Source organism: Bacillus sp. 522_BSPC (assembly GCF_001076885.1).
Taxonomy (GTDB): domain Bacteria; phylum Bacillota; class Bacilli; order Bacillales; family Cytobacillaceae; genus Niallia; species Niallia hominis.
On sequence record NZ_JVDT01000233.1, the window covers coordinates 1 to 54,123 of the forward strand.

A 54,123-nucleotide genomic window follows, 5' to 3' on the forward strand; every position below is an offset into this window, starting at 1 on the left:
CGTATTTATTGTTAGCTGAAATGTTTATGTCCCAGCCTCTTTTTGCTTTAGTTATAGTACTAAATTTTTTTTATTAAAAAAAGAAATGAAGAATGTAGTAACAAATTGCAGCGATGCTTGCTGAAATTGGCAATGTAATTACCCATGTAATAATCATTCGTTGTGCTGTTCCCCATTTAACCCCTTTTAAGCGGTGTGCTGATCCAACACCAAGAATAGAAGAAGAAATAACATGGGTTGTACTAACTGGAAGATGAATTAAAGTTGATCCGAAAATAATCATTGCCCCTGATAAATCAGCTGCAACGCCATTTACTGGTCGGATTTTCATAATATTTCCACCAACTGTTTTAATAATTCTCCATCCACCGACAGAAGTTCCGAGTCCCATTGCAGTAGCACATGCTAATTGCACCCAAAATGGCACATCACCAGTTGAAACATAATTATTAGCTAATAATGCCATTGTGATAATTCCCATTGCTTTTTGAGCGTCATTAGTTCCATGTGTATAAGATTGCAATGCTGCTGTGAATATTTGAAAATAACGGAACCGTCTATTTGTTTTTGTTAAATTTAAATCCCTAAAGAAGAATTTAAAAATGGAGTATATGATAAATCCAACAACAAAGGCGATGATTGGTGAGAGAATCAATGCCTCAATAATTTTAATAAAACCAGTATAATTAAGCGATGAGAATCCAGATGAAGCAATAGCAGCTCCAGCGATTGACCCAATAATTGCATGGGATGAGCTACTTGGTATTCCGAAATACCATGTAACCAAATTCCATATAATTGCAGAAATCAATGCAGCAAGGATAACGAGTGAACCATTTGTTAAAGCAAATGGGTCTACAATCCCCTTTGTAATTGTTTTTGCAACGCCTGTAAATGTCATTGCACCAACAAAGTTCATACATGCTGCCATAATAATCGCATGCTTTGGTTTTAATGCTTTTGTTGACACTGCAGTCGCAATGGAGTTGGCTGTATCATGGAAGCCATTGATAAAGTCAAATGCTAATGCAAAGACAACGATTAATATAGTAAGTATTAATAATGTATTCATTGGAAAAAGACTCCTTACGCGTTCTTCATAATAATACTTTCAAGTGTGTTTGCGACACTTTGACAGTAGTCTGCAATATCCTCAAGATTTTCATAAACTTCTTTATATTGGATAATGCGAATTGGATCTTTTTCTACAGAGAACAGATTTTTAATAGATTGTCGTAAAATGCCATCACATTTTGATTCATGATCTTTAATTCTAATAGCATACTCTCTAATTTTAGGTAATTTCTTTGTTGTAAGTAGGTCTACTGCTTTGTCAATTTCAACTGCACAATTCTTTATTTCTTCCACAAAGCGAAGCATATATTCATCTGCACTAATAATATTGTACATTTCAAATAGTGCTGCAGTATGCTCTAAACCATCTAATACATCATCCATACTCATCGTAAGAGCTAGTATGTCTTCTCTTTCAATCGGTGTAATAAATGCTTTATTTAATTCAGTGATTACTTCATGAACATATGTATCACCTTTTGTTTCGATTTCTTTCATTGTTTCAGAAAAAGTTTTTAAATCGCTAACATTTGTCAATTTATAGTCAGCAAAAAAGTCTGCTCCTTCTTTTAAATTTGAAGCGATATTTTTTAACATAACAGCAAACTTATCTTGTTTTTTAAAAACCATTGCGGTTACCTCCATTAATATATAACAAATTATGACTAAGCCTTACATATTTTATAGGAAACTTGTCGAATAGCCTAGTGTTTTTTTAATAAATTTACAAAATCTTAATATTTGATTTACGAAATTTTAAGAAAATAGCCTTACATATTTACAAAGTTTGCACTAATTTAACATTTTTAGTGATATTCCCTTCGATTTCTCCTTTCCTAACAACCGTGTCCAATTTGTTATTCTAGAATATAGTAATAACATAATTCCTAGGGAGGAGGAGGTACCGTGTTAATCGATGACACGATTCTTATTCGAAAAACACAAGAGACAGAATTAACTTATGTGCGAAAAACAGAAAAAGATCCTACTAATAGTCCTTATATATTACAATGGTCCTTACAGGAACATAAAAGGGCGCTTACAGATAATCCTAATATATTACATTTACTTGTTATCGAAAGATTATCGAATAAACCAGTTGGCTATGTCCTAATAAATGGATTGGAAGATGAAAATGATAGCATGGAAATAAAAAGAATTGCTTTTTCGGAAAAAGGAAAAGGATATGGAAGAAAAATGTTGCACTTAATAAAACAATGGGCTTTTACTGACATGCATGCAAATCGATTATGGCTCGAGGTAGTAGATCACAACTTCCGTGCAAAATCTCTATATGAATCAGAGGGATTTAAGATAGAGGGATTACAACGAGAAGCAATAAAAATAAATAATAATTACCAATCAATTTATATGATGTCCATATTAAGGAAGGAATATCAAGAAAATAAATGATTATTAAGCGAATAATGGATGTAATATAAAGGAAGAAAAAGGTGAAAAAGTGGAGAAGCAAGTAGTCTTAATAACAGGAGCAAACAGTGGATTTGGTCAATTAATGGCACTAGAATTTGCAAAATCAGAATATATCGTTATAGCATCAATGAGAGATAGGAACAAAGGAAAACAATTAATCGATACGGCAACAAAATTAGGGGTAATATCCAATATTAAGATCACCTCTTTGGATATTACTTCTGCCCAATCGGTAGAGAACTTAACGTTAATGTTGCAGGATATTGGACAAGTCGATTTATTGATAAATAATGCTGGCTATGCTGGAGGTGGTTTTTCGGAGGAAATTCCGATTGATGAATATCAGCTTCAGATGGAAACAAATTTTTTGGGGGCAATTCGTGTAACGCAAAGTGTACTTCCTTTCATGAGAGAGAAAGGGAGTGGAATGATTATTAATATGAGTAGTATAAGTGGAAAAATTGGATTTCCGGGTTTATCACCATATGTCTCTTCTAAGTTTGCATTAGAAGGATGGAGTGAGAGCTTAAGATTAGAATTGGCTCCTTTTTCTATTCCGGTAATTCTTGTAGAACCTGGATCTTTTCAAACTAATATTTGGACTACAGGAAAGAAGGTAACCGTAAAATCCACCTTGTCTTCTTCTCCGTATTTTTCATACATGAAACAATTGGATACATATTTACAAAGAAATAGAATAAAGGATGGAGATCCAATGGAAGTAGCGAAAAAAGTAGTTGCGATCGCTCAAACAAAGCATCCAAGATTGCGCTATGTCATTGGGAAAGGAACGAGAAGTACAATCCTGTTAAAGAACATGCTTCCTTGGAAATGGTGGGAGAAAATCGTTCTATTTATCTTAAATTCAAAATATATTAAGAAGTAGTCTTTTTGTTGTTAGAAGCAAGAAGAGGTTATTGAACGAGTATTTATATGAAAAAGTTAAATCAAAATTATAGAGAAGTATTCAAATAAGTGTTATTATATGGATAATTCTGATTTTGGGGGTGTTTTGTTTGGTCAAAAGCATCGAACATAAAGTGAAACTACATAACGGAGTAGAGATACCTCAATTAGGTATCGGCGTCTTTAAAGTAGAAGAAGGAGAGACAGTAATCCAAACGGTAAAAGCAGCTTTGGAACTTGGCTATCGTTCTATCGATACTGCCGCCATTTATAAGAATGAAGAAGGGGTAGGTAAAGCGATAAAAGAAAGCGCTGTCTTGAGGAATTCTCTATTTATCACCACAAAAGTTTGGAATGAAGACCAAGGGTATGATTCTACACTACGTGCATTTGAAGCGAGTTTAAAGAAATTGGATTTGGACTATCTTGATCTATATTTAATTCATTGGCCAGGAAAAGATAAATACGTCGAAACATGGAAAGCACTTGAAAGACTGTATGACGAAGGAGTCGTTAAGGCAATTGGAGTAAGTAATTTTCAGGAACATCATTTAGAGCATTTGCTAGCAAATGCGAATGAGGTTCCAACCGTTAATCAGATTGAACTCCATCCAAGACTTTCGCAAGAGAAATTAAGGGAGTACTGTCAGCAAAAAGAGATAAAAATTGAAGCCTGGTCACCGATAGCTAAAGGTCGATTAGTAAATGAACCAACCCTTAACTATATTGCAAAAAAACATGGCAAGACACCAGTTCAAGTTATTTTACGTTGGCATCTCCAAAATGGAAACATCATTATTCCAAAATCGATTCATCCTGAAAGAATAAAAGAAAATGCGGAGATATTTGATTTTCAACTTAGCTTGGTAGAAATGGATCAAATAGATCGATTAAATATGAACGAACGACTTGGAAGTAATCCAGATGAAGTGATTTTTTAATTTCTTGCACTTTTATTTATTTTAATAGGAACAAAAGATCTATGCCAAATTATAAAATGGTGTAGATCTTTTTTTGAAACATATTATCAAAATCTTCCTAACAAAATGAATGTTTTTAGTAGGTTTAAAAGAATCAAAGGGTGGTAAATATAAGTACAAGCAGATAGTGAAAAAAACCGTACGGGTAAATAATAAGCTGCAGCATGATTCCTCACTATCTCATGTTAAAAAATTAAACACTATAATAAAAGGAGTGTTATATATGGGATTTCTATGGTCATTAATTATAGGTGGTATTATTGGATGGTTAGCGGGATTAATCGTTGGTAAAGATATTCCTGGTGGAGTAATTGGAAATATTATAGCTGGTTTTGTTGGTGCATGGTTAGGATCATTAATTCTTGGAGATTGGGGTCCATCAATTGCAGATTTTGCAATAATTCCAAGTATTATTGGTGCAGTTATTTTAGTCTTTATTTTAAGTCTAATTATGCGCGGCATGCGTAAAACAACATAAAAGGTATAAAAGGAAAGGAAATGAGCTTTTTTGGCCCATTTCCTTTTTACTTTGTTTCCTTTAATATTTCTTCCCAGTTTGCATTAGGAAAAATTGGCTGTTTGTCTAATGGAGGTGCAAAGACAGTTATTTCCTCCTTAGAGATAGGATGGATGAATTGTAGTTTTACCGCATGTAGAGCTTGTCGATTAAAAATCGGTTTTCCGCCATATAGTATATCGCCAGCAAGAGGATGATGAATGGAGCTTAAATGAACTCTTATCTGATGGGTTCTGCCTGTATCCAATGAACACGAGATAAGTGTCAGTCCTTCATTTGGCAATTGTTTTATTCGTTTAAAATGGGTGATTGCCGTTTGTCCTGTTTCTGATATTCTTCTTCGGCTTCCGTGGTGCCTATCCTTCCCTATTGGTTTATTAATCGTTCCTTTTTTTTGTGATAAGAATCCTTGAACAAGAGCGATATAGGTTCTTTTAATTTTTCGTTCCCGTAACATATAATCGAGCATGTTTGCGATTAAATCGTGTTTAGCAAACAAAACACAGCCAGTTGTATCTCGATCTAAGCGATGTATATGCTTTAACGGTCTTTCTTCCCCATTCATAAGTAAATGGTAGGCAACTCCATTCAATAATGAAGACGCATCTACTGAAGAATGTGGATGTGTATCAATAGAAGCTGGCTTATTAACAACGAGCAGAAAATCATCTTCATAAAGGATTGATAAATCCATATAGGTCGGAATGATATCATTTGGTTGTGGCTGAAATAGTTTTATTTTTAAAATATCTTCCTTCTTGAGCATCGTATTCCAAGGAACATTTTGGTTATTTAACTGGACCTTTTTCTCCATTTTAAACAGATGAATTTGTTTTTTTGATGCCAACAATACCTCTGAAAAGAATGCTTCAATTAATAATCCTTCCCATTGTAGAGGGATTTTGAGCAGAAGCCAATCTCCCTTTTTTTCAAATATCATATAAAATCTCCTTTACTTCTCTATAAGTATACATAAAAAAATAGGTTTAAATTTGACATAGTCATCATATCATGGTTTTAATTACCACAGAAATGGTTTTGTGGGATATGGTAGACTAGTGGTAATAATAGAAACAAAGAGGGTGTCTCATTTCATGAAAGTAGTTTTTGCATCAACACCAACACAAGAGGAAAGAATTGATGAACTGATTCAGACCTTTTACTCGAAGATATTTCCTTTCTATTTTTCAGATAAGGAAATAAATAAGTTTGAACGGTTAAAGGTGCTTACGATCACTCCCGACAAAGCACAGCAATTAAGTACATTAAAAACATCTTATCAAGTAATTGCAAGTCTTCAAACCCTTGTGAATATTTTAGAAGCTCCAGAAGATAAACATAAATATAAACATCTATTTGCTAAAAATGTTCGAATTTTAGAGGACTTGGATATCTTCTTCCCATTTGATTTAGACAATTTTAAACGCAATGAGGATGGAAGTTCCTTTAATCAATCAAATTTTAGTATGTATGCAGAGGCAACTAATCAGTATTTAGTATAAACCTTTTATTGCTTGCACTTATTATTCCTATCTGGAATTAAAATAAGCCGTCGCTTATACCGCGACGGCTTATTTTTAAAGAATTCTATTTCGAAACACTATATTCTTCTAGCCACTGTCTAAATACTTCAGGTTCTTTATAGCCGTTAATTCTACCTACTTCTTCTCCATTTTTGTACTGAACGATTGTTGGGGTTGAATCAATATTGTACTTATCCCATCCTTCTTCGAATTCCCATAGGTTATATTGATCAATCGATACATCTAATTCCTCTGCAAGTGGCATTAATTCTGGTGTCGTCTGTTTACAATACACACAATTTGAACTAAAGAAGTATACGGTAACATCTTCTTCTGTTTTTAATTTTTCCTCGAGTGCATCAGGAACAATAATATTTTGGTAATTTGGATCATCTAATATTTCCATTGTTTCAGGTTCCAAATCCTCTTTTTCATATAAATTTCCTTCTACTGCTTTTTCTTTTTGCATATTAGATAAAAAGGCTACTCCTGCAAATAATATAATAATAAAAACTAAGAAAAAAATTACCTTTTTCATTTATTCATCTCCTTTGTTTTTTTCCAAATGATGATGCTACAAGTAAAGATAATAATAAATCCAACAAGTGCCATGAAGGGGATTGTGATAAAGCCTAGCCAATTTATGTATTCGCCTGTGCAAGGGACTGGTCCACAAGCGGCAGAGCTTTCAAAGATGCTAGCTAATTTTTGTTTCGAGTAATGGTAAATGGAAATGCATGCACCGAAACCTGAAAGAAACATTGTGTAAAAAGTGATTTTATAATCTTTTCGGATTACAGCAATTCCTAAAATAATCACAAAGGGGTACATTAATATCCGTTGATACCAACATAATGTACAAGGCACGAACTCTCTAATTTCTGAAAAGTATAGGCTGCCGAACATACTGAGAACAGATGCAATCCAAGCTAAGTATAAAAGATGCTCTCGGGAATCATTCTTTGTTTTTTCTTCCATACGATTCTCCTTTATTGTCTTTATTCAACCACTTAAAAACATTTTCAATATAGAAAAAGTATAAAGCTATTTGGAAATGATGTAAACAAACTAGTTTTAATGAAAGACAGAGATTATATCTGAAAAAAATGGGGAAATGTAGAAATAGTAAATAGAAAGTAACATTATTTGAGAAAAAAAGAAACATACATAAGGGAGTCAAAGATTATGACGAAATTGGACTTGTCAAAATTTGAAAAGAAATTAATCATACGAAATACGGAATACCAGGATATTGATAAAATTATGAAGTTACAAGCTGAATGTTTTCCCGGTATGGATCCTTGGAAGAAAGATCAATTAAACAGTCATCTCGATATCTTTCCAGAAGGTCAATTTGTAGCGGAATACGATGGGGAAATCATTGGTTCTTGCTCGAGCTTGATTATTAACTTCGACGAATATGATGCAAGACATACTTGGGATGAAGTGACAGATGGTGGTTATATAACAAATCATAATCCAGATGGCTATAATCTGTATGGGATTGAGGTAATGGTCGACCCAGCTTTTCGGAGAATGAAAATTGGCCACCGTCTTTATGAAGCAAGAAAAGAGCTAGTTCGGCAATTAAATTTACAAAGCATTATTATTGGTGGCAGAATCCCGAATTATTATAAATATGAAGATCAAATGACAGCTAGAGAATATGTGCAGGAAGTGCTGCATCATAAAATATATGATCCTGTGTTGTCCTTTCAGCTCATTAATGGCTTTACGTTAATGCGCATCAATACAAACTATTTGCCAGATGATGCACAATCAAAGAGCTATGCGACGATAATGGAATGGAATAATGTAGAATATATGCCAAAATCAAAACGCTTTTTCACGAGCAGCTATCCGGTGCGAATTTGTGTTGTGCAATATATGATGAGACAAATATATAGCTTTGAGGATTTCGCCAATCAAGTAGAGTATTATACAGACGTCGCATCTAATGCTGAATCAGATTTTGTTGTATTTCCAGAGCTGCTTACCTCTCAATTAATGTCGTTTATGGATGAGCGTGTTCCAAGTACAGCCATTAGAAGAGTGACGGAGTATACAGAGCAGTATATTGAGCTTTTTACAAATTTGGCGATTCGATATAATATCAACATCATTGGCGGCTCTCATTTTGTGAAGGAAGATGATGATGAGATTTATAATATTGCTTATCTTTTTAGACGAGATGGGACCATCGAAAAACAATATAAACTACATATAACACCGAATGAGCGAAAATGGTGGGGAATAAGACGAGGAGATGCTATAAGGGTTTTTGATACAGATTGCGGGAAAATTGCCATTCAAATCTGTTATGATATCGAATTTCCAGAGCTTGCTCGAATTGCGACAGATATGGGAGCAAAAATTATCTTTACACCATTCTGTACGGAAGATCGCCAAGGATACTTACGAGTACGCTATTGTGCACAAGCAAGAGCGGTAGAAAATCAAATCTATACCGTTATTGCAGGGACTGTTGGGAATTTGCCGCAAACCGAAAATATGGATATTCAATATGCGCAATCGGCGATTTTTGCCCCGTCCGATTTTGAATTTGCAAGAGACGGAATCGTTGGCGAAACAAATGCGAACATCGAAATGGTCATGATTGGGGATGTTGACTTAGAAATCCTTAGACGACAACGTCAAGGAGGAACAGTTCGCCAATTAAAAGATAGAAGATTTGACGTATATCGAATTGAGTATAAGAAGTGAAAAAAGGGATATTGTACAAATTAAAACCACGGCGTAAACCGTGGTTTTTTGGTGGAATTCTTTTTTCTTACATAGTGGTTGTGTGAATCCAGTCATCTTCCGCTAAATCGTTGGCGTGGTCAATATAGCGCAATAATGAATATAAATGTTTTTCTATGACAGAATAATCATGTTCAAAGTTATAGGCATGTAAAAATTGTTCGATTTTTTTTGAGAGAAAGTTATCCTGGGTTCTTACCATTAATAGGAGAAGATTATCCCATTCTGATCGATGTGTATAGTAAAGGGCTCGATCATAATCTGTATTGTTCATTTTATTGCCTCCTTTGTGGGAAGGAGATGATTATATTATATGAAAAAAGGTTAGAATGTTACCCACTAAAAGTTGGCTATCTTGATTTATAAGGGTTATCTATTTTTACCTGTATAATTTCTCGTGGTAGAAAAGGGAGAAATTTTCTTTAAAGTGAATAAGTAATAACATACATCCACAATATAAAGAAAAAAGGAGTTATTATGAAAAGGCGACTCATTATTTTATTGACAGTATGCTTATTTCTTTATGCTTACCCTAAGCAATATAGTGCAGAATCAATTATTGATGCAAGCAATGAATATACATATGAGGACTATCAGGAAGACATTTGGATTTTGAAAAGTAAATATAAAAAGCAATTACAGGTGCATACGATTGGAAAATCAGAGTTCGGCAGGAAAATCTATGCGATTCAAATAGGAACAGGAGAGAAAAGCGTCCTCCTTTCTGGAGCACATCACGGAAGAGAATGGATAACTTCTTTATTAACAATGAAAATGGCAGAAGACATTGCAGTTAACATGAAAAATGGCGCAAATTATCTCGGTTCTTATTCCATCTGGATTGTCCCGATGATTAATCCGGACGGAGTGACGATCCAGCAAGGAAAAATTAATAAATTCCCGTTTTTTTCAAAAAGAAAAATAAAGAAAATGAATGACGGGCTAGATGACTTTACACGGTGGAAGAGTAACGGACTAGGTGTGGATCTTAATCGACAATATCCTGCTGGATGGGAAAATTTACAGGACTCTAAAAAAGAGCCATCTTATAAAAATTATAAGGGGAAAGCACCATTTGAAGCAAAGGAAGTAAAAGCAATCGTTGAATTGACAGAAAAAATAAAGCCAATCATTGCAGTAGCTTATCATTCTTCTGGCCAGGAGATTTTTTGGCAATATAATAATGGTGTGAATGAAGAAAGAGATCGCATGATTGCAGAAGTGCTTGCACAAGAGACTGGATATAAACTTGGCACTCCACCAAAAGATGCAGTTGGCGGAGGATATACGGATTGGTTTATCAATACGTATCATTTACCTGCGTTTACAATTGAAATATGTCCATTAGTGGATGAGAAGAATCCATCCTTAACTAACTTTCCAGAAGCATGGGAAAGAAATAAAACGATTCCAAGAACTTTAATCGAAGAAGCAAAAAAAATCGATGCGATACATAAAAAAATGCTGGGGGATAAATAATACTAATAAAAATTATTGGAGGTATTTATGAAAACGCGATCCTTATCGATTCTTATTGTTAGCGTCACAGTATTAATAATGGCATTTATGTTTCCATCCCATAATGTTGCTGTACAGGAGTTAGATTATAAAAAATTCGGTTCAATTGCGATTGCCGTAGTAAAAGCGGATTATCCAGAGGAGTCTGTCACAGATTATAAATATTTAGGGAGAAAGAAAATCTCCGCACAAGAAGAGCAAGATTCCTTTCAATTTATTGTAAAAGAGGATGGGAAAGAAAAAACAGTGGTTGTCACTGTTAATCACAGAACACAAGATGATAAATTTATTTCTTTAGTTGTAGAAGAAGCGAAGTCGTAAAAAAAGACCAGAAAGGTCTTTTTTTATGACTTCTATTAATAAATATCTTTCTTCGTAAACACAAGAAATGAGATAATAACTCCAGCTACTCCCCAAATAGTAAGAACAATTAGGGAGAATGGGAGGGACATTCCTTCAATGGGCGGAATATTTCCTTGGAGATAATCTGTTAATCTTAGGTTTACCATGAAAAAGTATTTGGCTGACTCCCAAGAAGAAGCAATCGAACTAATAATCGAACCAGAGATCAAGAATGCAAGCATGGCACCCATTCCTGCAGCTGTACTTTTAATAAGCACGGAAAACATAAAGGAAAGTGTACCTACTACAACAGACACAAACCAACCAAGCCCAAAAACCATTAAAATATATTGCCATTGAGGTACTAAATGGACATTAGCAGTATTTAATTCACCAGCTTCTACCGTAAAACCAGTTAATATGGGAGCAGTCCAACCAACATATCCAAAGAATAGACCAGAAATAAGATAAGAAAATAATCCAAAGATAAATAATATAAAGGAAACAGACAGAATTAGGGTTATATATTTACTCAAAAGGATCTTCCAACGCCTTACCGGTCTAGTCAACAAAAGCTTAATGGTACCAATACTTTTTTCTGATGAAACAAGATCAGCTGAAATAATCATTACCATTAAAGGAAGAAGGAGCTGGATGGAATTGTCAAGAAACACACGCAAAAAGGTAGGAGCTCCTGGTTCTTGCGGATTAATATTATTATCGAGATAATACTGGCTTTGATCAATCCTAACCTTTAATTGAGAGCGGAATTCTTCAGAAATCCCACTAGAACCAATTCTGTTTTGCATATCTACGATGGATTGCTGTAAAGTGACTCGCCAATCAGCATCCCCCACTCTCTTTTTGACATTTTCCATTTCACGATACTGTGCATATGTAAACATCATAATCAATATTCCAATAATAATTGTTATAACTAATAGACGCTTGCTTTTGACCAATTTTAGCATCTCGTTATATATAAGTTTATTCAAAAGAGGAATCACCTCCTATAAGCTCCAAGAAAAGATGCTCAAGAGATGGGATTTGTCGATTCATCTCTGTAATATTCACGTTCGACTCCATCAATACTCGACTCCAATTTCCTACTTCTGCCTCTATATAGGGGGTGATCACATACTCCTCTTGAACATGGATAGAAGGAACAAGCTTTTTCAAGATTTCTATTCCCTTTTCTAAAGGAGTAAAACGCCAGATTAATTTCTCCTTTTGGGTTAATAAAGAATGAACAGATTCGGTATGAATGATTTTACCTTGTAAAATAATCGATACGCGATCACATAGTAGTTGAATCTCGCTTAATAAATGACTGGATACAAGTACACTGAGTCCTTCTTCCTTTGCAAGGAAGCGAATAAATTGCCGCATTTCTCTGATGCCAGAAGGATCTAATCCATTTGTTGGCTCATCAAGAATTAATACTTTAGGTCTGCTTAATAACGCTTGGCCAATTCCTAGTCGCTGCCGCATACCAAGGGAATATGTTTTCACCTTGTCATGAATGCGATCGGTTAATCCAACTAATTTTACAACTTCAGTAATCCGTTTATCATCTGAATTTGTTAACATTCGCGCAAAATATTGGAGGTTTTCCCAGCCAGTTAAATAAGGATATAATTCTGGATTTTCGACAATACAGCCTAAACGTTCCATTGCCTTTGAAAAATCCTTTTTTACATCGTAGCCACAAATGGATATTTGACCAGAGGTTGGTTTAATTAAACCAACCAGCATACGTATTGTAGTCGTCTTCCCAGCTCCATTTGGCCCAAGAAATCCAAATACTTCTCCACTTTTTAATTCAAAGCTAATGTCTTTAATAATGTCCCGTTTGCCAATTCTTTTTGTTAAATGTTGAACAGATAATGTTATATCATTCATTTTCATTTACCTCCCATGAAATAAGAGATGCTACACGTTCAGCCATCAGCTGATAGCCTTTTTTATTAGGATGGAAATGATCCGAATATAAATACTGCTGTACATTCTGCTGGAAAATGTCATAGGTGGGCACAAAAATCGTTTGGGCATAATTGGCGCATATCTCTGCTGTAGCATTATTCCATGTGCGAACTACTTGAGAAGTTAAGGCACTATCGTCTAAATCGTTAAATGGATTATATAATCCCATTAAATAAATGGGTGCATCTTTGTTGACAGAACGGATGGTAGCTAGAATGGTATGTAAATGCTTGGAATAGGTTGCCATTAATTTACTTATTGATTCTTCATCAATTTTTGTGAGGGATTGTCCTCCTTGAAAAAGATCATTACCTCCTATTGTAATAAAGAGAAGGTCAGCATTTGCCGTTTGTCTTTGTATTTCCTGCTCTGTTAATTGCTTGGCTAATTGCTCGGTTGTTAATCCTTTTATTCCATAATTAGTAATCGTTATTTCTTCTTCCGTTTTTTCTGCTAGCGATTCCTTGAGGTACCCTATATACCCTTTTCCAGTATCATCACCAGTACCACGAGTAAGCGAATCACCTAAAGCTAAGAGCTGTACACCATTTGTTTTGCTTATCTTTTGCTGTTCTTCGGATGTTGTTTGAAGATTATTATCTGGATGATTGTTATAGTCAACTAGCACCCATCCTAAGCCAATTAACCATAGCAAACAAACGATGGTTGATAATGTTAAAATGGAAACGGTTATGTTTTTTCGCAAATTTTAACCTCCTAACAGATGAAATTTTTCACAAAAACAAAGAGAAATAAACCTATCCATTGTAAATCTTTTTCTACTCGCCTTTAAATAGCGAAATAGAAACGAGGAAGAGTAAATGTAGAAAAGGATAAATGAAACAAGTCAGACAAGAAAGAGGTAGCCTAAAAAATACGAGTGGGAAATTTGTTTTTTAGGCAAGAAGGCAGAAAAAGGATTTTAATGAATGTCCTTTTTCTTAAATCTTCCACCGCGAACTTCGGAAATATTTGCTACTGCTAGAAATGCTGTCGAATCTAATTCTTCTATAATCGTTTTTAGCTTTGCTTCTTCTAAACGGTTAATGACACAAAAAATGACTTTCTTTGTATCTCCTGTGTAAGCGCCTTCTCCTTTCAAATACGTTACGCCACGTCCTAGTCTTGCTAGTATCGTTTCTCCTATAATTTCGGAGTGATCACTAATAATCCAAACTGATTTTGATTCATCCAAGCCAGCTATTACAATGTCAATTACTTTAAAAGCAATAAAGTAGGCAATTAATGAATACATGGCCCGATTCCAGGAAAAAACAAACCCAGCACAAATAAAGATAAATACATTAAAAAACATAATGATTTCACCAACGGAAAAGGGACTTTTTTTACTGAAAAGGAGAGCTAATACTTCTGTACCATCAAGGGAGCCGCCAAAACGTAGAACAATTCCAACTCCGATTCCGAGAATGATTCCACCGAAAACAGTTGCTAGAAGTAAATCAGAGGTGAAAACCGGTACATCATGCAATAAAATGGTAGTTACAGAAAGAACGCTAATTCCTAGCATAGTGGATAAGGTAAAGGTTTTACCAATTTGCTTGTAGCCAATGTAGAAGAAGGGTATATTAAGTAAAAAGATAAAGTAGCCTAGCTTTGCGCCAGATAAGTGAGAGAGAATAATAGAGATTCCAACAATTCCTCCATCCAAGATTTGATTGGGAACAAGAAATTCCTCAATCCCAATTCCCATTAAAATACTACCGATAATAATGAAAAATATCCTGCTCGCTAAAACTCTTTTTGGCATAATCTTATGCTGTGGTTTTTCTAGAAAAGCCTCTGTGTGTAAATTTGATGACTCCATCATCAATCCCCCCCAATAGTAGAAATTCTATGTAAAAAGCGTGTGAAAAACGAATAGATAGATAATTCTATTTTATCATACTAGTTTTGAAATGGATGCATCAAAGCTTCGTGGTTACTAATATAATCAGTAACGTAAAAGGAAAAACTCTAACTTTACTTAAACCATCCTTTTCTTTTGAACAATATAAACATGCCGATAACGATTATGGCCATAAGAAACAATAACCCAAAGTATCCATATTTCCAGTGAAGTTCAGGAATATTTACAAAATTCATCCCATATAAGCCCGCTAAAAAGCTAAGTGGCATAAAAATAGTTGTTATGACTGTAAGGATTTGCATAATTCTGTTTGAATGATGGGAATTGTATGAGAGATAACTATCTCTTATATCTGTTGTCAATTCGCGATTTGATTCAATCAATTCACTGATTTTTAATAAATGATCATAAATATCAGAATAATATTCTCTTTTCATTAAGAGAGCAGATAATTTTTCGGTATTAATCATTTTATATACCAAATCTTTCATTGGTACGACCGTATGACGTAAGGAGAGAAGCTGATGCCTTGTCGTAAATAATTCATCAAGTAATGCTTCCATTGTTTTTTTATCAGGATTTTCATCAATTTCTGCTAAAGTATCCTCAATCTCATAGACAATGGGAATATAATTATCCACTAGATGATCTAATAGCTGATAAAGAACGGTATATTGTGTCCATGCTCCAATATCGTCATTTGCTAACAAATTATTTACAGCACGAACTTCAATAGAAGTATGATGATGAAAGGTAACAATATAATTTTCCCCTAAGAAAATATTAAGTTCGTCTTTTTTAATTGTTTTAGGATTTAAACAATGAGTGACAAAAAAGGTGTATGTTTCAAAAAAGTCTATTTTAGGACGCTGCAAATTATGGAGACAATCTTCTATTGATAATGGATGGAATTCAAAAGGATGATGTAATTTCTCGATTTCCATTTCGATAGGTTGATCAAAATCAACCCAAAACCACCTATAATCTCCGTCTAAGATTTCTTCTATTGTAAGATCAGAGATTAGCTGATTGTTTTTCGTTATAGCTAAGGTATGAATCATATCAATAACTCCTTTATAATTGGTGTTATTAATTAGGATAGTTTATCCACTCTTAACGGACAAGTAAGACGCTCATCTTTTGTTTATGGGAATTCGAAAAAAGATCAATTGTCTGTAAAAGTAGAATGGTTGAACGAACCATCAGTGAGTGATGAAGGAAAGGCAATTGTTGCAAGTTTCTTTTTTTATTAGTTTATAACAAATGAAAAGAATTTTATGCAGGTTTGAAAAGGATTTGTTTTTTCTTCCTCTTAGCTAGAGGGTATGAAAGTTCCTAACAACTTCTGCTATAATAGATATATTAAAGGACGATAGTAAATAGGAAGTGTTAGGATGAAAATACTCGTAATCGAAGATAATGAAAGTGTATGTTCCATGCTAGAGATGTTTTTTCTAAAGGAAGGGTATGAAGGGAAATTCATTCATAATGGCAAAGAAGCATTAGACTTTTTCATGGAAAATCAGAACTGGGATACAATTATTATTGATTGGATGTTACCAGGCATGGAAGGTGTTACGATTTGCAGAAGAATTAGAGAGATTAGTTCTGTTCCAATTATTATGCTCACCGCAAAAGACAGTGAGTCAGATCAAGTTCTTGGGCTAGAGATGGGCGCAGACGATTATGTGACAAAGCCATTTAGTCCTTTAACGCTGATGGCTCGGATTAAAGCCGTGACTAGAAGATATCAAAAAGATGCGACGAATCAAGTGGATGAAAAATTTCTTGCAACAGAGCATTTTAAAATCAGTAAGGAAACGAGAGAGGTTATATACAATAATCAAGTCCTTACTAATTTAACACCGAAAGAATTTGACCTTCTCTATTATCTAATCAGTAACCCTAAACAGGTGTTTACAAGAGAGCAATTATTAGATCGAGTTTGGGGCTATCAGTTCTATGGAGATGAAAGAACGGTAGATGTGCATATTAAGCGGTTAAGAAATAAAATTGGCACGAAAGATCAGCCATTTATCCATACTGTCTGGGGTGTAGGCTATAAATTTGATGAATCATTGGTGAGTGACTAAGTGAGAAGAGCAACAAGCAATTTTGCTTATTGATTCAAATATCTTTGAGTTGAACTGAAAAATGTAGCCTTTACCGCGTATTTGGTAAAGGCTACATGTCTTATGATACAATTTCTGCTTCGGATGAAGGAGAAGAAAGAGTTTGCTTCATGGTAATAAGCTTTGTTGGTTGTTCGATCACTGTGGCAATTTTTTTTACCTCCACATATTTAACATGATGATCTTCCATTTCTATAATCTTAAAGGAATAGGATTCATAGTTAATGATATCCCCTTCAGATGCTTCATAATTGGAAGTAAGAATCCAGCCACCTAATGTATCGATTACTTCATCATTTATGCTTATTTGGAGTAGAGCATTCACTTCATTTATTAAAACTTTGGCATCCAATATATAGTGATTTTCTTTTATCGTCCGAACTGGAGGGATTTCATCACTGTCAAATTCATCCCATATATCCCCAACGATTTCTTCAATAATGTCTTCCACTGTAACTAACCCTGAAGTTCCGCCATATTCATCCATTAAGATCGCCATATGAATGCGATCTTTTTGCATTTTTACTAATAAATCTTGAATGGGATAGGTTTCAATGACTCGAATGACAGGTCTTATATAAGGTTCCAACGTTTTTTTTGTTAAGTTCCTGCTTTTTAATAATTCGGTCATAATTTCTTTTACGTTTATCATGCCGATTATATGGTCCTTATCCCCATCAGTAATGGGATATCTAGTAAATTGCTCTTTCTGTATAAGATGAAGTAATTCATCTAAGGTACTAGATTGTTCAAGGGAAATAATTTCTGTCCGCGGCACCATAATTTCTTTAGCAATTCGATCATCAAAGTCTAAAATATTATTTACATACTTATATTCGGATTGATTAATCTCCCCATTTTTATAACTCTCTGATACAATAATACGAAGTTCCTCTTCCGTGTGTGCCAATTCGTGTTCGGAAGCAGGCTTTAGTCCAAACATTTTTGTGATGACTCTAGATGAACCATTTAAAGTCCATATAAATGGATATAGCACTTTATAAAATAGGATTAAAGGCTTTGCTGTCCATAATGTAATTTTTTCTGCCTTATGAATAGCGAATGTTTTTGGAGCCAGTTCTCCAACGACAACATGTAAAAATGTAATAAATGTGAACGCCAAAGAGAAGGATAAGACGGTTATGGCTGTTTCAGGAACATGGATGATTTGAAGCAATGGTGATAAAAAATGCTGTACAGTTTCTTCTCCAATCCAACCAATTCCAAGTGCAGTAACGGTTATGCCGAGCTGGCATGCAGATAAATATTCATCAAGATTACTAGTAACTTTTTTGGCTGAAAGGGCATTTTTATAGCCTTCCTCTATAAGCTGATCAATCCTTGAACTACGAACTCTAATAATAGCAAACTCTGAAGCTACAAAAAAAGCAGTCAAAGCAATTAAAATGGCTATTATAACCAAGTTAAATATGTCCAAATAAATTTCCTTATCTCGTTTACCGAGTAAGGAGTCACCTCCTGATTAATTCAGATTGAAAGGAACTAAATCTACATTAAGTAAGCTACTTTTTGACGTATTGTCTATTTTTCTTAATAAACGAGGGTTGCAGGATGAGTTAGTATAATAATCGTTTTAAAGTAATCTTTGCTATTATATTCTTTATTTACATAGACAATCCCATTATACCACCTCACATTTGGATAATTGTATTAATAATTATACGGTAAGCCAAACTATCTAGTCAAACAATGATAATGTTAACTTTTTTAATTTTCTGTCTTTAGTATAGTGTATGAAGATAAAGGAAGCTTCATGTTCTCTATCCACTGATTCCTGTTAGGGACAGAAGAAAGAAAAAATAAGTATTACGATGAAACATTTTCGTTTAGCTGTTTCATCGTAACTAGTAAGGGGAAGTTTCCGATCATGGAAAGTAAAATCATTTTTCTATAGTTAGGTGTGAAGGTATTTTTTGAACATCAAAGGTAAAAATATGCTGTCGAATCATTTTGTCAATTTTAAATAGATAGCCATTATATTCGATGGCCTCCCCCTTTTTAATGTTGGGGTTTTGAAACAAAATCCAGCCACCAAGCGTATGAATATCCTCTCTATTGATTGTGATGGATAGCAATTCATTTACTTCTGTTAAGGATAGCTTAGAATCAAGGATATAGTGATGATCACTTATTTTTTGAATAAGCGGTGTTTCCTCTTCGTCAAATTCATCCCGAATTTCGCCAACAATCTCCTCTAATATATCTTCAGCAGTAATCAGACCTGCAGTACCGCCAAATTCATCATAAAGAATGGCAATGGAAGTTCTTTCTTTTTGCATCTTTAAAAAAACAGCTTGTATCGGTGTTGATTCAATTATATGAATAATTGGTTGAACATAGTCCGATAAAGATTTATTTTCATTACCATTTTTTATCCAATCAGTGAGAAATTGTTTTATATGGATAAAACCAATGATGCTATCTTTATCCTCATTTTTAGTAAGGGGATATCTAGTATACCGTTCTGTTTGAATGATATTTACTGCTTCTTTAATTGTTAAGTTATCAGATAATGTCACCATTTCGGTCCGTGGAACCATAATTTCGTTTGCCAATCGGTTATCAAATGCAAAAATGCGATTAACATAGTTATATTCTGAAAGACTAATTTCTCCATTTTTATAGCTATCTTTTAATACAATTTGCAGTTCTTCTTCAGATAGTGCCTCATTATTGGCAGTTGGATCTGAGATTCCCCATAATTTTGCTACTTGTCTTGACGATTTATTTAGGAGCCAAATAAAGGGATACATAATGGTGTAAAACCAGATAAGTGGTTTACTTACTAATAAGGAGATTTTTTCCGTAAGAATAATAGCGACAGACTTTGGGAAAAGTTCTCCAATAACTACATTAATATATGTAATAATCGAAAAAGAGAGTACAAACGCCAAACCTTGGGATAGAGCAGCTGGAACGTCCCAATTTACCATTAAAGGCTGAATCAACTTTAAAATGGTAGGTTGTCCTAACCAACCTAGTCCTAAAGAGGTAATAGTTATCCCTAATTGGCAGGCAGATAGATAGCTATCAATATTTTCAATTATCTTTTTTACTGTAAGGGCATTTTTATGTCCTTCTTCTACAAGTTGTTCAATCCTTGCAGGTCTTACACGAACAATAGAAAATTCTGTTGCCACAAAAAAAGCAGAAAAAGCAGTTAGTATGACAATTACCAATAGTTGCATTCCAATCATTATTACTTTCATCACCAATCATTTATTATCAAAGAAGTATTATCATAATTCTTTTATTTTCTTATTTTATACCTTTTCTTTCATAAAATAAAATAAAGAGAGGAGAGGATTTGAACAATTTTTGTTTTTTATCCTCATTTAAATGAATGGGACGGGAAAAATTACTGCTTTGCTGCCCATTCTCTTGCCAGCATGCTGTAGGAATATAAATCGTGATAATGGTCATAAAGAAATTCACCATCTCTGATAATTCCCTCTTTAGTAAAGGCTAGCTTTTCAGGAATTGCTTGGCTTTTTATATTTCTTACCCCACATTGTATTTCCATTCGGTTTAACTTTAAATAATAAAAAGCATAATTCAGCATGGCAGCTACAGACTTTGTCATAATACCATGTCCTTGTGCATCTTCTGCTAAAAAGTAACCAATGCTTGCTTTGCGGCTTCCCCAATCTATTTGTTGTAACGTAATCATCCCTACTAGCTTACCATTAAAAAAAATGCCTGCATTTAGTTCCGTTTGTTCAGTAAAGAGTTTATTCCATAAGGGAATAATGGTTTGATATTGATAAGGAGAAGTTATTTGATCGACCCATGGGAGCCACTCCCGTAAATACTTTCTGTTTTGATTAACGATTTGAAAAAGTTCACTGGAATCTTTTACTTCTAATAGTCGTAATCTAATCTGCTGATCTACAAAAATATTAAACAACATCGTTCATCCTTTCTAATTTTCTAAGAAGGAGATATCGTTGTATTTTATGCGAAGAAAAATATTTGGCTCGTAAACTTTGAAATCTTACGCTATTTAAAGTGGAAATTAGGCGTTTTGAAACCAGACAGTAATTTTTATAAAATATTGTAAAATAGGCTAAAAAATAGGTAGAATGTACCGATATTAAAGATATAGAGACATAACTAAGGCATTCTCTGATGGAGACGCTGTTTATTAGTGAAAGCGTTTATTTCATATCGGTGTTTGCTTAGAAATGGCCCCTTAATATGGACGGCGGAAGAGAGGATGTTTCGTGATGAAAAAGAAAAATAGTTTTAAAGTGAAAACGCTCATTATAATGAATGTGCTTATCCTAATAACTACATTAATTAGTGCATTTGTTGGTTTTTATGTCGCCAAAAATGAAAATTCAGAAACAGCAATAATCTTTATAGGTGCAGTAGTTATCATTACTGTATTAAGCTCATTTGTTTTATATGTTCTAATGAAAGGTAAATTTAAGGCAATCTCCCGCCTGAATGACAAAGTAAATATGGTGTTGCAGGGACAGCCATCTTTCGAATATAGCTACAAGGCGAAAGATGAAATAGGTCAATTAAGCCGTTCTATTGATCAGTTACAGGAGAAATATTCTTTTTTAGTATCCAGTTTAAAAACGGTGAATGAAAATGGGCTGAATCAAGCAAATGATGTTTCGGTTATCGCAGAGGAAACATTGGCAAGTTCAGAAGAAATTGGTAGAGCAATGGCTGAAATTGCGGAAGGAGCTGTAAGCCAAGCGTCCGAATTGGAAGAAGTGAAAAGAGAGATTGATAGTCTTACTAATTCGATTGATAATATGGAAGGAAAAAATCAAATCATTAAGCAAGCGACTGAAAATGCGCAAGAAGCATCCCATAATGGACAAAAGACGATTAATTCTCTGAAAATATGTAATGAGAATGCAAGTAAGTCTACAAACGATGTAAGTATTGGAATCAGCAGTCTCTATCAAAAAGTGCTAGATATTTCAAAAATTACTTCCACTATTAATAGAATTGCAGAACAAACAAATCTTCTCGCTTTAAATGCAAGCATTGAGGCTGCAAGAGCTGGCGAACATGGAAAAGGCTTCTCTGTTGTTGCAAATGAGGTTCGAAATTTAGCTGAAGAGACAAACTCTGCTACCAAACAAATTCAAGATATGATCCAAAATATTGAAAAAGAAATGGAAAGTACGGTCATGTCGATATATGAAACGACAAACCAAACAGCAGAATTAGACACAGCAGTAAAGGATACAGAAAAAGAATTTACTGCGATTGCAGCAGCTGTTATTAATAGTATTGCAGCAGTTAAAGAAATGACAGGTGAACTTAACCGTGTGGTTGAACAAAATAATCATATTTCCCGTTCCATTGCAATGGTTTCAGAAGTATCAGAGTCTGTAGCTGCAGCAGTTGAACAAATTGCTTCTAGTACTGATGAGCAAACATCTGCAATTGGAAATATGGCCAAAACAGCAGAAGTAATGAAGAGTAGTAATGAGGAATTGAAGGATTCATTGGTAAAATTTAATCTATTATAAAGGAAAAGCCTTTGCTTGGGAGCAAAGGCTTTTTTTTATAGTTTCGAAAACATAAAGAAAGCAATTATCAAAAGCTAGTTTCCTAGATAAAGATGCCATTTCACTATGGTTAGAAGAAGTCCTAGAGTTTTAACTAAAAGCCTCCACAAAAACAATTCATCTCAGTGGGGAGGGTAGTGCACAAATACATTAGTTTCTAAAATTCATTGAATTGTCACAATTATCTGTATAAATCAGATTGAATACTGTTGTTGTGATTGATATAACTATCTTATAAGAGAAAGATAATCATTCTCAATTGAAGAAAAGAGGTGAAGTAAGGTGGAAGTTAGGGTTGGACAAAGATTAAAAATAAATAAAGTAGAAGAAGGAAATTCTATGCTTCAAAGAAGATTACTTGATTTCGGATTAATGGAGGGTGCTGTAATAACTATCCAGCAAATTTTGCCATTTGAAGGACCATGCATTTTGGAATATGAAGGTACAGTAATTGGGATGAGAAAAAGAGATATGAAAATTTTGCAAATGGAGAGGGTATAAGATGGAATTAGCACTTTTGGGAAATCCGAATACTGGAAAGACATCTTTATTTAACCATCTAACGGGAACATATGAATATGTTGGAAACTGGAATGGAGTGACGGTAGAGAAAAAGATCGGTACTTTAAAAAATAAAAAGGCAATTTTAGTAGATTTGCCAGGTGTTTATTCTTTAACACCAATCTCTGAAGAAGAAGCTGTAGTCACAAAGTATTTATTAGAAGGAAAGATGAGTCGGATTGTCAATATCATTGATGCCTCTCAGTTAAAGCGAAATTTGTTATTATCAATCCAATTAATAGAATACGGTAAACCAGTTATTTTTGCCTTAAATATGATAGACATTGCAAAAAGAAATGGGAAGAGTATTGATTATCCTTTGTTAGCAACCTATTTAGGAGCTACTACTATTGCAATAAGTGCAAGAAAAGGGAATGGTTGTGAGGAGCTATCACGAGCGTCCACTATTAAACAGACGATGGAGAATGAAGAACATACTCTATCTATTCATTATGGAGAAATAATAGAAGAGGCAATAGAAAAAATGACTCTCATGCTTCAAGAAAAAACAGACCTTTCAATAAGATGGCTTACAATCCAATTACTTGATGGAAATGCAGCAATTCGTTCCTTTCTAACTAATCTTTTGACAAAACAAGAGATAGATTCATTGATTAATGATGTAACAATAGAATGTGAAAAAATAGGAAAAAAGCCAGAACAAGTAATCTATCTTAAACGGAGAGAAGTGGTTGATCAAATTGTACAAAGAGTCGAAGTAATAGCAGATAAAAAACGTATGCCAATCTCGGATAATTTAGATTATCTTGTAACAAATAAATATTTAGGTTTTCCTATTTTTATAGTCTTTATGTATTTATTATTTATGATGACTTTTGATTGGTTTGGAACACCGTTATCTGATTTGCTAGATTATCTTATTTCTGATTTATTAACGAATGGAGTAACAAGTCTTTTAACAAGTTTGCAAGCTACAGACTTTATAGAATCCCTTGTTATTGATGGAATTATTGCAGGGGTAGGTGGGGTTTTAGTTTTCGTTCCGCAAATTTTTATTTTGTTTTTTTGTATTTCCTTTTTAGAGGACTCGGGCTATATGTCTAGAGTAGCACTCGTAATGGATAAATGGTTAGAAAATGTAGGATTGAATGGGAAAGCTTTTATTCCAATGATTATTGGGTTTGGCTGCAATGTTCCTGGGGTCATGGCGGCAAGAACGATCGAAACAAAGAAGGAGAGATTATTAACGATTTTATTGTTACCATTAATGAGTTGCTCGGCAAGATTTCCTGTTTATGCATTATTCATAGGAGCTTTCTTTGGAAAAAATGGAGCGATAATAGTGTTATCTCTCTATATTTTAAGTATCGTAATGGCCTTATTACTTGCTAAACTATTTTCCTCCACTATTTTAAAAGGAGAAAAATCTATCTTTCTAATCGAACTGCCACCATATCGATTACCTAGTATAAAGGTATTATGGAAAAGTACATGGGATAAAGGAAAAGGATTTTTAAAGAAGGCAGGTACTTTTATCTTCGCTGGTTCTGTTTTCATCTGGTTATTAACTTATTTAGGCCCAGGGGGATTAGATGTAAAAATGGACCAAAGCTTTTTAGCGTTAATTGGTTCAGTGATGGCTCCAGTTCTTGCCCCACTAGGTTTTGGAACATGGGAAGCAGGAGCATCCTTATTAACTGGATTTCTTGCAAAAGAAGCAATTATTTCTGCTATGAATATCATATATGCCGTTCCTGATACAAGAAGCTTGCAGCATTTAATGGGTGAAGTCTATACGCCGCTAGCCTCCTATAGTTTTATGGTGTTTATTCTATTATACATTCCTTGCCTAGCAACACTTGGTACTATCTATAAAGAAACAGGATCAAAAAAATGGTCTGCATTTTCTGTTGGTTATGCACTTATTCTTGCATATCTTATTTCTTTTGTAATTTATCAACTCGGAAAATGGATCGGTTTAAATTAAAGGAGTGAATAGAATGTTGATCAGCATTTTACTCGGATTTCTGATTTTTAGTTACGCAAGTTATGGGTTATACCGTCACATTCAACAATCGAAAAAGGGAAGATGTGCAGCGTGTTCCTTACAGAAAGCTTGCGAACAAAAATGTGAAGCATTGAACAAAAATAATTAATTTAGGGCATCTCATAGTTTTAAATTGATATTTATGCAAAGGAAGCTTATAATATTAGTGATGGTGTAAAATTACACATAACTAATAAGGGAATGAAGAAACTTTGACTAGAGAAGAAATTATTGAGAGTGTATCGGAAAAGATGAGATTAATACGCACAGAAGCGGGATATACCCAAGATAAGATGGCTGAGGTTATTGGTTTATCAAAAAAGACATTAGTGCAAATTGAGAAAGGCAGACTATACGCAGGTTGGTCTACTGTAGTAGCAGTTTGCGCACTTTTTAGAGAGACAGAAACGGTTCGCTTTTTATTTGGTAATGAGCCATTAGAGGTATTAGAAACAGTTGCTCGAGATGGAATGGATTATCGAAAAGAGAAAACCCTTGGTGGAAAAGTATGGTGGAGAGAAGTAGAAAAAAAGAATGGATTTATTCTACAACAAAATATTATAAGTCAGCATTTTCGAATTATTGACGAGGACCATTTTCGAATCTTCTCTAGCTTTGAAGAAAAAGAATCAAAAGATCGTTTTAAGGAACTTAACGGCGAATAAATCATGCATAAATTAGGCTGTCCTATGAGTGTTAGTTTTTATTGAAAAAGACTAATAATTTAATAAGGGCAGCCTATTTTTGTGCTACTTTATTAGAAAATCACTTATAAATCTTAAAATGAAATGATTGAATGGGTCCATGCGGTGAGGAAAAACAACAAAGGAAAACATAGATTGAAATGCTATACAGGTTTAAGCGTTAGCATCCGTGTCTATAAGAGCATCTTTCAAGAGGAAAAGGTAAAGAGAGAGCATCTCAGTAACCATAAAAGCCTCAATTAAACGAAAAAGAGACATCTGGCAAAGTATATTTTCATTACATTCAAAGAGCCTGGCTCCCTTTCATAAAGAAAACAATCTGATATCAGACTTAATAATGGAATTTCTTTCCGTCTATAGACGGAAAGAGAAACCATCGCATGAATGTTCATTATCTATAGGAAGAAAGATAGAATAAACTCATCAACTAAAGGATGAGGGATAAGAAATGAATAAATTTACAGAAATTTTTAAAAATGCGAGCTTTACCAGACTATTTATAGCCAATGTCACATCACAAATGGGGAGTGTTATTGGTTTAACAGCTTTCATGTTTTATATTCTTGATCGTTTCTCAGAGCAGCCATCTTATGCCACGATAACGGAATTAATGTTTTCCTTGCCAACGCTAGCCGTGTTTTTTCTTGTTGGAGTAGTGGCAGATCGACTAGATCGCCAGAAGATTGCTTACCATTGTGAGATGATAGCAGCAGCCATGTCTCTATGCTTATTAGGGGCAGTTTCCACTGGCTGGATGCCACTTATCTTTCTCACTTTATTTATTCGAAGTGCTGTTCAGAAATTCTTTTTTCCTGCAGAACAAGGCATTCTTCAAGGGGTATTAAGAAAAGAGGACTATACAACCGCAGCAGGACTTAATCAATTCATTAATAGTGTCTTTATGCTATTCGGTAATGCGATTGGTATATTCGTATATTGGACATTGGGGATTTATGGAGCGATAGTAGTTGATGTTGTTACTTTAACGATAAGTGGGCTTCTCATTAAGTCAATGAAGCTGAGTGAAGAAATTCGACAACCAAATGGCACCCACTCGTTAAAAGACTTAAATATTCAATTTATATGGAGTGACTTTATGATTGGTCTAAAGTACATACTCTCTAATATATTATTATTAGCATTAATTTATGGATTTATTGCATTTGGGGTTGTAAATGGTGGATTTAGTGTGATGCAAGTATTTATTTTGAAATATAAATTAGCTCCTGATAATTATGAACAAGTATCAATTTATTTGGGAATTGTCTTTGGTGCAGGAGTAATGATTGGAAGCTTCCTTTCTTCTCTTCTTACCCAAAAGGTAAAATTATTTAAGCTGATTATAATCGGAGCATTTTATATTGCTGTTATGACAATTCTAGCGTCATATGCCACAAATGTCCTATTCTTTTTAACGATTTGTTTCTTATTAGCATTGGGGTTACCGATGATTAATATTGCAATTGGTGGATGGATGCCAACCATTATAGAGCCGAAAATGATGGGAAGGGTACAAGGCTGGATTACCCCGCTAATGATGCTGTCACAGTCCATTACGCTTGGGATTATTTCAATCGGCTATCCTAAATGGTTTTCTATAGAGATAATTTATTGGTTTGTGGGCACATGTTTTCTTATTGTTGGTGGCTATTACAGTTTAGTATTGCCAAGATTAGCAAGAGAAAAGGAAGCAAAAGAAAAGTTAGCTGGGAAAAAAGAGGTTCAACTAAATTATTAAATTCTTTTGATTTTCGAAATATTTGCAATTGACTTTATAAAAACTACGTGTTAATCTCATTTATATTGGAAAATAAATGTAGAGAAAGGATGGTTACTGATGAAAAGATTAAATAGATATTACTCCATTAAAACTTCATACATTGGTAACCTTCTTCTTTCTTATCGATAATTTTTTGCAAAAAAAAAGCTGGTTGCCATTATAGGTAACCTGTGTATTTTTCTATCATCTAGAGATGGGTCGCATGGTTGCGGTCTGTCTCTTTTTTTGTGGGAAAATATGGAATGCGAAAAAGGGCAAAGCGTTTATTTTCTAATGAATAGTAAAGGAGGAAAAGTCGATGATTGTATCAGTAAAAGAGGCGAGAAATGAGTTAAAGGATTTAGAAAGTGGCTAGTCAGCAAAGAAGAGAGACAGGGGATGAGTGAATGTTTTCGATATTTTTTAAATTAAAATGGTTTTTTAAAGAGCATTGGAAAAGTTATACGATAGCTATAATTCTGTTAATTATTGTTGGATTTATTGAGGTATTGCCACCAAGAATTTTAGGATTGTTTATCGATGAACTAACGATTGGAACACTAACGACCAATAAAACAATGATGTATATACTTGTTGTATCAGGAATCACAATCAGTACGTATATCATTACCTATTTTTGGATGTATAAGTTATTTGGTGGAGCAAATATCTTAGAATTGAAACTAAGAAGCAAATTTATGAATCACCTATTAAAAATGACGCCAACATTTTTTGAAAAAAATAAAACCGGAGATTTAATGGCAAGAGCAACGAATGATTTAAAGGCAGTGTCGGTTACTGCGGGGTTTGGTATTTTAACATTGGTCGATTCCACAGTATTTATGCTGACAATTTTAATTACGATGATCATAACAGTAAGCTGGAAATTAACACTTGCAGCGATTCTTCCACTTCCTATTATGGCAGTAATCATGAAAATATATGGGGAAAGAATCCATAAGCGGTTTATGGAAGCACAGGATGCTTTTGGTGATATGAATGATAGTGTCTTGCAGTCTGTTTCAGGAGTACGCGTGATTCGTGCATATGTTTTAGAAAAAGAAGAAGAAAAACAATTTCATCATTTCACAGAAGATGTGTTCAAAAAGAACTTGCGTGTTGCTAAAATAGATTCTTTATTCGACCCTACTATACGAATTCTTGTTGGGTTAAGCTATTTAATTGGTCTTGGCTATGGAGCTTATCTAGTATTCCAGCAACAGTTAACAATTGGGCAGCTTGTTACATTTAATGTGTATTTAGGAATGATTGTTTGGCCAATGTTTGCAGTGGGGGAATTAATGAATATCATGCAGCGCGGAAATGCTTCTTTAGATCGGGTGCAGGAAACATTAAGCTACAAAGCGGATGTCATCAGTTCGGGAAGTGGAAATGGACTGGGTGTTCCAGAAATTATCCAGTTAAAGGATGTGCAATTTCAATACCCATCATCTAAACAAGAAAATCTTCGTGATATTTATTTAACCATCAGAAGAGGAGAAACCGTTGGGATTGTTGGTAAAACAGGAAGTGGGAAAACGACAATTATAAAGCAGCTCCTTAGAGAATATCCAAAAGGGGAAGGGAAGCTTGAGATTAACGGGAATAGCATTGATTCGATCGATTTACATACGTTAAGAGGTTGGATTGGCTATGTTCCCCAAGATCATGTTCTTTTTTCAAAAACAGTGAAAGAGAATATCTTATTTGGAAAAGAAAATGCTACGGAAAAAGAATTGGAGGAAGCAATTAGCCTTGCCTCTTTTAAACAGGATATTGATATGCTTCCAGAAGGGTTAAAGACACTTGTTGGGGAAAAAGGAGTCGCATTATCTGGCGGGCAAAAACAGCGTATATCGATTGCCAGAGCCCTTATCCGTAAGCCGGAAATTTTAATATTAGATGATTCTTTATCAGCGGTAGATGCAAAAACGGAGCAAAAGATTATTTCGAATATAAAGCAGGAACGCCAAGCAAAAACAACGATTATTACAACACATCGTATGACAGCTGTGCAACATGCTGACCATATTATCGTAATGGAAGATGGTTATATCATAGAGCATGGAACACATGATGAGCTAATGGATTTGAATGGCTGGTACAAAGAACAATATATTACGCAACAGACGAAAGCAGAATCTGAAGAAGTGGAGGTGCAAGCATGACTACTGGACAACGTTTATTTCGATATGCATGGAGCTTTAAAGGAATAATTCTTACTGCGCTACTCATGCTGACAATTGCTGTTATCGCCGACCTTGCAGGACCGTTTGTTGCAAAAAAAGTAATTGATGATCATATAACAGGGATTGAATCCCTTTGGTATCAAACAGAACCAACTAGCGATGCAGTAGAATATAACGGGAATTTTTACAAAAAAGCTGAATACCTTGATTTAGATGAAGAAATGCTTGCAGAAGCTAGAATTCTTCAGGTTGGAAGACAATTTCTTTTTGTAGATGGCACTATTTCCTTTGATGGAAGTCGACAATTTGCGAATGGCACACTGACAATCAGCAGAGAGGGAGAAATGGCAACCTATCCCGCTACTGCTTTAACTCGAACGGAAGTATTTGATTTTTATAAGCCAGAAATTATGCCTATTTTAAAGCTTTTATCTTTTTATTTTGGATTAGTTATTATTTCTGCCATATTCCAATACGGCCAGCATTACTTATTACAAAAGTCAGCAAACCGAATTATTCAAAAAATGCGGGAAGACGTATTTGCGCAAATTCAGCGGTTGCCGATCAAATATTTTGATAATCTTCCTGCTGGTAAAGTAGTTGCCAGAGTAACAAATGACACAGAGGCAATTAGGGAGCTATATGTAACAGTACTCTCGAATTTCTTTTCAAGTGGAATTAACATTATCGGAATTTATATTGCCCTGTTTATTTTGAATCCGCCTCTTGCAGCGATATGTTTAATTCTTCTTCCCATTTTATATATATGGATGATTGGCTACCGCAAATTTGCGTCTAGATATAATCATGTGATTCGTGCAAAAATTAGTGATATTAATGGAATGGTGAACGAATCTATTCAAGGAATGCATATCATTCAAGCCTTTGGCAAAGAAAAGCAAACAAGGGAAGAATTTGAGGATTTAAATAAGGAGCATTTTCGCTTTCAAAATAAGATGCTCCATTTAAATAGTCTTACCTCCCATAATTTGGTGAATGTATTAAGAAACATAGTATTTGTCGTGTTTATTTGGTATATTGCAGGTCAATCTTTAACAGCAACAACGGCTCTTTCTCTTGGGATGCTCTATGCATTTGTTGATTATATTAATCGTCTTTTTCAGCCGGTACAAGGGATTGTCAATCAATTGGCTAATTTAGAGCAAGCTCTTGTTGCAGGGGAACGAGTATTTGAATTATTAGATGAAGATGGAATTGATGTGAAGGATGTTACACTAGGACGCTATAAAGGGAATGTAACGTTTGATCAAGTAAACTTTGCCTATAAAGATAATGATTATGTATTGAAAAATATCTCTTTTGAAGCAAAGCAAGGAGAAACAGTCGCATTAGTAGGTCATACTGGATCTGGAAAAAGCTCTATTATGAATCTATTATTCCGGTTCTATGATATTCAATCAGGGAAGATTACGATAGATGGAAAAGATATCATGTCTATTTCCAAGCAAGATCTTCGTAAATATATGGGAATTGTTCTTCAAGATCCGTTCCTCTTTACTGGAACAATCGCCTCAAATGTAACGTTAAATGACCCATCCATATCAAGGGCAACCGTGGAGAAAGCATTAAAGGATGTAGGTGCAGATAGGGTATTAAAGCATTTAGAAAAGGGATACGATGAGCCAGTAATTGAAAAGGGAAGTACGCTTTCTAGTGGGCAAAGACAGCTAATTTCCTTTGCCAGAGCGCTTGCTTTTGATCCAGCGATTCTTATTTTAGATGAAGCAACAAGCAGTATTGATACGGAAACAGAACAAATCATTCAACATGCGATGGAAGTACTAAAGGAAGGCAGAACGACCTTTATCATTGCCCATCGACTATCAACGATTCGGAATGCTGATCAAATTATCGTACTTGATCATGGAGAAATCATCGAAAAAGGCAATCATGATGAATTGATGGGATTAAAAGGAAAATATTATCATATGTATCAGTTGCAGCAAGGGGAGAGTTTAGCAGGATAATGGATAATTTCTCTTCATAAGCAAGCCCTCCTAAATGTAGGAGGGCTTTAGCCATTATATTAAATTGTTATTAGCCTTGAAATCCACCTAGTTGCTTTTCAGCCATTTGTACTAAGCGTTTTGTAATTTCTCCACCAACAGATCCGTTAGCGCGAGAAGTAGTTTCTGCACCTAGGTTTACACCGAATTCAGATGCAATTTCGTATTTCATTTGGTCTAGAGCTTGAGATACTCCTGGTACTAATAGTTGATTTGAAGAATTGTTGTTTGCCATTGTGTTCCAGCTCCTTCTAGTTGTTTTTTTGGTTGGGTTAACTGGAATTGCACCAGTTGTAAGAGAATTCTTACTACCACTAGGTGTAACCCATTAATAGATATGGCATTTTGCTGGTTAGTTGTTGCCTTGGTTGTTGCTTGTACTATTATTATGGATGGATTTCTTGTTCTTATTCAACAAAAAATGGAGGAAATTAATTCCTTTTACAACAGTTGGATAGTTTCTATTTCAATACAGAAACTAAAGGCAGAATAAAGTGCATTTTCTCTTTAAGGCACTACTTAATGTCTCCGGATTGTGGAAAAAAGGAAGGTGAATATAAAGTGGGCTCAATATGTCCGATTTGTAATGGGATGGAAAGCTTAGAAAAGCCTTGTACGAACTGTGGATATCAAGTGGAAGACAGGGGGAGAGTGATGGACTATTATGATGACTATAGTGCATATATGCCAATTGATCAGATGAAGTTAGAAGATGGCTATCAAGATTTATCTGCACATTTATGTCCTCATTTTATACAGTGTCCTCATTGTGGGCAGGAAGAAATTTTATTAATAAAGGAATAAAAATGATTTGGAGACCATTGTATCTAATAGTAAAAAAGCTTACCGAGCATATATAGCAAGGTAAGCCTTTTGTTTAGTATGCAATTAACGAATACGAAGTTCTGTTTCTTTATCGAAGAAGTGACCTTTATTCATATCAAACGCTAATTTAACTGATTGACCAGCTTGAAGGTCGGCTCTTGAATCTAAGCGAGCAACAAATTCTTTTCCAGATAGAGTAGAGTACACAAGGCTCTCTGCACCTGTTAATTCAAATACATCTACTTTTGCGTCAAAGCTTGTATTTTCTGAACTGCTTATAAATACTAATTCATCATGGATATCTTCTGGACGAACACCGAAGATAACTTCTTTACCAACATAATTTTGTTCGCGCAATGTTTTTAATTTTCCTTCTGGAATGATGAAAGAACTATCGCCAATTACCATTTTATTGTCGACTACTTTTCCTTCAAAGAAGTTCATTGCTGGTGAACCAATAAATCCGCCAACAAAAACATTTTCCGGTTTTTCGTATACTTCTTTTGGAGCACCAACCTGTTGGATAACTCCATCTTTCATAACAACAAGTCTTGTTGCCATTGTCATCGCTTCTGTTTGGTCATGCGTTACATAAATAGTAGTCGTTTGTAGTCTTTGGTGAAGCTTTGAAATTTCAGCACGCATTTGTACACGTAATTTAGCATCTAAGTTTGATAATGGCTCATCCATTAAGAATACTTTTGCATCACGAACAATGGCGCGGCCTAGTGCAACCCTTTGACGTTGTCCACCGGATAATGCTTTTGGTTTTCTTTTTAAGTATTCTTCTAATCCTAGAATTTTTGCAGCGTTATTTACTCTTTCTTCAATTTCCGCTTTAGGGAATTTACGAAGTTTTAATCCGAATGCCATATTATCATATACAGTCATATGTGGATATAGTGCATAGTTTTGGAAAACCATCGCAATGTCGCGATCTTTTGGAGCAACATCGTTAACACGTAATTCATCAATAAAGAAATCACCTTTTGAAATATCTTCAAGACCTGCAATCATACGAAGAGTTGTTGATTTACCGCAACCAGAAGGACCAACAAATACGACAAATTCTTTATCCTGAATGTGTAAATTAAAATCTTTAACCGCTTCTACTTTTTCATCATAAATTTTATAAATATTCTTTAACACTAGTTCTGCCATTTTGTTCTCCCCCTACTGTTTTATAGTTATACTTTAACACTTTTGATACCGTTTTCAAATTGGCGAATTGCATGAAAAACGCTTACATAATTTTGAGCAAAATGCCTAAGAACTTGTATAATCAGGTGAATTCGCTCGTTTTTATAGCAAATAATCTATAGGCAATGTTTATTTGGGTGGAGAATAAGAGGGGATGCAAAAGAAAAAAGCCAATAATGGCTTTGGAAAAGTGCTATCTTCCACTTGTATAATATAAGCAAGCAAGATAGGTTGTTATGTAACTATGATAATTTTTTAAGTCAAATCCTGTTTTTTCAGTAAATTTATCAAGGCGGTATTGTAATGTATTGCGGTGGATAAATAATTGTTTGGCTGTATTGGTGCTGTGTCCATTGTTTTCTATGAATGTTTTAATGGTCAGCAGAAGTTCTTTATCTTCATCAAATATCGAGAACCATTCTTTAAATAAATGAAGTTCGTCTTCTCTTAGTCGGCTGATTAATAGGTTTGGGAGAATCGTTTCCATACTGAGTACATTTGATTTTGGCATAAATGCCAAGCCTTTTGAAAATAAGTTTCTTTCTTGTCCAAATATTGTGGGGATTGGACTACTTAGCTTCATTTCTTTTCCTAAATAAAAACAAATGGAAAAAAAGAAATCGGATTGTAAAGCTTGCGCAAGAGCAAGTAAATCTTCCTCTTCTAAATATTGTGCATTTTGCTCAATGACCACACCTTCACTTAAGCCATTCCATATAATAAGACTATTTGTATCTATAAATCCTTCAAAGGCAGACTCAATCAATTTTTTTTCAAGAGAAACAGAATTTCCTTTAATTTGAAACTGGATGAAACGTATGGTTTCAACATTTTTAAAAGCAGGCTTTTCTCCATTGAAATAAAGATATTGATTCCAGGTATACTCTTCTTTCTTTAATGTTTCATCAGGTTCGAAAAAATCATAGCATGCTTTTAATAATTCTAGCTGAGATTCATCGATCTCCTGCTTTAGAATGCCAATCCAATCATCTTGAAAATTAGTCTTGAACCAATGATAATCAGAAAGCTGAGACGGGGCTGGAGGCGTTGATTGCTCCAAGCTATGTTTATAATAAGCTAATATTTTATGCTTCAATTAATGTTACCTCCGAAATAGTAAAAACATTATCATAATTTTATTTTATAACTTTTTATAGAAATGGGGCAAGTGGGGGCGTTTGTGGAGGGAGAGTTTGGCTGAAATAAATTCAGTATTGGCTGAAAAAACCGAAGTTTGGCTGATAAAAACTAACATTAACCGAGATAAAGCTAAAAAAGCATCCCCTTTCATATAAAATCACTAATTAAGGGGATGCTGAATGGGTTTATTTGCTTATATGAGGTGGTTCTTCTTTAGTCAGCTCTCTTGCTTCTTCGATATTAGCATTTTCTTCTCTATTGAAAACCGTACCGCCAGCTAATCCTTCATTAATCATACGGTCAATATCTAAATAGGCTTCGTCCTTGCCTTCAAATTCAAGATCTTTTTTTGCTCTTTTCATGAAAATCCCTCCTACCATTAGGATGAGTATTTTAATTAGTTTTATTCTTGGAGGGAAAATTAGTCAATGTATAAAAGAGCTTTACTAGTTGCTTGCATCTTTTTTCCTCAATCTCTACTTCATCAAATAACATTGGTTTTGCATTGATTTCAAAAAGATAATAATTGCCTTCTTTATCTACACAAGCATCAATCGAGAATTCACCTATGAAACCATATTTTTTTGTTAAAACCTCTCCACAATGGTTGACTAGTTTTTCGAAAAATAGATCATGTTCCTTTTGCGCTACTTCACGATAGGCCAGTAGTTTTCCGCCTGATGGAATATGAGTTGTTACATCTTGTTGATTTGCCTGTCTTACGCCAACTCCTGATAGAACATAGCGATTTTCTTCAAACATGACTAACAGGCGGAAATCATAGCGGCTTCCTTTATATAATGCTCCGTCAATACCTTCTTGGATAAGAAATTTCTTTTGGGACCATTCTTGATAATACTGATTCCAAACTTCATCTATCGAAGAAAAAAAAGCTGTTTCCTTCGTTGTACTTACTTGGATGGAATGCTCTTTTTCTAGTCTTATGCGATAAATATGATTCCCCTTAGATCCCTCAATTGGTTTTAAATAGATCTTTTTATATGCATGAAAAAAAGCAACAAAATCCTCTTTTCTCTCTAATAGTGATGTTTTCGGTATGTGCCTATTTAACAAAGGGTGCTCGCTAAATAGCTCATAAAGTTCCCATTTATTTATAAAGGATGGATTAAAAAAAGGGATTCCATTTTTTTTTAGAAAAGATACGGCATTTTGGAAGACCTCTTGCTTTTCTGTGTTTCGAAATGGCACTCGGTTATAAACTATGTCTGGCAATGGTGTAATTGCTTTAATCCACTTATTTTGAATGGAACAAAAAATATAGCCTGTCAGCTCATCTCTTTGTAAATTTTCAGGCGGAAAGATGACGACAATCCCGCCTGAAAGCTGCAGCTGTTTCTGAATCCCCTTAAAAAGCGCACCATTCCCTATTAATTTGTCCTGCTTATTTTTTGCAATCATAATGCCAATTAATGGGCCAACCTTATTCTGGTATTCGACAATCGGAAAAGCTACATGATTGGAAGGAGGCTTCGCGAAAGATAATCGCATTTTAGATGATCCAAAAAAGTAATTTTTTGTTGAATCTGTATACCAACATTCTTTTTCGGAATCATAATAAATATTCATTGATAAATATCCTCAAGACTAAGGATGCTTTGTTCCATTAGAAAGACTGCGTACTCTAGGGATTTTCGGCGTGTTTCCAGATCGAATTTTTTTAGAGAGGGATGTTTAAAGATGCTTCTTCCAGGTTTAGCGTTCGCCTCAAATAACCAGACACGCCCTTTGCGATCCAATCCTAAATCGAATCCGATTTCGCCAATATATCCTTCCATCTGCTTTTCTAGAGCTTTACTGATTTGCAAGGATGCTTTAGTAAGTTTATTTATCATTTCTTCGCTTTTTAAATCTGTATCCGCTAATTCATCCATTGCTTTAACTATTCCTCCATTATTAAGATGTGTAGTTACACTTCCTGCACCAGCAATTTTTGCTGCAATTGCAGTCATTTCCCATTGTCCATCTTTATTTTTATTTGTATGAATCCGAAAATCGACTGACTTTTTTTCCGAGCGAATTAAGTGAATGCCTTGTTGAACGATGTAATGAGATAAGTTTTGCTTATCGAATAAATGATTCATTAATGCTTCTAAATGGTCAAATTTCATAAGCCGATTACCTTGGTCTATATCTTTAAAGCGGGTGTAGTAATAGCCATCTTTTTTATCATACAATAGCTGGTAAATCCCTTTTCCAAGACTCCCGTTTTTTGGTTTAATATATACATTGCCAAAGTTTGAGAGCATTCTTTCGATAACAGAAAAATTAGTGAGTGCATGGGTCTCTGGCAAATAATCGGAAATATTATCATCTTGCAGTAATCTTTCATAAATATCCAATTTATTAAAGAAGCCTGGATTATACCAAGGAATCGAATATTCCTGTTGCAATCTGTTTTTAACGGCTTGAATTTTGTTTAGGTTTTCAATTCTGCGATTAGGTATGCGGTCATAAATAACATTTGGGAAAGGAACCTCTACTGATTTCCAGCCATCCTCATAAAATAGTCCATTAATGGTACCATTATCCCAATTAACATGTTGCTCCCCAAATAGGAAGGCTATGACACCAACTGTTTTTTGCACAGAAAGAAGCTTTGAAAATAAAATGGAACGATCTCCGATTGGACGCACTTTTATAGTTGAAAATCCGGATGTGAATATTCCTAGTAGTGGACCTGCGTATAACGTCTCATTAACCACAAATAAATGAATATTAGAAGTGGACGATGGGAAATGCAAGTCATTAAATAGATTGGAACTAATTCCTACCGTATTTCTTGATTTATTCTGTTTTTTGATCGTTGCTTCCTTACTTGCAGTGCCAAAAGCAAGTATTTTTAAATCTGTGTTTATATCAAAGTCAGTTGGTAAGTAGACTGTATTTTCGCTATCAGTTATTATTTCGATAGGATATAGCTTTTTCATCCATATTCCTCCTTTTATCATCAGCTAATTTAGCAGCATAAAGGACAGGAGCTTTATAAAGTTTCTCGCTTAGATGAGGATAGGCTGTCGTGATTACTTTTCTGCCTGGCTTTGAATTTACATCAAGAATCCATAAGGAGCCATTTGGGGTAATACCAATATCTACGCCGATTTCAAATAATGGAGAGAAAGAACTTTCTAATATGGAAGGAAGGAGTGAAAATATTTCCTCTATTTCCTGTTTAAGAAAGCTTTTTAATTTAATGTGAATGGACAAAAACCAATCATCAAAGGCAACAATCGATGCACCAGCACTTAAATTTGAGATGATTCTCCCTTTTTCCCCAATACGGACTCCTTTCTCAACGACTTCCCATTCTTCCTTCACGTTTTTTTGCATAAGAGCACGAATATCAAATGGTTGTTCGTCTTTGTTTGACAGTGGAAGATATGCTTGCATTAAATAAGCATTTCTTTTTAAAAGCTGATTAAGCCATTTATTAAAAGTTATCCGATCAGAAAATAACTTTTCTACGGTTTTATCTTTTTTATCCGTTTTTACCAATATACCTTCTTTTTGTTTCTTGATAAAAAATAGTCCATTTCCTTGGGAGCCGTTTATCGGTTTTATGATTATTGGATTTAAGCTCTGAAAATTAACTTGATTTGCTGCTTGTAAGAGAAATGTTTCTGGAAGATATGCTGCAAGCTTTGATTCGCGCAATACTTGATATAGTTGCCATTTATTTGGTAATCCATTGCCGATAAAGGTGATATTAGGCTGTTTTTTTAGCCATTGAATAATATTTTTGCATTGGATAGAATGAGAATCATCATGATAAAAACAACGATCATATAGAATAGTAGGAACTGGGAATTCTGATTCTATCCAAGTATCTGAGTCTGGCATATATTCTTTTCCTTTTACAGTATGTGTAAAGGGATGATAGGTGGATGGGACAAAATGATAGATCGTTAAATGATAATCGCGTCCATATTTTGCTATTTCGTGAATGTATTTGTTTTCATGCTCTAAGGATAATGACATAATTCCAAATTTATTCATCTTCTGATATCTCCTTTAAACAAGGGGAAAAGGAAAGTGCAATAAAATATTCAAGCAAAGCTTTCGTAGATGGCCTTGTTTTTTCAATATGTTCTTCTAATTTCTTAGAAGGTTTGGAATTTACTTCGATAACCCACAGATGACCTTGTTTATCCATACCAATATCGATACCTAATTCTCCTAAGTATCCATCTGTATTTTCACTAAGGATAGCTGCTATCTCTAAAGCTAATGCTTTTAACTCTTCTATTTTCTGTACTGCTTTTTCTGTAGTCAGTAATTCATGTAACACGACTTTTGCTGGCTTCATTTCTGCACCTTGGGCCAAATTTGCAACGATCGCATTTTTTTGAGCAATTCTTGCAACAATGGAGGTAATGCTCCAGTTGCCTTGGTAATTTTTATGACAAAGAATACGGAAGTCAAGAGAGCGCCCATTTGATTTGAAAAAATCAATTCCTTGCTGACATATATAGCTTCTTCGCTTGGCATAACCTTCTAGCCATTTCCATAGCTTTTCTTCATCTGAAAATAGTTTAGTTATCCCTTTTCTTTTTCCAGAAGAAATAGTTGCAGAAAATCCATTGTTTAAGTGTTCAATATGAATGATATTTCTACCTTGGCTACCATGAACTGGTTTAACATAAAGAAGTGGGAATGTTAGCATGGAGATAAAATTTTGATAGGTGAGTTCCTTTGTTACAGGTAAATGTTCATGCATTGTTGCACTTTTGTTTAGAAGTTGATAGGTTTCATCTTTTGAAAAAAATCTGCTATTGAAAATAGGAATATCTTTTTCCTCAAGTAATTTTTTAAGCTTTAAAAAGGCGGTGCTAGAATCTGCTTTTCGAGAGTGAAGCCGGTTATAAATAACATGAGGATAAGGGAAGTCCAGCCTATTCCAAGTGTTATGATGAAAAAAATATCCGTTCATTTTATCCTCTTGAACATTTTGTAGTCCAAAAAGATAAAAGAATCCACCTATTTGAGTTAATTCTTCTGTTAATTCCTTGCATAAATGTTGAATGCTAGGAAATATGATTTCTTTCTTATCATCGTTAATTTCTGTTAATATGCCAATCACTGGGCCTAAATGGATTAATTGATTTTTGTTAAAATATGGGATGAGAAAAGTATCGATTTCCTTTGGAAGTAGTAAACTCTTTTCTAAATCAGTACTAAACACAATATCTTGCTTTTCAAGAGAATGTGTTTGAACTGCAACTTGAACATTCCTTTTAGCTAGACATACATACACAGGCTCATTCAAATTTATGTTTAAAAATTTTAGCAAAGAGGGACTGATAGCTATAGATAATCCATCTAAAGCTTCTTGAAAATCGTCTTTTTTAAATAGTTGCAAAAATTTAAGTGTCATTCAGATTCCCCATTTGTTTTTTCAATTTAGGAAGAGCGATACTGACATTCGCCTATTTTGGTGCTGATATATCGTATGAAAATATAGCTAAGTTGTGATAACTTTGAAAAAAGATTTCACTGGCTCAAGCTCAAAGCTGATACAGGCATAGATACTTTTCCTATATTTCTGAAATAAAGGTATTTCTGGTATTATGATGCATAGTTTGTTATAGTGGAGACAATTGTTAAATAAAGGAGTTGTTTTAATGGCAGTAAATGTACATGACCCTGCAAATGAATTAGAGAAAGCGATTCGTCAAAGTGATGAATATACAGAATTGAAAACAATGTATGATACGGTAAATGGAGATCCTTCCGCAAAAGCAATGTTTGATAATTTCCGTAATATTCAACTACAGCTTCAGCAAAAGCAAATGGCAGGTCAAGAAATTACTCAAGAAGAAGTAGAACAAGCACAAAAAACAGTGGCACTTGTTCAACAACATGAAAGTATTTCAAAGCTAATGGCTGCAGAACAACGCATGAGTGTGTTAATTGGTGAATTAAATCAAATTATCATGAAACCATTAGAAGAGTTATATGGACCAGCACAACAACAATAATAAGACAAACGAAAATCCTCTGCTTATGTAGGGGTTTTTTTATGGAGAAAAGCATAGAGATTGAATGCCAAGTACTAAAAATCATAGGGAAAGTGGATAAAATAATAGGAGGATGGCGAAATGCCATCCTCCTAAAGTCATATCTATTTAATTAAAATATTTTTTAATTAAAACTTGCTTCCGCCAAGTTGTTGCTCAGCCATTTGTACTAATCTTTTAGTGATTTCGCCACCTACTGAACCGTTAGCACGAGAAGTAGTTTCAGCACCAAGGTTTACTCCAAACTCTGATGCAATTTCATATTTCATTTGATCCAATGCTTGAGATACTCCTGGAACTAATAATTGATTTGATGAATTGTTATTTGCCATGATGAATGTTTCCTCCTTGAGTGATTTAATTTGTGTTACGTTTATTATTTTAAAAAAAATCACGTTTTTTATGCAAAAAAGCAAAAAGTAATTTTTTCCATAGGAAATAAAATGTTGTTTTTATGCAGTTATCGTTAAAAACAGGTTCGTTCCATTTCGCTCCAGAAAGTTGCTTTCCGCGGGGAGGAACCTGAGCCTCCTCGGCTTTGCCTGCGGGGTCTCAGCCTTTCCTCTATTTCCCGCAGGAGTCAACTTTCTTCCGCTCCATTCCACTCTCGATTTTAAATTAATTTTCATAGCTACTAACCTTTTAGAAATAACCACAATAAATCGCTATATCTTCTGTTAATCTTCTGTCAAAAGTTCTAATATGCTTGTTTCTCACATAAATGATATATAAAGACAATACATCTACATCGAAGAAATGGGGGATTTTATGATTTATCGCTTATTAGCTTTAAATATCGATGGTACTCTCCTTCAATCAAATGGGCGTTTAACAAAATCGACGAAGGAAGCAGTTGAATATGTTCAGCAAAAAGGAATTTATGTAACGCTTGTAACTGCTAGGAGCTTGCCATCTGCAAAAAAGGTAGCTAAAGCGTTAAAATTGGATAGTTATATCGTTGCACATGAAGGAGCATTAGTTTCCAATCATGATGACGATACCATTTTTGTGAAACGAATAGCAGAAGATTTAACAGCAGATATTGTTCGATTTTTAGAAGGATTTATCTGCCAAATTCGCTTAGTACATGAAAAGTTCTCACTAGCTAATAAATCAAAGCTCCATCATAATATGCTTGCAAAGACAGTCTTATCTTCCGGTGATCCTGTTTTTTATTCCCACCAATTCGTCGATGTTTTAAGTGATGTTTTATTAGAAGAACCAGTAAGCCCACCTAAAATGGAAGTATATTTTGAAGAGAAAAAAGATTGTCAGGATGCAAAAGAAGTGCTTGAAAAAATGTTTGATGATATTTATGTTGTTCAGCATAATGAGTTGCGCTTAGATATTTTGCCAGCTGGCGTGTCTAAGCTTAATGGCTTGTTATATTTGGGGGAGAAACTCGGAATTAAGAGTAGTGAAATGGTTGCTATAGGTGATGGGTTGGATGATTTAGAACTAATTGAAACAGTTGGTCTTGGCGTAGCAATGGGAAATGCATCAAATCAGGTGAAAATTGCTGCAGATTGGGTAACGAGATCGAATAACCAAGATGGCGTTGCCTATATGGTAAAAGAGCATTTCCGTAAACAGCAGCCAATTGAATTTTTACGAAAAATGAATATTATTAAATAGCCATTATTTATATTTTTACTAAAGGAGAAGTCATTATAGGGCTTCTCCTCTTTTAGCTTTTCTTTACAAAGTTTTTTGACCTTTCTAGTTACTTTTTGTAGACTAAAGTATAATCGGATAAGGAAGCATTATTTTTGAATAAAGGTGAGTTGAATGATTATGAAAGTTATATATATACAAGGATTAACAGATGAACGTTATATAAGGCCATTAGAGCATATAGCTAATCTATTTTTTGAAGATACAAAAGTGCTTTATAGAGCAGAAGAAAAGGCAGACCTTCATGTTCGATTTGAAACAGAAAGCATTGGAAATGTGTTTTTTGTAAAAGGGAAGCTAGATGAACTAGAAGAAGGAACTACATTTGAAAGCAATGCAGATCTTAGCCATTTAACTGATAAAGAAATATTTAAGCAAATGAAAAAAGCTATTTCAAAAAGCTACTTATTAATGTTGCAAGAATACACAGGTATGGTGCAAAAATGGGGAATATTAACAGGGATTCGTCCGACGAAGCTCCTTCATCGACATATGCAAACCCAAACTCCCACAGAGGAGGCACATCAGGCTCTTCGCGAGGAATATTTAATGTCAGAAGAAAAAATCCATTTAATGCAGAAAATTATCGATCGGCAACTAGCGGTGATCCCTGATTTATATGATTTAAAAAAAGAAGTAAGCATCTATATTGGCATTCCGTTTTGTCCGACAAAATGTGCTTATTGCACATTCCCTGCATACGCGATTAATGGACGTCAAGGTTCTGTTTCTTCCTTTTTAGGTGGGCTTCATTATGAAATGGAAAAAATCGGCGAGTGGCTGAAAGAGAAAAATATTAATATTACAACCGTTTATTATGGTGGCGGTACACCAACAAGTATCTCGGCAGAAGAAATGGACATGCTTTATGAGCGCATGCATGCTTCTTTTCCGAATGTCGAAAACATTCGTGAAATAACGGTCGAAGCGGGAAGACCCGATACGATTACCCCAGAAAAGCTGGAAGTTCTAAAAAAATATAATATTGATCGCATTAGTATTAATCCACAATCGTATACACAACAAACTTTAAAAGCAATTGGCAGACATCATACAGTGGAAGAAACAATTGAAAAGTATCATTTAGCGCGTAAGCACGGAATGAATAATATTAATATGGATTTAATAATTGGTCTTCCTGGTGAAGGAATAGAGGAGTTTAAGTATTCTCTTGATAAGACGGAAGAGTTAATGCCTGAATCATTGACTGTTCATACCTTATCTTTTAAACGTGCATCTGAAATGACTCGAAATAAATCAAGATATAAGGTAGCAGATAGAGAAGAAATTCAGCAAATGATGAAGATGGCAGAAGAATGGACAGAGGAATATGATTATGTACCATACTATTTATACCGTCAAAAAAATATTCTGGGGAATTTAGAGAATGTCGGCTATTCAAAGAAAAACCAAGAAAGTATCTATAATATTATGATGATGGAAGAATTGCAGACGGTAATTGGTGTAGGTTGTGGAGCGTCCAGTAAATTTATCCACCCTGTTACTGGGAAGATTACACAATTTTCTAATCCAAAGCATCCAAAAACATATAATGAAAGCTTCGAGGAATATACAGATAAAAAAATAGCATTGTTAAACGAACATTTTTCATTAGAAGCTTCAAAATAAGGATTAATAAATTTTTCTGAGTCAAAATATCTGCGTTGTTTGTCTTGGACGCGGAATAAAATAAAATCTATTAGAACCATTTTTCGTTCTGGTAGATTTTTTTCTATGTTCCCGCCTTTATTTTTCGTATGGAAAAGAATAGCTAGTGTCAAACTAATAAATGCTTTTCACTAAATAGACATTTTTTTATCAAGAAAAATAGTTGCTTTTTGTGTTAAAAACGAATAACATAGAAAATGTTGTTTTTAAATGTTCGTTTTTTGGAGGTCTTTTATGTTTAACTTAAAGCAAAATAATACTACCGTGAAAACGGAGTTAATGGCTGGATTCACTACTTTTTTAACAATGGTTTATATAGTAGTTGTCAATCCAGATATTCTATCAAAAGCAGGAATTCCGTTCGATCAAGTGTTTCTTGCGACGATTATTGCAGCAGTTTTAGGAACATTATGGATGGCTCTTTTCGCCAATTATCCAATTGCAATCGCACCTGGGATGGGGTTAAATGCCTATTTTGCCTTTTCGGTGGTCGGAAATAATAATGTTGATTATACAGTTGCTCTATCAGCAGTGTTTGTTGCAGGTATTATCTTTCTAATTCTGTCTTTAACATCCTTTAGAGAAAAACTGATACTAGCAATACCAGATAATTTAAAGCATGGCATTACAGCGGGGATTGGGTTGTTTATTGCTTTTATTGGATTAAGACAAACAGGAATTATTGTGGACAATGCAGAAAATCTTGTTGGCTTAGGAGATTTTAAGTCGACTACCGTTATTCTGGCATTGGTCGGTTTGGCTATCACCATCATTCTGTTTAGCTTGAATGTAAAAGGAGCTTTATTCATAGGGATGATTGCAACAAGCATTATCGCTTATTTCACTGGATTCTTATCTTTTGACAATGGGATTATGGCAACACCACATTTGCCAGAAGGGCTTATTATCAGTAATCCATTTACTGCGTTTGGCGATGTTATTCAACATGGGCTATATGCCGTCGTTTTTTCTTTCTTATTGGTAACGATTTTTGATACTACGGGAACAATGGTTGGTGTAGCAGAACAAGCAGGACTCATGAAAAACAATAAATTGCCTAAAGCAAGACAAGCCCTACTTGCTGATTCACTTGGAACATCTGTTGGGGCGATGTTTGGAACAAGCCCAACAACAGCATTTATTGAATCTACTTCAGGTGTGGCTGCAGGTGGACGTACTGGGTTAACAGGGGTCACTGTATCCGTATTATTTATTTTATCTGCCTTTTTTGCACCGTTAGTAGGTAGTATATCTGGATTATCTGCTATAACTGCACCTGCATTGATTATTGTAGGAAGCTTAATGATGGGATCGATAAGTGATATAAAATGGAATGAATTTGATGAAGCTTTTCCAGCATTTTTGGTTATTTTAAGCATGCCACTTACATCAAGCATTGCAACCGGAATAGCACTTGGCTTTATCTCCTATCCATTATTAAAACTAGTAAAAGGGAAGGGCAAAACGGTACATCCATTAGTATATGTGTTTGCTGTGTTATTCCTTTATCAATTAGTATTTTTACCACATTAATAGGAAAAAAGCTGCTGATAGACTCAATAGAGCTTATCAGCAGCTTTTTTTATAGAGTTAGTTTCTTGCTTGACGACATAGCTTCTGGCGAATTTTCCACATGGGGTGAAGGAGAAAGGCTCTTAGTTAACTACTTTATATGGGAAAAGAATAAATCCAAACGTAGAGGATGAAAATATATATGGTGAGTTATCAAAAATAGTAGTAACATCCGTATACAATGAAACCTTTTACAATCTTAAACCGTATAGAGGAGTGAGGAGGGGATTCTGTGTCTTTAGAGTTAAAAAACGTGACAAAAAAATTTGGTTCGTTCACTGCAGTGGATGATTTATCCATTTCCATTCCTGAAAATGAAATGTTCGGCTTTTTAGGAGGAAATGGGGCGGGTAAGACAACGACTTTTCGCATGATCCTAGGTATTTTGGAAAGTACAGATGGGCAAATAACATGGGATGATAAACCGATTAATTATTCCACAAGTCCTTATATTGGATATCTTCCAGAAGAAAGAGGGTTATATCCAAAATTAAAAGTACGTGACCAGCTTGTCTATTTAGCTAGACTAAGAGGGATGGAAAAAAAGGCTGCTTTAAGGGAATTGGAATATTGGCTTGACCGTTTTAAAGTTCCTGAATATATAGATAAAAAAGTGGAGGAGCTTTCCAAAGGAAATCAGCAAAAAATCCAATTTATCAGTGCTGTTTTACATAAGCCGAAACTATTAATTCTCGATGAGCCGTTCAGCGGTTTAGACCCAGTAAATGTTGAGCAATTAAAAAGTGCTGTCGTTGATTTAAAAAATAATGGAACGAGTATTGTTTTTTCCAGTCACCGAATGGAGCATGTGGAGGAATTATGTCAGCATTTGTGCATCATGCATAAAGGAAAACCTGTTGTTCATGGCGCGCTTAAAGAAATTAAAAGAAGCTTTGGGAAGAAAAATGTAACCATCCATGCTGATTTTGATTTAACGCATTTAATCCGATATCCAGGCGTATTAAAATTAAAGGAGAAAGCAGAGGGAGTTTCTCTTCAGATTGAGGGAGAGGAAATTGCAGAGAGAATTTTAAAGGATATTGTTGGAAAAGGCTTTATCCGCAAATTTGCCTTAGAAGAGCCTTCTTTAAACGATATTTTTATCGAAAAGGTAGGTGCTTCTCTTGAATAGTTTTTGGATTATCCTTTTTCACACCTTTCTAAGCAAGTTTAAAACAAAATCCTTTCTCATCACAACAGCTATCACTTTAATATTGGTTATTGCACTTACAAATCTTACTACCATTATTGAGACATTTTCTGGAGAAGACGAAAAAACAGAAGTGGCAGTTATCGACCAGAGTTCCTCACTATTACCAGTCATTCAAGAGGCAATACAGACGATGAATGAGGATGTCAAACTTATTTCATTTGAAGATAGTGAAGAATCAGCTAAAAAAGAAGTAGAAGAAGGCAACTATAGTGGTTTGCTGATTGTAGATGTTGATTCGAGCAAATTACCAGTAGCCACCTATTATACGATGGATATTGCGGAATCGTCTCTTTCTGATAATTTATTAAATAGTATTCAACTAGTTAAAAATCAATTAGCAGCTAATCAGCTTAATTTAACAAATGAGCAGCTCGTTAAATTGAATGAGCCTGTTTCCTTTGAGAAAATTGCTCTTGTAAAAGATGCAAAGACAGAGGAAGAATTAAGTCAAGCGAGAGGATTAGTTTACATTCTTTTATTCTTAATATATTTTGCTGTTGTTTTATATTCTGGAATGATTGCAACAGAAGTAGCGACGGAAAAATCATCGCGTGTGATGGAGATTTTAATTTCAAGTGTATCTCCGATTAAACATATGTTTGCTAAAATACTAGGAGTTGGTTTATTAAGCTTGACTCAACTTGCGTTATTAATGATTGTTGGTTATTTTTCTTTAACAAGCAATGATAGCATGGGGTCAATGGAAGGATTCTTAGGATTTAGCGAAGTACCTGTAAGCACGATTATTTATGCTGCTATCTTCTTTATTTTAGGCTATTTCCTATATGCTACACTTGCTGCATTGCTTGGATCACTTGTAAGCAGAATTGAAGATGTTCAGCAAATGATTACACCAATGACATTATTAATTGTTGCAGGATTTATGATTGCTATGTTCGGGCTAAGTGCACCAGACAATACGTTTGTAACCATCACATCTTATATCCCATTCTTCACTCCAATGCTAATGTTTATGAGAGTAGGAATGTTGAATCTGGCTTTTTGGGAGCCGATTTTAGGTATCATTATTTTAGTTGCTACTATTATGATTCTTGCTATATTTGGGGCAAGAGTATATAAAGGCGGAGTACTGATGTATGGAAAATCAAATTCTTATAAAGATATTAAAAAAGCTCTGCAGCTTACAAAAAAAGAATAAACATAAAAAAGCCTCATGAATAGTGGGGCTTTTTTTTGTGGAGTAATCTAACTAATAACGATAAACGAAGGTATTCTATTAAAAACACTGACTAAGAGAAGATAAGAACGTGCATTCGTATTTTTGGCATGGTAAAATAGAAGCAAATAGCTTTAGGACGTGAGAGTATGGAAATATCCTTTATACATTGTGCAGATTTACATTTAGACAGTCCGATGGTTGGGTTGAAGAATTTGCCTGTAACACTGCATACTAAATTAAAAGAAAGTACGTTTACCGCATTTAAAAAAGTTATTGACACAGCAATTAGCAAAAAGGTAGATTTTATGATTATTGCTGGAGATATATACGATGGGGAAGACAGAAGTATCAAAGCACAAATACGTTTTCGAGATGAAATGCTGCGTTTAGAAGAAAAGCAAATTGAGGTATATCTTGTCCATGGAAATCATGACCATTTAAATGGAAGCTGGGTACAAATAGAATTACCTCCTAATGTTCATGTGTTTCCATCTATGGTGAGTGTAAAACAATTTGTGAAAAATAAATTATCGGTTAATCTTTACGGTTTTAGTTATGAAACCAGACATGTAAAAGAGAGAAAGATTGATGAATACGCACGAAGAGATCCGGCTCATTTTCATATAGGAATCTTACATGGGAATTTAGAGGGCTCTACTGAACACAGTTCCTATGCTCCTTTTCAAGTGAAAGATTTGCTTGCTAAAAAAATGGATTATTGGGCATTAGGTCATATCCATAAAAGGGAAATTTTAGAGAGCATACCTCCGATTGTCTATCCTGGTAACATTCAAGGGCGACATAAAAAGGAAACAGCGATTAAAGGATGCTATTATGTGGAGTTAAGAGAGGGAGATGCTAGTTTAGAATTTATCCCAACATCTGAAGTGATTTGGGAGACTGTGAAAATAGATGCTAGCACTGTAAAAACATTTAATGATTTATACATGCTTTGTCGGAAACAAATAGATGAAATAGGAGATGGAAAATCTTCTTTTATTATTACTCTGGAGATAGAGCAATTGCGAATAGAAGAATCTTTTCTTGATTCCGATTTATTAGAAATTCTTCAGCAGGATGAGGTAGATTCAGACTCTTTTGTCTGGGTTAGCTCTATTAAGATACAGGAAAATACAGTATGGCTAAAAGAGAATCTGTTAAGAGAATCAGCTTTTTATGAGGAATTATTTGCTGTAACAAAAGATTCAGAACTGTTAAATGAAGCAGTTGCTCCTCTATTCCAACATCCAAAGGTTCATCGATTTTTAGCAGAGCTTACAACCGAAGAGAAAAAAGAACTAGCAGAAGAAGCAGAAGATTTGCTCCTTACAATGCTTGTGAAAAGTGGGAGGTAACAGATATGGAACTAAGAAAGATAACCATTTACGGATATGGAAAACTAGAGAATATAACATTTTCCATTCACTCCCCTATTCATGTGTTTTACGGAGAAAATGAGGCTGGTAAATCGACCATAATGAGTTTTATTCATAGTATTTTATTCGGATTCCCAACAAAACAGCAAACAGAGTTACGCTATGAGCCAAAACTTCAGCATAAATATGGTGGCAAATTGGAAATCTTTTTTCCAGAAATTGGGCTTGCGACAATCGAAAGAGTCAAAGGTAAATCTTCTGGGGATGTGACCGTTACTTTAGAGGACGGGAGAAGAGGGCAAGAGGAGCTTTTAACTGAATTATTAGCAGGAATAGATAAAGGTCTTTATCAATCGATTTTTTCTTTTAATTTACACGGATTGCAAAATGTCCAGCAATTAAGAGGAGAAGAGCTGGGAAGATTTTTGTTTTCGACTGGTGCGGTAGGCTCTGACCGCTTATTGAAAGTGGAAAATGAGTTGCAAAAGGAATTGGATATACGCTATAAGCCTAATGGTAAGAAGCCTGCCATTAATGAAAAACTGCAAGCATTACGAGATAAGCATAGCCAATTAAAAAGCGCAGAGAAGGAAAATAATCAATATGAACACTTACTTACTAAGAAAAGAAAGCTAGAAAAAGAAAAACAGCTTATAGAAGCAGATTTAAAAAAAGAAGAGCATGAAAAACGATTATTAGAAGAATGGATTAAGATTAGAGGAATTGTACAAGAAAAGGTAGTATTAGAACAAAAATTAGCTACCTACAAAGAGCTTCATTTCCCGCAAAATGGATTAACTAGATGGGAAGCGCTGAAGGAAAAATTACTCTCCATAGAAGCGGAAATTCGCAATGTAGAAGCAAGAGCCTTAGAAATAGATCAAGAACTATCAAGCATTCCTACACAGGAAGAACTTCTTAGCGCTGAACATAATATCTTACTTGCTGTGGAAAAATTCCCCGTATATGAACAGTTACAGAATCGGCAAACTCAAGTAGAAAATCAAATGAAGAAGATAGAGGAAGAAATTGATAGTTTAAAAAGTAAATTGCATTTACCGATTGAAGAAGAAATTCTATTAAAGGAAAGCAATACAAGTATCTTTTTAAAAGAGCAATGCGCACAAGCAGCTTCTAAACAACGGAGGTTAAAGGAGCAGAAGGAAGAGCTAGACGAGCGATTAAAGGCTGAGCAAGCAGCTTTAGAATCTTTAGAAGAAGCAGTGAAGATAGATAAGCAGAAGCTCTTGCCAAAAGAGGAGAGAGCTAGATTAGAAGAGCATGTACAAAGTGATCATCAGGTTAGATGGAACAAAGAGAAGGCAGAATTATTATCAAGAGAAATAAGTCAACTGGAAGCTCAAGGGAAGCTAGAAGAGAAACGGATGAAGCAGAATACGTTAATAACAAGTGGTTTATCGATATTTCTTCTGCTGGTTGGAACAGGGGCTTTGGTATTTGGGCAATGGGTATTAACAATTATTTGCTTTACCGTATGTGTTGTTTATTTTTTTGTCTTCCTTTCGGGAAGAAAACTCGCAAAAAATGAAATTCGCAAAAAGGAGCATAAATTAGCGCTTGTTAAGGAAGAACATGCTCAGCTACTTGTAACCTTTGAAAAGGGACAAGGTGTTTCTCGTTACGAGGCACAGAAGCTAGAAGAGGATACAACAAGGAGAGAGAAATTCACTCAGCTTCAATTTAAATTAGAGCAGCAAAATGAGAGCTATGAAAGAGTTCTACAGGGATTTGAAAAGTGGGAGGCGAATTTTCTTTCCCATCAAAAGTTGTTAAGACAATTGGCTAATGAACTTAAAATTCCTTATGAATTAGCGACACAACAAATATATGATGCATTTCTATTAATAGAAGAATGGAAAGCAAAAGATAGAGAGAGAAATTCCTATCTTCAGGAACTTAAGGAAATTCATCAGGAAAGGGAGCAGATAATTAGCAAGATCAGCTATTTTTTTGAACAGTTTATGGAGAATGAGAAAGATACGATCGCTAATATGTGCTACCGTTTAAAAACAGCATTAACGGAAGAAAAAAAGAAAAGGGATCGAATAGAAGCATTGCAGAGAAAGAAAGCGGACCTATCAGAGGCTATGGATAAATATCAAACAGAATATAATCGCTATCTTGAAGAAAAGAACGATCTATTTTCGATTGCCGGTGTAACAGAAGAAGAGAAATTTCATGAAAAAGCTGCAATGGAAATGGAAAAAGGTAAATATAAAGAAAGACTTGCTACTATTAACGGTCAATTAGAAATGGCTAATATAGCAAAAAATCATATTCCTGTCTATCAACAAATCCTTGATCCTGAGCTGCAGTTAGAGGAAAAGAAAGGGATATTGGATCGATTAGCATCTCGCATACAAGAACTTGTAGAAGAAGTTGCAGCGACTAACTTTAGTATTTCTAGAATTGAAAGTGGAGGTACGTATACGGATTTATTACATACCTTTAAACAATTTCAGTCAGAATTCAAGGAAGATGTGAGAGAATGGGCAAAATTTGCCGTGGCAAAACAGCTCTTGGCCAAAACTATTGAGCAATATAAACAAAAACAGCTGCCTGCTATGCTGCAAAAAGCAGAAGAAAATCTCGCATTTTTAACGGAAGGAAAATATATTCGGATCGTTCCTAAGGAAGAGGGAGCTGGGTTTTTAGTAGAAAGTCATCACCATCTTTTTTATGAAGCGAAGGAATTAAGCCAGGGAACGACCGAGCAGCTATATTTATCTATTCGAATTGCTTTAGCACAAACATTTTATCAAAACTTTGGTTTTCCATTTATCATTGATGATAGCTTCGTTAACTTTGATGAAAAGCGAACAGATAAAGTGATTCAATTATTAAAGAAATGTGAGCAGAATCAGCTTATTTTCTTTACTTGTCATCGCCATCTACTAAAATATTTTCCTGATGAAAGTTTGCATGTATTACCAGCAGAGGAAAGAGAAACAAGTTTATAAAGATGAATTGTCTTCATGCTATACTAAATAAAGAGAAAGATAAAGGAGAGAGTGAGTTGGACAAAACAGGAGTACTTCAGTATGAGGTTGGGGAGCAATTTGAATCCTATTTATTAATAAAGAATGCAACAAAAGCCATCGCAAGTAATGGAAAGCCGTTTATGACGCTTATTTTTCAAGATAAAAGTGGGGAAATTGAAGCAAAGCTTTGGGATGCTACGGAAATGGATGAGCAGAACTATCGACCGGAAACGATTGTAAAAGTGAATGGGGATATTCAAAGCTATCGTGGAAAGCTTCAATTAAGAATTCGCCAAATTAAGGTGGCAACAGGAGAAGAGGGCATTCGATTGGCTGATTTTCTTGAAACTGCACCATTAACAACAGATGAGATGTTAAGTAAAATTACGCACTATATTTTTGAAATGCAGAATCCTAATATTCAAAGAATTACAAGACATTTAGTAAAGAAGCATCAGGAAGCATTTTTGCAATATCCAGCAGCGACGAAAAACCATCATGAGTTTGTTTCTGGATTAGCCTATCATGTTGTTAGTATGCTAGATTTGGCAAAGGCAATTGCAGGCCTTTATCCAAGCTTGGATAAAGATTTACTATATGGAGGGATTATCCTGCATGACCTAGGTAAAGTAATTGAATTATCTGGACCAATTTCCACTTCGTATACATTGGAAGGGAACTTGCTTGGACATATTTCCATTATGATTAATGAAATAGGAAAAGCAGCGGATGAGTTAGGGATAAAAGGAGAAGAGGTAGTGATACTTCAACATTTAGTATTATCCCTTATCTATATACGTGTGAGAAATAAAAGTAAAAATACATATAATAGTACAGAGGAAGCCCTTAGCAATAAGGGCTTTTCTTATTTATAGAAAAGAAAACCCTGGGCTATGCCTAGGGTTCCAAAAAGCTTACAGCGTGGTATTAAAAAAACTTCCTCAAGGTGCTAAAATATTTTTGGTTCGCCAACCGAAAATAAATAGCCAGGAGGAAGTCCTTATGTCAAAAGACAATAATAGTTTAGCACACACAACTTGGAATTGTAAGTATCACATAGTATTTGCACCAAAATATAGAAGACAAATAATTTACGGGAAAATAAAGAAAGATATTGGACAAATCTTACGTACCTTGTGTGAGAGGAAAGGCGTGGAGATAATAGAAGCAACAGCGTGTAAGGATCACGTACATATGTTAGTGAGTATTCCGCCAAAATTAAGTGTATCAGCATTTGTAGGATATCTAAAAGGAAAAAGTAGCTTGATGATATTTGATCGACATGCACAACTGAAATATAAATATGGAAATCGAAAATTTTGGTGTACAGGATATTATGTAGATACGGTAGGAAGAAACAAAAAGGTAATAGAAGAATATATACGTAATCAAA

Annotated in this window: 51 protein-coding genes; 28 read left to right on the forward strand and 23 right to left on the reverse strand. The window is 34.6% G+C overall.

Going from position 1 to position 54,123, the window contains the following annotated elements; genetic code table 11:
- Positions 1–73: 73 nt before the first annotated feature.
- On the reverse strand, positions 74–1,072 hold the full coding sequence (locus tag ADJ83_RS18775) for an inorganic phosphate transporter (protein ID WP_031535733.1): 999 nt from the start codon (positions 1,070–1,072) through the stop codon (positions 74–76).
- A gap of 14 nt (positions 1,073–1,086) precedes the next feature.
- On the reverse strand, positions 1,087–1,704 hold the full coding sequence (locus ADJ83_RS18780) for a DUF47 domain-containing protein (RefSeq protein ID WP_016201885.1): 618 nt from the start codon (positions 1,702–1,704) through the stop codon (positions 1,087–1,089).
- 276 nt (positions 1,705–1,980) lie between these two features.
- On the opposite strand from ADJ83_RS18780, the gene ADJ83_RS18785 reads away from it, so the two are divergent.
- The 4 genes from ADJ83_RS18785 to ADJ83_RS18800 all read left to right on the forward strand — a co-directional run bounded on the left by ADJ83_RS18785 (position 1,981) and on the right by ADJ83_RS18800 (position 4,872).
- Entirely contained in the window at positions 1,981–2,487 is a 507-nt protein-coding gene (locus ADJ83_RS18785) for a GNAT family N-acetyltransferase (RefSeq protein ID WP_031535731.1), read from the forward strand.
- 49 nt (positions 2,488–2,536) lie between these two features.
- Entirely contained in the window at positions 2,537–3,394 is an 858-nt protein-coding gene (locus tag ADJ83_RS18790) for an SDR family oxidoreductase (RefSeq protein ID WP_031535729.1), read from the forward strand.
- Positions 3,395–3,524: 130 nt separating this feature from the next.
- Positions 3,525–4,355 carry an aldo/keto reductase gene (locus tag ADJ83_RS18795; RefSeq protein WP_031535727.1) on the forward strand — a complete coding sequence of 277 codons (831 nt, stop codon included), beginning with the start codon at positions 3,525–3,527 and terminating at the stop codon, positions 4,353–4,355.
- Between the two features lie 262 nt (positions 4,356–4,617).
- Positions 4,618–4,872: a GlsB/YeaQ/YmgE family stress response membrane protein gene (locus ADJ83_RS18800; RefSeq protein ID WP_031535725.1), complete on the forward strand. Its 255-nt coding sequence runs from the start codon at positions 4,618–4,620 to the stop codon at positions 4,870–4,872.
- 46 nt (positions 4,873–4,918) lie between these two features.
- Here ADJ83_RS18800 and ADJ83_RS18805 read toward each other — a convergent pair whose 3' ends face one another.
- Positions 4,919–5,851, reverse strand: coding sequence for an RluA family pseudouridine synthase (locus ADJ83_RS18805; RefSeq protein ID WP_031535723.1), 933 nt, complete (start codon positions 5,849–5,851; stop codon positions 4,919–4,921).
- A 154-nt stretch (positions 5,852–6,005) separates the two neighbouring features.
- Here ADJ83_RS18805 and ADJ83_RS18810 point away from each other — a divergent pair, with 154 nt between their 5' ends.
- On the forward strand, positions 6,006–6,413 hold the full coding sequence (locus ADJ83_RS18810) for a DUF5365 family protein (protein WP_031535721.1): 408 nt from the start codon (positions 6,006–6,008) through the stop codon (positions 6,411–6,413).
- Between the two features lie 85 nt (positions 6,414–6,498).
- Here the strand turns inward: ADJ83_RS18810 and ADJ83_RS18815 are convergent, their stop codons facing one another.
- A complete protein-coding gene (locus ADJ83_RS18815) occupies positions 6,499–6,972 on the reverse strand; it encodes a thioredoxin family protein (protein WP_031535719.1) in 474 nt (157 codons plus the stop codon).
- A complete protein-coding gene (locus tag ADJ83_RS18820; protein WP_031535717.1) occupies positions 6,969–7,412 on the reverse strand; it encodes a disulfide oxidoreductase in 444 nt (147 codons plus the stop codon). The genes ADJ83_RS18815 and ADJ83_RS18820 overlap by 4 nt, the downstream gene beginning before the upstream one ends.
- Before the next feature lie 204 nt (positions 7,413–7,616).
- On the opposite strand from ADJ83_RS18820, the gene ADJ83_RS18825 reads away from it, so the two are divergent.
- Positions 7,617–9,158: a bifunctional GNAT family N-acetyltransferase/carbon-nitrogen hydrolase family protein gene (locus ADJ83_RS18825; RefSeq protein ID WP_109768306.1), complete on the forward strand. Its 1,542-nt coding sequence runs from the start codon at positions 7,617–7,619 to the stop codon at positions 9,156–9,158.
- Between the two features lie 67 nt (positions 9,159–9,225).
- Here the strand turns inward: ADJ83_RS18825 and ADJ83_RS18830 are convergent, their stop codons facing one another.
- The gene (locus ADJ83_RS18830) at positions 9,226–9,471 is read right to left on the reverse strand and encodes a YhdB family protein (protein ID WP_031535713.1); all 246 of its coding nucleotides are present in this window, start codon (positions 9,469–9,471) and stop codon (positions 9,226–9,228) included.
- A 203-nt stretch (positions 9,472–9,674) separates the two neighbouring features.
- On the opposite strand from ADJ83_RS18830, the gene ADJ83_RS18835 reads away from it, so the two are divergent.
- Together ADJ83_RS18835 and ADJ83_RS18840 are read left to right on the forward strand one after the other, a co-directional pair.
- On the forward strand, positions 9,675–10,676 hold the full coding sequence (locus ADJ83_RS18835; RefSeq protein ID WP_035416050.1) for a M14 family zinc carboxypeptidase: 1,002 nt from the start codon (positions 9,675–9,677) through the stop codon (positions 10,674–10,676).
- A 27-nt stretch (positions 10,677–10,703) separates the two neighbouring features.
- A complete protein-coding gene (locus ADJ83_RS18840; protein WP_031535709.1) occupies positions 10,704–11,036 on the forward strand; it encodes a DUF3889 domain-containing protein in 333 nt (110 codons plus the stop codon).
- A gap of 35 nt (positions 11,037–11,071) precedes the next feature.
- On the opposite strand, the gene ADJ83_RS18845 is transcribed toward ADJ83_RS18840, so the two are convergent.
- The 5 genes from ADJ83_RS18845 to corA form a co-directional block, all read right to left on the reverse strand.
- Positions 11,072–12,052, reverse strand: coding sequence for an ABC transporter permease (locus ADJ83_RS18845; RefSeq protein ID WP_031535707.1), 981 nt, complete (start codon positions 12,050–12,052; stop codon positions 11,072–11,074).
- Positions 12,045–12,959, reverse strand: a complete 915-nt coding sequence (locus ADJ83_RS18850) for an ABC transporter ATP-binding protein (RefSeq protein ID WP_031535705.1) — start codon at positions 12,957–12,959, stop codon at positions 12,045–12,047. Before ADJ83_RS18850 ends, ADJ83_RS18845 begins: the two co-directional genes overlap by 8 nt.
- A complete protein-coding gene (locus tag ADJ83_RS18855; RefSeq protein WP_031535703.1) occupies positions 12,952–13,746 on the reverse strand; it encodes an SGNH/GDSL hydrolase family protein in 795 nt (264 codons plus the stop codon). Before ADJ83_RS18855 ends, ADJ83_RS18850 begins: the two co-directional genes overlap by 8 nt.
- Before the next feature lie 216 nt (positions 13,747–13,962).
- Positions 13,963–14,808: a YitT family protein gene (locus ADJ83_RS18860; protein WP_414630348.1), complete on the reverse strand. Its 846-nt coding sequence runs from the start codon at positions 14,806–14,808 to the stop codon at positions 13,963–13,965.
- Between the two features lie 212 nt (positions 14,809–15,020).
- Entirely contained in the window at positions 15,021–15,968 is a 948-nt protein-coding gene (corA, locus tag ADJ83_RS18865) for a magnesium/cobalt transporter CorA (RefSeq protein ID WP_031535698.1), read from the reverse strand.
- 333 nt (positions 15,969–16,301) lie between these two features.
- Between corA and ADJ83_RS18870 the strand changes: the two genes are divergently transcribed.
- Positions 16,302–17,000, forward strand: coding sequence for a response regulator transcription factor (locus ADJ83_RS18870; protein WP_031535696.1), 699 nt, complete (start codon positions 16,302–16,304; stop codon positions 16,998–17,000).
- Positions 17,001–17,100: 100 nt separating this feature from the next.
- On the opposite strand, the gene ADJ83_RS18875 is transcribed toward ADJ83_RS18870, so the two are convergent.
- From ADJ83_RS18875 to ADJ83_RS18885, 3 genes are all read right to left on the reverse strand, one after another.
- The gene (locus ADJ83_RS18875; protein ID WP_035416048.1) at positions 17,101–18,477 is read right to left on the reverse strand and encodes a hemolysin family protein; all 1,377 of its coding nucleotides are present in this window, start codon (positions 18,475–18,477) and stop codon (positions 17,101–17,103) included.
- A gap of 463 nt (positions 18,478–18,940) precedes the next feature.
- Positions 18,941–20,257 carry a hemolysin family protein gene (locus ADJ83_RS18880; RefSeq protein WP_031535693.1) on the reverse strand — a complete coding sequence of 439 codons (1,317 nt, stop codon included), beginning with the start codon at positions 20,255–20,257 and terminating at the stop codon, positions 18,941–18,943.
- A gap of 161 nt (positions 20,258–20,418) precedes the next feature.
- Positions 20,419–20,967, reverse strand: a complete 549-nt coding sequence (locus ADJ83_RS18885) for a GNAT family N-acetyltransferase (protein ID WP_048718708.1) — start codon at positions 20,965–20,967, stop codon at positions 20,419–20,421.
- An 862-nt stretch (positions 20,968–21,829) separates the two neighbouring features.
- Between ADJ83_RS18885 and ADJ83_RS26970 the strand changes: the two genes are divergently transcribed.
- The 8 genes from ADJ83_RS26970 to ADJ83_RS18920 all read left to right on the forward strand — a co-directional run bounded on the left by ADJ83_RS26970 (position 21,830) and on the right by ADJ83_RS18920 (position 31,806).
- The gene (locus ADJ83_RS26970; RefSeq protein WP_414630349.1) at positions 21,830–22,558 is read left to right on the forward strand and encodes a methyl-accepting chemotaxis protein; all 729 of its coding nucleotides are present in this window, start codon (positions 21,830–21,832) and stop codon (positions 22,556–22,558) included.
- A gap of 321 nt (positions 22,559–22,879) precedes the next feature.
- A complete protein-coding gene (locus tag ADJ83_RS18895; RefSeq protein ID WP_031535687.1) occupies positions 22,880–23,098 on the forward strand; it encodes a FeoA family protein in 219 nt (72 codons plus the stop codon).
- A gap of 1 nt (position 23,099) precedes the next feature.
- Positions 23,100–25,106 carry a ferrous iron transport protein B gene (feoB, locus tag ADJ83_RS18900; protein WP_031535685.1) on the forward strand — a complete coding sequence of 669 codons (2,007 nt, stop codon included), beginning with the start codon at positions 23,100–23,102 and terminating at the stop codon, positions 25,104–25,106.
- Between the two features lie 13 nt (positions 25,107–25,119).
- Positions 25,120–25,275 (forward strand): FeoB-associated Cys-rich membrane protein, encoded by a 156-nt coding sequence (locus tag ADJ83_RS25075; RefSeq protein WP_081836553.1) that lies wholly within the window; start codon positions 25,120–25,122, stop codon positions 25,273–25,275.
- A 103-nt stretch (positions 25,276–25,378) separates the two neighbouring features.
- On the forward strand, positions 25,379–25,831 hold the full coding sequence (locus ADJ83_RS18905) for a helix-turn-helix transcriptional regulator (protein ID WP_031535683.1): 453 nt from the start codon (positions 25,379–25,381) through the stop codon (positions 25,829–25,831).
- A 487-nt stretch (positions 25,832–26,318) separates the two neighbouring features.
- The gene (locus ADJ83_RS18910; protein WP_031535681.1) at positions 26,319–27,608 is read left to right on the forward strand and encodes an MFS transporter; all 1,290 of its coding nucleotides are present in this window, start codon (positions 26,319–26,321) and stop codon (positions 27,606–27,608) included.
- Between the two features lie 428 nt (positions 27,609–28,036).
- The gene (locus ADJ83_RS18915; protein ID WP_031535679.1) at positions 28,037–29,797 is read left to right on the forward strand and encodes an ABC transporter ATP-binding protein; all 1,761 of its coding nucleotides are present in this window, start codon (positions 28,037–28,039) and stop codon (positions 29,795–29,797) included.
- Entirely contained in the window at positions 29,794–31,806 is a 2,013-nt protein-coding gene (locus ADJ83_RS18920; protein WP_031535677.1) for an ABC transporter ATP-binding protein, read from the forward strand. The genes ADJ83_RS18915 and ADJ83_RS18920 overlap by 4 nt, the downstream gene beginning before the upstream one ends.
- A 70-nt stretch (positions 31,807–31,876) precedes the next feature.
- Here ADJ83_RS18920 and ADJ83_RS18925 read toward each other — a convergent pair whose 3' ends face one another.
- On the reverse strand, positions 31,877–32,080 hold the full coding sequence (locus ADJ83_RS18925) for an alpha/beta-type small acid-soluble spore protein (RefSeq protein WP_031535675.1): 204 nt from the start codon (positions 32,078–32,080) through the stop codon (positions 31,877–31,879).
- A 326-nt stretch (positions 32,081–32,406) separates the two neighbouring features.
- Here ADJ83_RS18925 and ADJ83_RS18930 point away from each other — a divergent pair, with 326 nt between their 5' ends.
- The gene (locus ADJ83_RS18930; RefSeq protein ID WP_231512503.1) at positions 32,407–32,649 is read left to right on the forward strand and encodes a hypothetical protein; all 243 of its coding nucleotides are present in this window, start codon (positions 32,407–32,409) and stop codon (positions 32,647–32,649) included.
- A gap of 84 nt (positions 32,650–32,733) precedes the next feature.
- On the opposite strand, the gene ADJ83_RS18935 is transcribed toward ADJ83_RS18930, so the two are convergent.
- The 7 genes from ADJ83_RS18935 to ADJ83_RS18960 form a co-directional block, all read right to left on the reverse strand.
- Entirely contained in the window at positions 32,734–33,831 is a 1,098-nt protein-coding gene (locus ADJ83_RS18935; RefSeq protein ID WP_031535670.1) for an ABC transporter ATP-binding protein, read from the reverse strand.
- A 232-nt stretch (positions 33,832–34,063) separates the two neighbouring features.
- Positions 34,064–34,966, reverse strand: coding sequence for a PucR family transcriptional regulator (locus ADJ83_RS18940; RefSeq protein ID WP_031535668.1), 903 nt, complete (start codon positions 34,964–34,966; stop codon positions 34,064–34,066).
- A gap of 229 nt (positions 34,967–35,195) precedes the next feature.
- Positions 35,196–35,372, reverse strand: a complete 177-nt coding sequence (locus ADJ83_RS25925; RefSeq protein WP_192840962.1) for a hypothetical protein — start codon at positions 35,370–35,372, stop codon at positions 35,196–35,198.
- 31 nt (positions 35,373–35,403) lie between these two features.
- Positions 35,404–36,597 (reverse strand): YheC/YheD family protein, encoded by a 1,194-nt coding sequence (locus ADJ83_RS18945; RefSeq protein ID WP_048718716.1) that lies wholly within the window; start codon positions 36,595–36,597, stop codon positions 35,404–35,406.
- Positions 36,594–37,958, reverse strand: coding sequence for a YheC/YheD family protein (locus ADJ83_RS18950; protein WP_048718719.1), 1,365 nt, complete (start codon positions 37,956–37,958; stop codon positions 36,594–36,596). Before ADJ83_RS18950 ends, ADJ83_RS18945 begins: the two co-directional genes overlap by 4 nt.
- The gene (locus ADJ83_RS18955) at positions 37,924–39,024 is read right to left on the reverse strand and encodes a YheC/YheD family protein (RefSeq protein WP_031535661.1); all 1,101 of its coding nucleotides are present in this window, start codon (positions 39,022–39,024) and stop codon (positions 37,924–37,926) included. Before ADJ83_RS18955 ends, ADJ83_RS18950 begins: the two co-directional genes overlap by 35 nt.
- Positions 39,017–40,402 (reverse strand): YheC/YheD family protein, encoded by a 1,386-nt coding sequence (locus tag ADJ83_RS18960; protein ID WP_031535659.1) that lies wholly within the window; start codon positions 40,400–40,402, stop codon positions 39,017–39,019. Before ADJ83_RS18960 ends, ADJ83_RS18955 begins: the two co-directional genes overlap by 8 nt.
- A 247-nt stretch (positions 40,403–40,649) precedes the next feature.
- On the opposite strand from ADJ83_RS18960, the gene ADJ83_RS18965 reads away from it, so the two are divergent.
- The gene (locus ADJ83_RS18965) at positions 40,650–41,006 is read left to right on the forward strand and encodes a YlbF family regulator (protein WP_031535657.1); all 357 of its coding nucleotides are present in this window, start codon (positions 40,650–40,652) and stop codon (positions 41,004–41,006) included.
- 167 nt (positions 41,007–41,173) lie between these two features.
- Here the strand turns inward: ADJ83_RS18965 and ADJ83_RS18970 are convergent, their stop codons facing one another.
- Entirely contained in the window at positions 41,174–41,377 is a 204-nt protein-coding gene (locus ADJ83_RS18970) for an alpha/beta-type small acid-soluble spore protein (protein WP_031535655.1), read from the reverse strand.
- A 436-nt stretch (positions 41,378–41,813) separates the two neighbouring features.
- Between ADJ83_RS18970 and ADJ83_RS18975 the strand changes: the two genes are divergently transcribed.
- The 9 genes from ADJ83_RS18975 to tnpA form a co-directional block, all read left to right on the forward strand.
- Positions 41,814–42,680 carry a Cof-type HAD-IIB family hydrolase gene (locus ADJ83_RS18975; RefSeq protein WP_031535653.1) on the forward strand — a complete coding sequence of 289 codons (867 nt, stop codon included), beginning with the start codon at positions 41,814–41,816 and terminating at the stop codon, positions 42,678–42,680.
- 159 nt (positions 42,681–42,839) lie between these two features.
- On the forward strand, positions 42,840–44,348 hold the full coding sequence (locus ADJ83_RS18980) for a coproporphyrinogen III oxidase (protein ID WP_031535650.1): 1,509 nt from the start codon (positions 42,840–42,842) through the stop codon (positions 44,346–44,348).
- 273 nt (positions 44,349–44,621) lie between these two features.
- Positions 44,622–45,920, forward strand: a complete 1,299-nt coding sequence (locus ADJ83_RS18985) for an NCS2 family permease (RefSeq protein WP_031535648.1) — start codon at positions 44,622–44,624, stop codon at positions 45,918–45,920.
- A 271-nt stretch (positions 45,921–46,191) separates the two neighbouring features.
- Positions 46,192–47,091, forward strand: coding sequence for an ABC transporter ATP-binding protein (locus ADJ83_RS18990; RefSeq protein ID WP_031535646.1), 900 nt, complete (start codon positions 46,192–46,194; stop codon positions 47,089–47,091).
- Entirely contained in the window at positions 47,084–48,331 is a 1,248-nt protein-coding gene (locus ADJ83_RS18995) for an ABC transporter permease (protein WP_031535644.1), read from the forward strand. The genes ADJ83_RS18990 and ADJ83_RS18995 overlap by 8 nt, the downstream gene beginning before the upstream one ends.
- Before the next feature lie 167 nt (positions 48,332–48,498).
- On the forward strand, positions 48,499–49,707 hold the full coding sequence (locus ADJ83_RS19000) for a metallophosphoesterase family protein (RefSeq protein ID WP_031535642.1): 1,209 nt from the start codon (positions 48,499–48,501) through the stop codon (positions 49,705–49,707).
- 5 nt (positions 49,708–49,712) lie between these two features.
- Complete coding sequence (locus ADJ83_RS19005; protein ID WP_031535640.1) at positions 49,713–52,709, forward strand: ATP-binding protein; 2,997 nt, start codon at positions 49,713–49,715, stop codon at positions 52,707–52,709.
- A gap of 2 nt (positions 52,710–52,711) precedes the next feature.
- Entirely contained in the window at positions 52,712–53,605 is an 894-nt protein-coding gene (locus tag ADJ83_RS19010) for an OB-fold nucleic acid binding domain-containing protein (protein WP_414630347.1), read from the forward strand.
- Between the two features lie 127 nt (positions 53,606–53,732).
- Positions 53,733–54,123, forward strand: a 391-nt coding sequence (tnpA, locus tag ADJ83_RS19015; RefSeq protein WP_048717347.1) for an IS200/IS605 family transposase, incomplete at its 3' end; no start/stop codon positions are given.

Bases quoted from the DNA above. Each gene is read 5' to 3' on its own strand.
- ADJ83_RS18780 (WP_016201885.1), bottom strand. From the start codon at position 1,704: ATGGTTTTTAAAAAACAAGATAAGTTTGCTGTTATGTTAAAAAATATC.
- ADJ83_RS18985 (WP_031535648.1), top strand. From the start codon at position 44,622: ATGTTTAACTTAAAGCAAAATAATACTACCGTGAAAACGGAGTTAATG.
- ADJ83_RS18945 (WP_048718716.1), bottom strand. From the start codon at position 36,597: ATGAATATTTATTATGATTCCGAAAAAGAATGTTGGTATACAGATTCA.
- ADJ83_RS18800 (WP_031535725.1), top strand. From the start codon at position 4,618: ATGGGATTTCTATGGTCATTAATTATAGGTGGTATTATTGGATGGTTA.
- ADJ83_RS18815 (WP_031535719.1), bottom strand. From the start codon at position 6,972: ATGAAAAAGGTAATTTTTTTCTTAGTTTTTATTATTATATTATTTGCA.
- ADJ83_RS18810 (WP_031535721.1), top strand. From the start codon at position 6,006: ATGAAAGTAGTTTTTGCATCAACACCAACACAAGAGGAAAGAATTGAT.
- ADJ83_RS18975 (WP_031535653.1), top strand. From the start codon at position 41,814: ATGATTTATCGCTTATTAGCTTTAAATATCGATGGTACTCTCCTTCAA.
- ADJ83_RS25075 (WP_081836553.1), top strand. From the start codon at position 25,120: ATGTTGATCAGCATTTTACTCGGATTTCTGATTTTTAGTTACGCAAGT.
- ADJ83_RS18835 (WP_035416050.1), top strand. From the start codon at position 9,675: ATGAAAAGGCGACTCATTATTTTATTGACAGTATGCTTATTTCTTTAT.
- ADJ83_RS26970 (WP_414630349.1), top strand. From the start codon at position 21,830: ATGGAAGGAAAAAATCAAATCATTAAGCAAGCGACTGAAAATGCGCAA.
- ADJ83_RS18830 (WP_031535713.1), bottom strand. From the start codon at position 9,471: ATGAACAATACAGATTATGATCGAGCCCTTTACTATACACATCGATCA.
- ADJ83_RS18920 (WP_031535677.1), top strand. From the start codon at position 29,794: ATGACTACTGGACAACGTTTATTTCGATATGCATGGAGCTTTAAAGGA.
- ADJ83_RS19010 (WP_414630347.1), top strand. From the start codon at position 52,712: ATGAATTGTCTTCATGCTATACTAAATAAAGAGAAAGATAAAGGAGAG.
- ADJ83_RS18860 (WP_414630348.1), bottom strand. From the start codon at position 14,808: ATGCCAAAAAGAGTTTTAGCGAGCAGGATATTTTTCATTATTATCGGT.
- ADJ83_RS18805 (WP_031535723.1), bottom strand. From the start codon at position 5,851: ATGATATTTGAAAAAAAGGGAGATTGGCTTCTGCTCAAAATCCCTCTA.
- ADJ83_RS18960 (WP_031535659.1), bottom strand. From the start codon at position 40,402: ATGACACTTAAATTTTTGCAACTATTTAAAAAAGACGATTTTCAAGAA.
- ADJ83_RS18820 (WP_031535717.1), bottom strand. From the start codon at position 7,412: ATGGAAGAAAAAACAAAGAATGATTCCCGAGAGCATCTTTTATACTTA.
- ADJ83_RS18980 (WP_031535650.1), top strand. From the start codon at position 42,840: ATGAAAGTTATATATATACAAGGATTAACAGATGAACGTTATATAAGG.
- ADJ83_RS18955 (WP_031535661.1), bottom strand. From the start codon at position 39,024: ATGAATAAATTTGGAATTATGTCATTATCCTTAGAGCATGAAAACAAA.
- ADJ83_RS18880 (WP_031535693.1), bottom strand. From the start codon at position 20,257: ATGATTGGAATGCAACTATTGGTAATTGTCATACTAACTGCTTTTTCT.
- ADJ83_RS18970 (WP_031535655.1), bottom strand. From the start codon at position 41,377: ATGGCAAATAACAATTCATCAAATCAATTATTAGTTCCAGGAGTATCT.
- ADJ83_RS18915 (WP_031535679.1), top strand. From the start codon at position 28,037: ATGTTTTCGATATTTTTTAAATTAAAATGGTTTTTTAAAGAGCATTGG.
- ADJ83_RS18935 (WP_031535670.1), bottom strand. From the start codon at position 33,831: ATGGCAGAACTAGTGTTAAAGAATATTTATAAAATTTATGATGAAAAA.
- ADJ83_RS18950 (WP_048718719.1), bottom strand. From the start codon at position 37,958: ATGAAAAAGCTATATCCTATCGAAATAATAACTGATAGCGAAAATACA.
- corA (WP_031535698.1), bottom strand. From the start codon at position 15,968: ATGATTCATACCTTAGCTATAACGAAAAACAATCAGCTAATCTCTGAT.
- feoB (WP_031535685.1), top strand. From the start codon at position 23,100: ATGGAATTAGCACTTTTGGGAAATCCGAATACTGGAAAGACATCTTTA.
- ADJ83_RS18850 (WP_031535705.1), bottom strand. From the start codon at position 12,959: ATGAATGATATAACATTATCTGTTCAACATTTAACAAAAAGAATTGGC.
- ADJ83_RS18965 (WP_031535657.1), top strand. From the start codon at position 40,650: ATGGCAGTAAATGTACATGACCCTGCAAATGAATTAGAGAAAGCGATT.
- ADJ83_RS18925 (WP_031535675.1), bottom strand. From the start codon at position 32,080: ATGGCAAACAACAATTCTTCAAATCAACTATTAGTACCAGGAGTATCT.
- ADJ83_RS18840 (WP_031535709.1), top strand. From the start codon at position 10,704: ATGAAAACGCGATCCTTATCGATTCTTATTGTTAGCGTCACAGTATTA.
- ADJ83_RS18910 (WP_031535681.1), top strand. From the start codon at position 26,319: ATGAATAAATTTACAGAAATTTTTAAAAATGCGAGCTTTACCAGACTA.
- ADJ83_RS25925 (WP_192840962.1), bottom strand. From the start codon at position 35,372: ATGAAAAGAGCAAAAAAAGATCTTGAATTTGAAGGCAAGGACGAAGCC.
- ADJ83_RS18775 (WP_031535733.1), bottom strand. From the start codon at position 1,072: ATGAATACATTATTAATACTTACTATATTAATCGTTGTCTTTGCATTA.
- ADJ83_RS19000 (WP_031535642.1), top strand. From the start codon at position 48,499: ATGGAAATATCCTTTATACATTGTGCAGATTTACATTTAGACAGTCCG.
- ADJ83_RS18870 (WP_031535696.1), top strand. From the start codon at position 16,302: ATGAAAATACTCGTAATCGAAGATAATGAAAGTGTATGTTCCATGCTA.
- ADJ83_RS19005 (WP_031535640.1), top strand. From the start codon at position 49,713: ATGGAACTAAGAAAGATAACCATTTACGGATATGGAAAACTAGAGAAT.